At 36.4% G+C, this 57,671-nt stretch carries 54 protein-coding genes (2 of these 54 only partly in view); 16 read left to right on the top strand and 38 right to left on the bottom strand.

All coding sequences use genetic code 11. The features are described 5' to 3' along the window. The 6 genes from ACQWU4_RS08680 to ACQWU4_RS08655 form a co-directional block, all read right to left on the bottom strand. Positions 1 to 1,477: the beginning of a T9SS type A sorting domain-containing protein gene (locus tag ACQWU4_RS08680; RefSeq protein WP_429935371.1), read on the bottom strand. 3,509 nt of this gene lie to the left of the window's left edge; the window shows 1,477 of its 4,986 coding nt (coding positions 1–1,477); the start codon lies at positions 1,475 to 1,477; its stop codon lies off the left edge, out of view. A 389-nt stretch (positions 1,478 to 1,866) separates the two neighbouring features. After that, positions 1,867 to 2,418, bottom strand: coding sequence for a serine O-acetyltransferase (locus ACQWU4_RS08675; protein ID WP_429935370.1), 552 nt, complete (start codon positions 2,416 to 2,418; stop codon positions 1,867 to 1,869). Positions 2,419 to 2,429: 11 nt separating this feature from the next. Beyond that, positions 2,430 to 3,581 (bottom strand): glycosyltransferase, encoded by a 1,152-nt coding sequence (locus ACQWU4_RS08670; protein ID WP_429935369.1) that lies wholly within the window; start codon positions 3,579 to 3,581, stop codon positions 2,430 to 2,432. A 7-nt stretch (positions 3,582 to 3,588) separates the two neighbouring features. Further along, the gene (locus tag ACQWU4_RS08665; protein ID WP_429935368.1) at positions 3,589 to 4,440 is read right to left on the bottom strand and encodes a glycosyltransferase family 2 protein; all 852 of its coding nucleotides are present in this window, start codon (positions 4,438 to 4,440) and stop codon (positions 3,589 to 3,591) included. Further along, positions 4,422 to 5,555: a glycosyltransferase gene (locus tag ACQWU4_RS08660; protein WP_429935367.1), complete on the bottom strand. Its 1,134-nt coding sequence runs from the start codon at positions 5,553 to 5,555 to the stop codon at positions 4,422 to 4,424. The genes ACQWU4_RS08665 and ACQWU4_RS08660 overlap by 19 nt, the downstream gene beginning before the upstream one ends. 16 nt (positions 5,556 to 5,571) lie before the next feature. Further along, positions 5,572 to 6,102, bottom strand: coding sequence for an acyltransferase (locus tag ACQWU4_RS08655; RefSeq protein WP_429935366.1), 531 nt, complete (start codon positions 6,100 to 6,102; stop codon positions 5,572 to 5,574). A gap of 48 nt (positions 6,103 to 6,150) precedes the next feature. Between ACQWU4_RS08655 and ACQWU4_RS08650 the strand changes: the two genes are divergently transcribed. Genes ACQWU4_RS08650 through ACQWU4_RS08640 form a run of 3 tightly spaced genes read left to right on the top strand, consistent with a single transcriptional unit; the run spans position 6,151 to position 8,190 of the window. Next, a complete protein-coding gene (locus tag ACQWU4_RS08650) occupies positions 6,151 to 7,164 on the top strand; it encodes a 3-oxoacyl-ACP synthase III family protein (RefSeq protein ID WP_429935365.1) in 1,014 nt (337 codons plus the stop codon). A 34-nt stretch (positions 7,165 to 7,198) separates the two neighbouring features. After that, positions 7,199 to 7,432 (top strand): phosphopantetheine-binding protein, encoded by a 234-nt coding sequence (locus tag ACQWU4_RS08645; RefSeq protein ID WP_429935364.1) that lies wholly within the window; start codon positions 7,199 to 7,201, stop codon positions 7,430 to 7,432. Continuing rightward, entirely contained in the window at positions 7,432 to 8,190 is a 759-nt protein-coding gene (locus tag ACQWU4_RS08640; RefSeq protein ID WP_429935363.1) for an SDR family NAD(P)-dependent oxidoreductase, read from the top strand. The genes ACQWU4_RS08645 and ACQWU4_RS08640 overlap by 1 nt, the downstream gene beginning before the upstream one ends. Here ACQWU4_RS08640 and ACQWU4_RS08635 read toward each other — a convergent pair. Genes ACQWU4_RS08635 through ACQWU4_RS08625 form a run of 3 tightly spaced genes read right to left on the bottom strand, consistent with a single transcriptional unit; the run spans position 8,187 to position 10,742 of the window. Further along, on the bottom strand, positions 8,187 to 9,353 hold the full coding sequence (locus ACQWU4_RS08635) for a glycosyltransferase (RefSeq protein ID WP_429935362.1): 1,167 nt from the start codon (positions 9,351 to 9,353) through the stop codon (positions 8,187 to 8,189). The two genes, ACQWU4_RS08640 and ACQWU4_RS08635, sit on opposite strands and share 4 nt — an antisense overlap. Beyond that, complete coding sequence (locus tag ACQWU4_RS08630) at positions 9,354 to 10,193, bottom strand: glycosyltransferase family 2 protein (protein ID WP_429935361.1); 840 nt, start codon at positions 10,191 to 10,193, stop codon at positions 9,354 to 9,356. It lies immediately after the preceding gene. Between the two features lie 6 nt (positions 10,194 to 10,199). Further along, positions 10,200 to 10,742, bottom strand: coding sequence for an acyltransferase (locus ACQWU4_RS08625; RefSeq protein WP_429935360.1), 543 nt, complete (start codon positions 10,740 to 10,742; stop codon positions 10,200 to 10,202). A 105-nt stretch (positions 10,743 to 10,847) separates the two neighbouring features. Between ACQWU4_RS08625 and ACQWU4_RS08620 the strand changes: the two genes are divergently transcribed. The 8 genes from ACQWU4_RS08620 to ACQWU4_RS08585 all read left to right on the top strand — a co-directional run bounded on the left by ACQWU4_RS08620 (position 10,848) and on the right by ACQWU4_RS08585 (position 17,633). Beyond that, complete coding sequence (locus tag ACQWU4_RS08620) at positions 10,848 to 11,618, top strand: class I SAM-dependent methyltransferase (RefSeq protein ID WP_429935359.1); 771 nt, start codon at positions 10,848 to 10,850, stop codon at positions 11,616 to 11,618. Positions 11,619 to 11,725: 107 nt separating this feature from the next. Next, a complete protein-coding gene (locus ACQWU4_RS08615) occupies positions 11,726 to 12,754 on the top strand; it encodes an acyltransferase family protein (protein ID WP_429935358.1) in 1,029 nt (342 codons plus the stop codon). Positions 12,755 to 12,785: 31 nt separating this feature from the next. After that, on the top strand, positions 12,786 to 12,914 hold the full coding sequence (locus tag ACQWU4_RS08610; RefSeq protein WP_429935357.1) for a hypothetical protein: 129 nt from the start codon (positions 12,786 to 12,788) through the stop codon (positions 12,912 to 12,914). 17 nt (positions 12,915 to 12,931) lie between these two features. Continuing rightward, positions 12,932 to 14,659, top strand: coding sequence for an HAD-IIIC family phosphatase (locus ACQWU4_RS08605; RefSeq protein WP_429935356.1), 1,728 nt, complete (start codon positions 12,932 to 12,934; stop codon positions 14,657 to 14,659). An 8-nt stretch (positions 14,660 to 14,667) separates the two neighbouring features. Next, positions 14,668 to 14,907, top strand: coding sequence for an acyl carrier protein (locus ACQWU4_RS08600; RefSeq protein WP_429935355.1), 240 nt, complete (start codon positions 14,668 to 14,670; stop codon positions 14,905 to 14,907). Then, the gene (locus tag ACQWU4_RS08595) at positions 14,907 to 15,287 is read left to right on the top strand and encodes a VOC family protein (protein WP_429935354.1); all 381 of its coding nucleotides are present in this window, start codon (positions 14,907 to 14,909) and stop codon (positions 15,285 to 15,287) included. Before ACQWU4_RS08600 ends, ACQWU4_RS08595 begins: the two co-directional genes overlap by 1 nt. Next, positions 15,287 to 16,705 carry an MBOAT family O-acyltransferase gene (locus ACQWU4_RS08590; RefSeq protein ID WP_429935353.1) on the top strand — a complete coding sequence of 473 codons (1,419 nt, stop codon included), beginning with the start codon at positions 15,287 to 15,289 and terminating at the stop codon, positions 16,703 to 16,705. Before ACQWU4_RS08595 ends, ACQWU4_RS08590 begins: the two co-directional genes overlap by 1 nt. Before the next feature lies 1 nt (position 16,706). Further along, complete coding sequence (locus tag ACQWU4_RS08585) at positions 16,707 to 17,633, top strand: hypothetical protein (protein WP_429935352.1); 927 nt, start codon at positions 16,707 to 16,709, stop codon at positions 17,631 to 17,633. On the opposite strand, the gene ACQWU4_RS08580 is transcribed toward ACQWU4_RS08585, so the two are convergent. From ACQWU4_RS08580 to ACQWU4_RS08440, 29 genes are all read right to left on the bottom strand, one after another. Next, complete coding sequence (locus ACQWU4_RS08580; protein ID WP_429935351.1) at positions 17,625 to 18,563, bottom strand: glycosyltransferase family 2 protein; 939 nt, start codon at positions 18,561 to 18,563, stop codon at positions 17,625 to 17,627. The two genes, ACQWU4_RS08585 and ACQWU4_RS08580, sit on opposite strands and share 9 nt — an antisense overlap. A gap of 2 nt (positions 18,564 to 18,565) precedes the next feature. After that, entirely contained in the window at positions 18,566 to 19,501 is a 936-nt protein-coding gene (locus ACQWU4_RS08575) for a glycosyltransferase family 2 protein (RefSeq protein ID WP_429935350.1), read from the bottom strand. After that, positions 19,498 to 20,646 carry a glycosyltransferase family 4 protein gene (locus tag ACQWU4_RS08570; protein WP_429935349.1) on the bottom strand — a complete coding sequence of 383 codons (1,149 nt, stop codon included), beginning with the start codon at positions 20,644 to 20,646 and terminating at the stop codon, positions 19,498 to 19,500. Before ACQWU4_RS08570 ends, ACQWU4_RS08575 begins: the two co-directional genes overlap by 4 nt. A gap of 2 nt (positions 20,647 to 20,648) precedes the next feature. Then, positions 20,649 to 22,451: an asparagine synthase (glutamine-hydrolyzing) gene (gene asnB / locus ACQWU4_RS08565; RefSeq protein WP_429935348.1), complete on the bottom strand. Its 1,803-nt coding sequence runs from the start codon at positions 22,449 to 22,451 to the stop codon at positions 20,649 to 20,651. Positions 22,452 to 22,457: 6 nt separating this feature from the next. Beyond that, positions 22,458 to 23,372: a glycosyltransferase gene (locus tag ACQWU4_RS08560; RefSeq protein ID WP_429935347.1), complete on the bottom strand. Its 915-nt coding sequence runs from the start codon at positions 23,370 to 23,372 to the stop codon at positions 22,458 to 22,460. A 117-nt stretch (positions 23,373 to 23,489) separates the two neighbouring features. After that, complete coding sequence (locus ACQWU4_RS08555; RefSeq protein WP_429935346.1) at positions 23,490 to 25,085, bottom strand: hypothetical protein; 1,596 nt, start codon at positions 25,083 to 25,085, stop codon at positions 23,490 to 23,492. A gap of 3 nt (positions 25,086 to 25,088) precedes the next feature. After that, positions 25,089 to 25,874 (bottom strand): class I SAM-dependent methyltransferase, encoded by a 786-nt coding sequence (locus ACQWU4_RS08550; RefSeq protein ID WP_429935345.1) that lies wholly within the window; start codon positions 25,872 to 25,874, stop codon positions 25,089 to 25,091. 228 nt (positions 25,875 to 26,102) lie between these two features. Continuing rightward, positions 26,103 to 27,017, bottom strand: a complete 915-nt coding sequence (locus tag ACQWU4_RS08545; RefSeq protein WP_429935344.1) for a glycosyltransferase family 2 protein — start codon at positions 27,015 to 27,017, stop codon at positions 26,103 to 26,105. A 92-nt stretch (positions 27,018 to 27,109) separates the two neighbouring features. Further along, positions 27,110 to 28,030, bottom strand: a complete 921-nt coding sequence (locus ACQWU4_RS08540; protein ID WP_429935343.1) for a glycosyltransferase family 2 protein — start codon at positions 28,028 to 28,030, stop codon at positions 27,110 to 27,112. A gap of 10 nt (positions 28,031 to 28,040) precedes the next feature. Further along, positions 28,041 to 28,709 carry an NAD-dependent epimerase/dehydratase family protein gene (locus ACQWU4_RS08535; protein ID WP_429935342.1) on the bottom strand — a complete coding sequence of 223 codons (669 nt, stop codon included), beginning with the start codon at positions 28,707 to 28,709 and terminating at the stop codon, positions 28,041 to 28,043. Positions 28,710 to 28,782: 73 nt separating this feature from the next. Then, the gene (locus ACQWU4_RS08530; protein WP_429935341.1) at positions 28,783 to 29,703 is read right to left on the bottom strand and encodes a glycosyltransferase; all 921 of its coding nucleotides are present in this window, start codon (positions 29,701 to 29,703) and stop codon (positions 28,783 to 28,785) included. A 14-nt stretch (positions 29,704 to 29,717) separates the two neighbouring features. Then, complete coding sequence (locus ACQWU4_RS08525; RefSeq protein ID WP_429935340.1) at positions 29,718 to 30,584, bottom strand: glycosyltransferase family 2 protein; 867 nt, start codon at positions 30,582 to 30,584, stop codon at positions 29,718 to 29,720. Further along, the gene (locus tag ACQWU4_RS08520; RefSeq protein WP_429935339.1) at positions 30,584 to 31,438 is read right to left on the bottom strand and encodes a glycosyltransferase; all 855 of its coding nucleotides are present in this window, start codon (positions 31,436 to 31,438) and stop codon (positions 30,584 to 30,586) included. Before ACQWU4_RS08520 ends, ACQWU4_RS08525 begins: the two co-directional genes overlap by 1 nt. 2 nt (positions 31,439 to 31,440) lie before the next feature. Then, positions 31,441 to 32,553 (bottom strand): glycosyltransferase WbsX family protein, encoded by a 1,113-nt coding sequence (locus ACQWU4_RS08515; protein ID WP_429935338.1) that lies wholly within the window; start codon positions 32,551 to 32,553, stop codon positions 31,441 to 31,443. Positions 32,554 to 32,556: 3 nt separating this feature from the next. Next, complete coding sequence (locus tag ACQWU4_RS08510) at positions 32,557 to 33,171, bottom strand: DapH/DapD/GlmU-related protein (RefSeq protein ID WP_429935337.1); 615 nt, start codon at positions 33,169 to 33,171, stop codon at positions 32,557 to 32,559. Between the two features lie 12 nt (positions 33,172 to 33,183). Next, the gene (gene rffA, locus ACQWU4_RS08505; protein WP_429935336.1) at positions 33,184 to 34,335 is read right to left on the bottom strand and encodes a dTDP-4-amino-4,6-dideoxygalactose transaminase; all 1,152 of its coding nucleotides are present in this window, start codon (positions 34,333 to 34,335) and stop codon (positions 33,184 to 33,186) included. After that, positions 34,332 to 35,471, bottom strand: coding sequence for an acyltransferase family protein (locus ACQWU4_RS08500; RefSeq protein WP_429935335.1), 1,140 nt, complete (start codon positions 35,469 to 35,471; stop codon positions 34,332 to 34,334). The genes rffA and ACQWU4_RS08500 overlap by 4 nt, the downstream gene beginning before the upstream one ends. Before the next feature lie 4 nt (positions 35,472 to 35,475). Next, positions 35,476 to 36,108, bottom strand: coding sequence for an acetyltransferase (locus tag ACQWU4_RS08495; protein ID WP_429935334.1), 633 nt, complete (start codon positions 36,106 to 36,108; stop codon positions 35,476 to 35,478). A gap of 42 nt (positions 36,109 to 36,150) precedes the next feature. Next, positions 36,151 to 37,278, bottom strand: a complete 1,128-nt coding sequence (locus tag ACQWU4_RS08490; RefSeq protein ID WP_429935333.1) for an ATP-grasp domain-containing protein — start codon at positions 37,276 to 37,278, stop codon at positions 36,151 to 36,153. 48 nt (positions 37,279 to 37,326) lie between these two features. Further along, a complete protein-coding gene (locus ACQWU4_RS08485; RefSeq protein ID WP_429935332.1) occupies positions 37,327 to 39,183 on the bottom strand; it encodes a DCC1-like thiol-disulfide oxidoreductase family protein in 1,857 nt (618 codons plus the stop codon). Further along, positions 39,180 to 40,502: a glycosyltransferase gene (locus tag ACQWU4_RS08480; RefSeq protein WP_429935331.1), complete on the bottom strand. Its 1,323-nt coding sequence runs from the start codon at positions 40,500 to 40,502 to the stop codon at positions 39,180 to 39,182. The genes ACQWU4_RS08485 and ACQWU4_RS08480 overlap by 4 nt, the downstream gene beginning before the upstream one ends. A 6-nt stretch (positions 40,503 to 40,508) precedes the next feature. Then, positions 40,509 to 41,744 carry an ABC transporter ATP-binding protein gene (locus ACQWU4_RS08475; RefSeq protein WP_429935330.1) on the bottom strand — a complete coding sequence of 412 codons (1,236 nt, stop codon included), beginning with the start codon at positions 41,742 to 41,744 and terminating at the stop codon, positions 40,509 to 40,511. A 40-nt stretch (positions 41,745 to 41,784) separates the two neighbouring features. After that, positions 41,785 to 42,630, bottom strand: a complete 846-nt coding sequence (locus ACQWU4_RS08470) for an ABC transporter permease (protein ID WP_429935329.1) — start codon at positions 42,628 to 42,630, stop codon at positions 41,785 to 41,787. A 263-nt stretch (positions 42,631 to 42,893) separates the two neighbouring features. Next, positions 42,894 to 43,994: a DegT/DnrJ/EryC1/StrS family aminotransferase gene (locus ACQWU4_RS08465; protein WP_429935328.1), complete on the bottom strand. Its 1,101-nt coding sequence runs from the start codon at positions 43,992 to 43,994 to the stop codon at positions 42,894 to 42,896. Then, positions 43,987 to 44,766 (bottom strand): acyltransferase, encoded by a 780-nt coding sequence (locus ACQWU4_RS08460; protein ID WP_429935327.1) that lies wholly within the window; start codon positions 44,764 to 44,766, stop codon positions 43,987 to 43,989. The genes ACQWU4_RS08465 and ACQWU4_RS08460 overlap by 8 nt, the downstream gene beginning before the upstream one ends. A gap of 32 nt (positions 44,767 to 44,798) precedes the next feature. Further along, the gene (locus ACQWU4_RS08455; protein ID WP_429935326.1) at positions 44,799 to 45,212 is read right to left on the bottom strand and encodes a sugar 3,4-ketoisomerase; all 414 of its coding nucleotides are present in this window, start codon (positions 45,210 to 45,212) and stop codon (positions 44,799 to 44,801) included. A 204-nt stretch (positions 45,213 to 45,416) separates the two neighbouring features. Next, positions 45,417 to 46,280 (bottom strand): glucose-1-phosphate thymidylyltransferase RfbA, encoded by an 864-nt coding sequence (gene rfbA / locus ACQWU4_RS08450; RefSeq protein ID WP_429935325.1) that lies wholly within the window; start codon positions 46,278 to 46,280, stop codon positions 45,417 to 45,419. A 12-nt stretch (positions 46,281 to 46,292) separates the two neighbouring features. After that, entirely contained in the window at positions 46,293 to 47,372 is a 1,080-nt protein-coding gene (rfbB, locus tag ACQWU4_RS08445; RefSeq protein WP_429935324.1) for a dTDP-glucose 4,6-dehydratase, read from the bottom strand. Beyond that, on the bottom strand, positions 47,373 to 48,689 hold the full coding sequence (locus ACQWU4_RS08440) for a UDP-glucose dehydrogenase family protein (protein ID WP_429935323.1): 1,317 nt from the start codon (positions 48,687 to 48,689) through the stop codon (positions 47,373 to 47,375). Positions 48,690 to 48,905: 216 nt separating this feature from the next. Here ACQWU4_RS08440 and rimP point away from each other — a divergent pair, with 216 nt between their 5' ends. From rimP to ACQWU4_RS08415, 5 genes are all read left to right on the top strand, one after another. Next, the gene (rimP, locus tag ACQWU4_RS08435) at positions 48,906 to 49,373 is read left to right on the top strand and encodes a ribosome assembly cofactor RimP (RefSeq protein WP_429935322.1); all 468 of its coding nucleotides are present in this window, start codon (positions 48,906 to 48,908) and stop codon (positions 49,371 to 49,373) included. 15 nt (positions 49,374 to 49,388) lie between these two features. Beyond that, complete coding sequence (gene nusA, locus ACQWU4_RS08430) at positions 49,389 to 50,624, top strand: transcription termination factor NusA (RefSeq protein WP_429935321.1); 1,236 nt, start codon at positions 49,389 to 49,391, stop codon at positions 50,622 to 50,624. Between the two features lie 76 nt (positions 50,625 to 50,700). Next, complete coding sequence (infB, locus tag ACQWU4_RS08425; protein ID WP_429935320.1) at positions 50,701 to 53,667, top strand: translation initiation factor IF-2; 2,967 nt, start codon at positions 50,701 to 50,703, stop codon at positions 53,665 to 53,667. Positions 53,668 to 54,343: 676 nt separating this feature from the next. After that, on the top strand, positions 54,344 to 57,181 hold the full coding sequence (locus ACQWU4_RS08420; RefSeq protein WP_429935319.1) for a SusC/RagA family TonB-linked outer membrane protein: 2,838 nt from the start codon (positions 54,344 to 54,346) through the stop codon (positions 57,179 to 57,181). Between the two features lie 10 nt (positions 57,182 to 57,191). Beyond that, positions 57,192 to 57,671: the start of a RagB/SusD family nutrient uptake outer membrane protein gene (locus tag ACQWU4_RS08415; RefSeq protein WP_429935318.1), read on the top strand. 945 nt of this gene lie beyond the right edge of the window; 480 of the gene's 1,425 nt are visible here — the first part of the coding sequence; the start codon lies at positions 57,192 to 57,194; its stop codon lies off the right edge, out of view.

Here is a 57,671-nt window from a genome sequence, read left to right as displayed (position 1 = left end):
TATAAAGTCCGTCCACATCAGCATTATTGTTCTTTTTATCTTTTCCTGTAAAAATATAACTGTTAGGTGCCTTTGTCCAGTCAGCTACAACACTTGGCTGTGCTCCGGGATTGATGGTAAAACAGTTGACGGAACATTCTGAGGAGTCATTTTTATAAGCAGTTGAGTTTCCAAATACACCGGTATATTTAATGAATTTGGAAATTTCTCTTTCAATATCCTGTAAAGATCTTCTTCCCTCGTAGCTTAATGTAGCGTCATTTCTCAATGCTCCTACACCATAAAGAGTCATTTCCGATGTATCAGAAATAAGCAGGTTCTCAGAACCGGGACCTCTTCTTGCTACATAATTGGTATATCCGAAATAAGGACCGCCATAATTGCTTGTAGTAGAGGGGTTCAGATCAATATAGGTACCGTCACTTTTATAGATTCTCAGACCTGTTGAAAGACTGGATACAATTACTACTGGCTCCTGATCGGGAATAAACTCAGCTAAATTCTTCCAGGTTCTGTTGTATAAATTGAAATACCGGCTTTCTACATTGGTAGGATTTTTGAAATTAAAATATCCCGGTCCATCAGGTTCTCCCGGCCATTGACTGAATTTTATGAAAAATCCATTGGCTGAAAACTTACCGGCAAACATATATACAGGATCATCATAACTGTATAAATAAGGTATTGGATGGCCCGCCATTTCATTGTAGATGAATTCAGGAGTAGATCCAAGTGAATTACTGATTGCTCCTGTATTGACCAGTTTTACAGATTTTGTCCCATTGGATTCTGTGATAATATCTGATGGATTGGCTGGAGAAAAAACAACATCGTTTTTTTTATTGTCCATTAAGACATTACTAAGCTTGTTCCAGGAGTGTGCTGAAGTTACCCTGTCTTTTATTCCTGTTGCTTTTCCGTTAGCATCTGTAGTAAGTGTACCTTCTTTTTTCGGTGTCAAAAGCATGGTGTACTCATTTTCATCCAGATCACAGTTTCCGGTCGAGTAATCTCCCTCCTTGTAATGGTCTACTGTCTTATTCCATACAACGGTAGAGAAATTGTTTGTATCAGAGCTTAATTCAACCTTTACATTGTAAGTGGGATTTACGGAAGCTGGTAATTCAAAAGTTGCTTTTAAAGTTTCATTATACTGATTATACGAGTATAACGTTTTGCACCAGCCTGTAACCCATTCTCCCTGTGCATTCTGATATTTGATGGAAAGAAGGATGTTACTGTCTGTAAAAGGTTTTGAAAACTGGCCGCTCATGACAACCAATCCTTTTTCATTCACATTTTGTGAAATAACGATAAGAGGATCCAGGTCATAGACACTTGGTGGTAAAGGTGTCATATGTTTGAATCCAATACTGGTCTCACTGGTTCCGGGGACGAGATTTGCCCTCGCAAAAGCATGAGACGGTGCAGTACAAAGTACGGCAGCAAAAATCTTTAAGGTCGATTTTTTTTTCATACGTATAGAATTAAAAGTGTTTTTTGAATGATGAGATAACTACTCCAAGATGTCGTAAAAGGCATGGATTAATGCGCTGTTTCAATCCCAACCTGTTTAATAAGACTGGAATTTTGTCGACAATTGAAATCCTTTAACGTTTCTTAGTTAGTGGTATAGGAAGAGCTTAGGCTATATAGAAAACTGCCTGTGCTTAGATAGTTGTATTTTTTTCATGCTTTTGTGTTATTTAGTTTTTGTTGTGTTTTTTAAAGAAATTTTAAAATTCAAGTAAGCTTAATTTTTTAAAATTTTTTACAAAAGTCGATAAAAAAATATTTTCCCACAATAGAGAATTTAATTTTTTAAAAAAATATTGTACAAATCTGCAAATCTTTATGAATGATTTTTTAAATTTTATTGTTGATATAAGCCTCTGTCGCACTTTCTGTTGCATAAATCTTCCCGGGATTTCCAACCACCACAGAATTGGCAGGGACATCAAAATTTACGTAGGAATTAGGTGCAATCAGAACATTGTTTCCAATTGTAATTCCACCTACAATTACAGCATTGGCTCCTATCCAAACTTCGTCTGAAATTGTAGGAAAACCCTGAAGTTTCCCACGGTTTTGCTGTCCGATTGTAACGCCTTGTGCTATATTACAGTTTTTCCCGATTTTGGCTTTAGGATTGATCACTAAACTTCCCCAGTGTCCTAAGTAGAAACCTTCTCCAATTTCCGTTTCCGGATAAATCTGATAGCCATATTTTATCTGGTAATGTCTGAGGACAAATTTCCAAAATACTCCTAAAACAGACTTTTTGTTGTACTTCTGAGCTTTTCTTAAGATATAAATAAAATGCAGGTTCGGATTGATACATTTTTTCAAGATCTCAAATGAAGAGAGCCATTTTCCGCTTTCCCGGTAAAAATCTTTTTGTATAATCGTATAACTCATTTTAATCTTTTTTATAATTCGTCAATAATCTCCTGAAGCTGTGCTACAGACTTTTGCAGCACAAAAGGAAGGTCAGTCGAAGCAATCTCTTTTTCATAATGATTGGCAAGTTCCTGGTTGGTGAGGATCTTTTTCATTCCGTCATAAATCCCATCCTCTGAATTGGGAGTAATAACTCCTAATTTGCCCTCCTGAAGAAGATCTTTTATCCCTGAAACATCTGTAGACACAATGGGTTTGTTCAGGATCAGAGCTTCCGCAATAATGGTAGGAAAACCTTCATGCCTTGAAGACATTATGTAAAAATCAGCCTTTTTCAGATAAGGGTAAGGATTGCTTCTGAAACCAAGCATTTTCACAGTTTCCTGAAGACCCAGCTGATTCAGCTTTGCGTGTATATTTTCAAAATCGAAGCCGTCGCCAATAATGATGATCTGATGTTTCAGCCCTTCATCAATCAAGTTTTTATGTACATCCAGAAGTCTGTCGTAACCTTTCTGTGGATAAACTGTTCCAATTGTAATAAAAGTGGGAATGGTATTGGAAAAAGGATAGTCATCAATTGGTGTATTGGCCTTATTCAAAGTATCATCCTTATCTATAGGATTAAAGATTTTAATAACCGCCTGTTTCTCTCTGTCATTTTGAGCCACTTTCTGCATTTCCTCTTTCAGCTTATTGGAAATTACCAGTATCCTGTCAAATTTGAAAAGCTGCCTGATCACATCCGGGGTATATTCCTTCAGATTAAAAATATCGTTCTGTATCCAGATAATCTTTTTTGAATCTTTCTGCGGACTGGAAAGAAGTTCTCTGTACATCCCATGGATAGCTGCAATTTCTACATCGTATTTTTTATTTTTCAGCACAAACCGGTAAAGAAGACCCGGGAACCATAAAAACATTTTCTGATAAAGCACTCTGAACGCTTTCACCGGAATTTCATGGGGCCTGTTGGTAGTAATCATTTCTCCTTTAAGAAGATAAGAAAGATTAACCCATGACGGAACTTCCTTGATGTACATTCCTGTGTACAGATTAATCAGCAGGTCTATTTCATATTTGTCCTCAGGCAGGTTTTTGAGAAAATTGACAAGAACCTTTTCTGCACCGCCATGCCGGAGAGAACCTATGCGAATAAGGACTTTCTTTTTTTGTGACATAAAACTATTAGTCGATTACGATATTATTTTTATAAAATCTTCTGGATACAAAATAACTGAATAAAGATGGGAAAAATATTATTAATAAAAGTTTAATGATATGTTTTTTATGCGCAGTAAAATTGTTTATGACATATTTGTTCACTTCTTCCTGCGTAATTTCCGCATGGGCACTGAATTGTGACTTTATAAATGTTTCAACTTCATTTTTCATTCCAACATTTTTTTGTGACAGAGACTGGCTGTTGAAAACCCTTCTGTAAAGACAAAAAGGACTTTTAAAATGTTTAAACTGAAACCCTAAACTTGCTGCTCTCGAGAAAAAATCTCTATCCTCCGAATAAGAAAGTTTTTCATTAAATAATATTTCAGAAACTAATTTTTTACTGAATAACGTAGAAGAGGGAGTCAGCATATTGCTTACATACATAAGCTGAAATTTAGAAAATTCACATTTTTTATGCAAAAATCTCGTATCTCCAAAAAACTGGAGATCACAATACAGAACATCATAGCTCGTATTACTATTCAGATAGGTAATAGCATCATTGATTGCCGGTAACAGCTGGTCATCTGAATCCAGACACAATAAAAAATTACCTTTTGCCTGCTTCAAACCTACATTTCTACTGGCGGAAACACCGGAATTCTCTTTATGAATAACGATTGCGTGAGAATCTTTATATTCTTTCAGAAAACCTACCAATTCATTATCCGTAGACCCGTCGTTCACAATAATGACCTCGTAAGAATACCGGATCTGAGCCTCGGCAATACTTTTCAGACACTCTCTCACATAAGTTAAAGGAGTATTGTAGACAGGGATTATTATAGATAACTTTAAAGAATTTGTTTCCATTGTTGTGCTATTTTTTCTTTCTTCCATTTGCGTGTTTCTTCGTAAGAAGATTTCATTAATGTGTTTAATTTATTTTCATCGTGCACAAGACTTTCAAGTTCCGCTATAAATTTTTTCTCGGCATGAAGAGGAACCAGGAATCCGTTTTTTTCATTAATAATATCAGAAGGCCCGTAATTACAGTCATACGCCACCAGGGCATTTGAAAAAAACATGGCCTGTATCAATATTGTAGGCAAAGCTTCTGCAGTAGAAGTCAGACAGTTGATTTTTGAAGAAGAAAGGAGCTGATATACTTCCTCCATGTTTCTGCTTCCTAAAAGTTCGATCTTTGAGGTCAGATTTTTATCAATTACTTCCTGACGTATACGGCTTTCTTCTCTGCCGCTTCCTATGATCACCACCTTCCAGTCTTCAGGCAGATTTGTTTTAGAAATAATATCTATGAAGGCGCTTATATTTTTTTCAGGATCAAGTCTGGCCACTACGGAAATAATGTTTTTCTTTTGCTCAGGCTGAATATAGTTTTGATTTTCAACCTCATTGTCCATAAGATTATAGATGGTGAGTGAATTTTCATTAATTCTTTTATAATGGATCTCGCCCGGAATATTGGTGCTTACAATTGTTCTTAGATTCTTATAATAACGTCTTAAACCTTTATTCCAGAAAATACCTCCCGATGTGTAGCTCATATGCTCCCAGGCAATGGTTTTTTTACTGATTTCTGCATCCAACGAAAGCATTGAGGAAATTTTATACCAGCACGATACAATAGTGTCGTAGTTATGGTGGTTTTCCTTAATCCATTCTTTCAGGGTTTTATAAGAACCAAAATCATATAAATAGGAATAAACATTATATATTTTCGGGACTTTATTGAATTTCTTGTAAACTGAGGTCGCAAATAATGAATGCTTATTGGCAAAAGAATCAATATAATGCTTTTTTATCTTGGGATTTATAGGATAAAAATCCTTGTGTGGAGCCATCAGAAAAAGAATTTCGATTTCATAATTCTGCTCTGTCAATTCTGAGGTGATGTTGGATAACACCTTGGCTACACCACCAGGTTTAATATTCTGGTAGTATATAAATAAAATTTTTCCGGTCATTTGTGTGTTTTGTGTCTTATTTTATTTTTCTGGCCTTTTTGAATTTATAAGGAAGGTTGGCCTTAATATATTCATCCAGTTTTTTTCTGTCTTTTTCCAGTTCTCTGGGATATTCGGGGCTGCTTTTTAAAACAATATCACCATAATCTTCTATCGTACACAAAAACTGTGCGGGATTGCCGATAAATACTGTATTATCAGGCATAGATTGTGATAAAACTGAATTAGCTCCCAAAATACAGTTGTTTCCGATCTGTACGTCATGAGTAATAACACAGTTTATTCCGATTGTGGTATTATTCCCTATTTTTATTCTTCCGAAAATTCTTGCATCTTCATAGCCGGGAAGCTTTCTCAGAAGAGTAGTGGTTCCGCCGTGGTTTACAAACCTTACTCCGGCAGCAATATTCACATCATCCCCGATTTCTATCAGGTATGGTTCAGTTCCAAAGAAAATTTTATCAGGCATATTGAAATTTTTCCCGACTTTCATGCCACGGTTTTTCGCCGCTTCAAGGCTTGCCTTGTTGAGAAAAGTATGGAACATGGAATGTATTTTTAATACTATTCTGTAGATGAGCATCATTATTGTGAATTGTTTTTTAATTTTGCAAAGAAAAAGAAATTTATTTATATGATAAAAGTTTCCAAAATAGAATATTATCTACCGAAGAATGTTCTTACCAATGAGGATCTCGAAAAAGAATTCCCTGAATGGAGCTCAGACAGAATCCATGAAAAAGTAGGCATCAGACAGCGCCATATATCTTCAGACAATGAGACTGTATTGGAGCTTGCCGTAAAATCTTCCGAAAAAATTTTCGAAAACTATGACAGGAATAAAGTAGATTTTATTCTTTTCTGTACCCAAAGCCCGGATTATTTTCTTCCCACTACGGCCTGTATTTTGCAGGACAGACTGGGGCTCAGAAGAAATATAGGAGCTATGGATTTCAATCTTGGCTGCTCCGGATTCGTTTATGGACTGGCTTTTGCTAAAGGATTAATAGCAGCCGGTATTGCAAAAAGTATTTTACTGATCACATCAGAAACATATACAAAGCATATCAACCCGAAAGATAAAGCCAACCGAAGCATATTCGGGGATGCTTCAGCATCTGTGATCGTTGAAAAAGATGAAAATGCCAAAGATTACCAGTTTTGTCTGGGAACGGATGGAAGTGGTGCGGAAAACCTTATTGTAAAGAAAGGAGCATTTAAAACAGACTTTCAGCTTAACCCTGAAAACGAGTTTCATCCTGAAAATCTTTACATGAACGGACCGGAAATTTTTAATTTTACCATTGAAAATATCCCGGGACTGGTAAAAGAAACCTTGGAAACGAACGGACTGACGATGGATGATATCGATCATTTTGTTTTCCACCAGGCCAATTCTTTTATGCTGAATTATTTAAGGAAGAAAACTAAAATACCGGCAGAAAAGTTTTATATTGACATGGAAAACACAGGGAATACAGTTTCTGCAACCATTCCTATTGCCCTTAAAAATATGATGGATAAAGGAATAATTAAAAAAGGAGACAAAGTATTGATGGCAGGTTTCGGAGTAGGGTATTCCTGGGGAGCAACAGTACTGGACATTTAAATAATAATAACAAAAAGTCGTAAAATTTAAATATATGAAAACATCAGTTTTTTTAGAGAAATTACAAGAAGAATTAGAAGAAGACGAAACATTAACCACTGAAACCAATTTAAAACAGCTTGAAAGCTATGACTCTATCAGTCTGCTTTCTGTGATTGCATTTGTTGATGAAAATTTCGATAAGAAAATTGACACGAAGCATTTCAAAGATATAGAAACTGTTTCTGATCTTATGGATGTTATTGGTAAAGAAAACTTTGAAGATTAATGAATCCGTTTTCTTTAAAAGATAAAACAATTCTTATTACAGGCGCTTCTTCCGGTATCGGGAGAAGCTGTTCTGTAGAATGCAGTAAAAGCGGAGCACATCTTATCCTTATAGCCAGAAACGAAGAAGAACTGCAGAAAACAGTCTCTATGCTGTCTCCGGATACCAAATCGGAAATCATTATTGCAGACATCACGACTGCTGAAAACCTCGAAGAGCTGATTGCTGAAAAAGTATCGGTTTTAGGAAAAATATCAGGGTTCATTCACTGTGCGGGAATAGAAAAGACCCTTCCTCTGAAAAAACATACTCCTCAGCTGTACACAAATATTTTTGCCGTCAATGTTATTTCAGGATTTGAAATTGCCAAAATTTTATCTCTCAAAAAATATAAAAACGAAAATTCCAGTTTTGTCTTCATTTCTTCTGTAGCAGGAATGGTTGGCGAAATAGGAAAGGCTGCTTACTCAGCAAGCAAAGGCGCTGTAGTTTCCGGCGCCCGATCTCTTGCTATGGAACTTTCAAGAAGTGGAGTAAGGGTAAACAGCATAAGTCCTGCTATGGTAAATACTCCCATACTGGAAAAAATGTTCGAAAATATCGGTGAAGATGCTGCAGAAGAGATCCTTAAAAAACATCCTCTGGGAATCGGTCAGCCTGAAGATGTGGCCAATGCCTGTATTTTCCTGCTTTCGGATGCCTCAAAATGGATAACCGGATCAAATCTTGTGGTAGACGGCGGATATTCCGCACACTAATTTTTTCTGTAAAGATCTTCCAGGATACCTTCCACCGAGTCAAATATTTTCTGATTATCAAACTGGTCTTCTATAGTTTCCAGGTTTTTTCTGATCTTGGCAATAAGCTCAGGATCTGTCAGAAAAGTTTTCATGGCAGTATACATTTCATCTGTTTCATAATTGATGAGGTAGCCCGTTTCGCGGTCTTTAATCATAACCCCCACATCTCCAGTATCAGTAGCAATGATAGGCTTTTGAAGGATTAAAGCTTCAGCAATTACCAACGGCCATGCTTCAGATTCAGAAGGCAGAATGAAATAGTCTGCATTTTTCACATACGGATAAGGGTTCATCCTGTTGCCACTTAAAATAAAGGTATTCTGAACATTATTCACACGGATCTGCTCGGTGAGGTTTTTCATTTCCTCGCCGCTTCCCACTACGATAATGCTGTGGTGAAAACCTTCATCAATCAGTTTTTTGTGAGCGTCGATCAGCTTATGGTATCCTTTTCTGTTATGAAGACGCCCTACCGAAACAAAAACAGGTCCTTCAGGAAGTTTTTCAATCTTTTCCTGTGCCTTTTTCTTGATTTCATCAATAGGAATAGCATTAATCACTACACTTTCTTCGGGATATTTCATCTCCGGATAGTACTTATGCATAAGATCTTTGATTTTCTGCGAACAATAAATCATATGATCAAACTGCGGGAAATTTTCAAGAATATCAGGAACAAGCGGCTGTAAGGTAGGAACATTAATTTCAGAGTGAAACCACCCTATTTTCTTGGAATCTTTGTTACTGGATTTGATAACAGATGAAAATGCAGAATAAGTGGGAGCAATTTCAATATCAAATTTCTTATTTCCTAGAAGATGATCGGAAATTTTATGATTTCTCAATGCGCGGGAAAGTTTCAGTCTTCTGCGGACCAATTGAAGTTTATGAATCAAAGGGTTTTTAGAGAAATCTTCTTTTCCGTTAGTAAAATATACCTTTTTTACATGTTCCGGGAACTCATTTCTCAACTCACCCTGATTAAGGTTCAGACAGACTGTGATATCAAACTTGTCAGGATTAAGATTGTGAAGAATGCTGAGGATCACTTTTTCCACGCCGCCCATTTCCATAGAACGGTGTCTGAAAAGAACTTTTATTTTCTGATTTTCTGCTGACATTTACCTGAAAAATTTTTGTAAAGTAATGGAGATTTTTCTTTTTATCCTATATGGAACTGAATTCTGATATTCCAGAAGCTTGAAAATTTCCTGCTGACCGGGATAGTTTTCCGGAATTTTCATTCCGTTGATGCTTTTGAGATGTCTTCTCTTCATAGCATTGAAAACCACCTGAGAAAAATACTCATAAGACTTCGATTTATTATCATTCTGGGATATTCCTCCCGTGTGGGTTCTGTAGAGATAATTGGTGTCATCAATAAAGTAGACGTCACCTTTTTCATAGAGTTTTAAATAAAGATCCTGATCTTCCGATATCTTCAGACTGGGATTCATTTTTTCTGTCTGTTCATAAACATCTTTTCTGAAGGTCACAAAATGGGCAATCTGGATAGGATAATTAAAGAAATACGGATCGTTATTCTGAACCTGCATGGCAGATTTAAACGGAGCAATAGGCTTCAGGTCCTTATCACAGCTCATAAATCTTGAATAAGCAAGCACTACATTTTTTTTCTGTGTAAATACGCTCACTGCTTTTTCAACAGCTTCAGGAAGAATGGCATCATCCGGATCTACAAAACCGCAGATATCTCCGGAAGCCAGCTCAATGAGCTTGCTTTTGGTAACACCTACACCGGAATTTTTTTCATTTTCGAAAAATTTAAACCGCTCATCTCCTGCAATCGTAGCTTTGATCTGCTCTTTTTCTTCCTCAGATGAGGCATCATCCAGAATAACGGCTTCCCAGTTTTTATAGGTTTGCGCAAGTAACGAACTGTAACAGTCCTTAAAAAGCCTGGCATTATTGTAATGGGCAATAAGTATAGAAAATTTCATCTGAATTTAAAGAGATTTGAACACTAAATCCTGTTTATTGATAACCTGTGTATTGGCAGGAACGTCTTTATATATGGTACATCCAGCCCCGATAATACAGTTGTCACCTATCGTTACGCCTTTCAGTACAGTAACGTTGCTTCCCAGCCAGCAGTTGCTGCCTATTTTTATAGGAGCTGTTGTGAATTTTGAAGAGTGAATTTTAAATTCAGGAGTGGTTTCATAAGCGTGATTGTGATCATACAGCTTAACATTTTCACCAAACAACGTATTTTCACCGATAGAAATATATTCCAGACAATTAATAGAGCAGAAATTGTTCATGAAAAAACGGTCTCCTATTTCCAAATAAGCATCTTTCGTAACCAGGATACAGGTGTAGTTTCTGAACTCTACAGATTTTCCGATGCTTACTTTTTTCAGATCTTTATCAAGAACGATGCGTCCGCCTACACCAAGTCTGATGTTTTCAAAAAATACTTTAGGATTTTTTTTGAGGATGGAAAGCTGCTGTTTCCGGTAAATTTTTTCAAAAAAAGTGTAGAACATATCGGACGTTTATTTATTTTTCATTCATTTGAGTATCACAAATATAATTTGTTTTTAGATAAATGAAAAAAAAATATTTATTTTTGCGGAATTAAATACAACACAGTGAGTGAAATAACAAGAGTTCTCAAAACATTTATTGGTTATCTGAAAAGACCTGATCTTTACCCGGAACTGGGAAGAAAAATTATTAAAAATACCGTCAACAGAGGGAATGCCTTCAAAGGAAAGGAAAAAACAAATTCCTGGGCGTCAGGAAAAGCTATTTCCCAGGAAGAAGCTGTTTTAAAGCTGTTTGGACGGGAAATAGGCGCTTTCCGTACTGATTATGCTGATGTTTTAAAAACAGCAGAGCAGCGAGAAAAAGCATGTCCCGTAAAAATGGGCGGTCCCGGAGCTTTGGAGCTGATCTATTATGCATGTGAATATGCCGATGCAAAGCATGTAGTAGAAACAGGGGTTGCTTACGGATGGTCTTCACTGGCTTCACTTCTGTCCCTGACGAAAAGAAACGGAACACTGTACAGTTCAGATATGCCTTACCTTGCGCAGGACGGGGATCAGTACGTAGGTTACGTTGTTCCTCAAAACCTTAAAAACAACTGGAAACTGTTCCGTTTTGCAGATAAGGAGTCTTTACCTAAGATTTTTGCTGAAAATTCAATTTTTGACGTTCTTCATTATGATTCTGATAAAAGTTATAACGGAAGAATGTGGGCATATGATGAGCTTTACAAGCACCTGAAAAAAGGCGGTGTGTTCATTAGTGATGATATTGGAGATAATTCTGCATACCAGGATTTCTGTGAAAAATATGACATAGAAACAACGGTAGTAGAATATGAAGGGAAGTATATCGGCGTTTTTGTCAAGTAGTTTTTAAAGAAGGCGGAATAGCCGGCTTTATGCCTGCGCGAAAAGCGTATCGTTGAGACCCGGATGTTTTTATACTAACTATACAAGCTGTTGACCAGTTTTTGTGAATGAAGATAAGTCAGATTACCTTTACCAGATTCCTAGCAGCTATAGCCATAGTTATTTCTCATTTTAATAAAGATATGTTTGTCTATAAGACAGACTATATTTCAGATATTTTTCTGAAAGCCAATGTTGGGGTGAGCTATTTTTTTATCCTTTCGGGTTTCATTATGATCATAGCCTATCATAAAAAAGAGAAGATTGATTATTTTGAGTATTATAAAAACAGATTGGCAAGAATATATCCGTTATATGTCCTGGGAATGCTGCTTTTTCTGGTAACAAGATATTCAAAGTTCAATGTTATTGATGCTTTTTTATATCTGTCCGGACTGCAGAGCTGGATTCCGGGTAAAGCCATGATTCTGAATTTTCCGGGATGGTCTATTTCTGTGGAATTTCTGTTTTATCTGATCTTCCCTTTACTTTACAATTATTTTTATTCCAAGAAGAATAAAAGCATTTGGGTAACGGGTATTGTACTTTGGATTATTACACAGGTATTTTCCCATCTCTACGAAGCTTCACCGTCTTATAAAGGACCTCATACGGAAAGCCACGAGCTTCTGTATTATTTTCCACTGATGCATGTGAGTGAATTTTTAGTAGGTAACCTTGCCGGGCTGTTTTTTGTGAATCATTTTAAGCAGAAAAATTACGATATCCCTGTAATTCTGGTCTTTACAGTCGTTATGCTTTCACTGATCTTTGTTCCGCTTTTTTATCACAACGGGCTTATGGCAGTGCTTTTTATTCCGCTGATTCTTTTCATTTCCTGGAATAACGGGCTGGTGACCAGAATCTTTGCATTAAAACCACTGGAGTATCTGGGCGAAGTAAGTTATGCCGTTTATATCACGCATATTCCCATTCTGTATATTCTTAGGGAGGTTTTGAAAGGACAGAATTATAAACTTGATATCAACAGTGTATTTTGGATTTATCTGGCTGTTCTGATCATTACTTCGATGCTGTTTTATCAATTTATAGAAAAACCGCTCAGAGATTATCTTAAAAAATTAAATATCAGATAAAATCTTTATTTTTGTAGCAAACAAAAACACAATGAAAAAAAATACGAATGTTCCCAAGGCATATGCTGCATGCATTTATAAAGATCCGGTATTTTCGGGATCCCTTAAAAGGAATACTACAGAACTGACAGGATTGGGAACCGGTACATTCATATTTTAATAAAATAAAAGAATTCCATGTACAGAACGTTTTCAGAACTGAAAAAAGAACTTCGCAAAGATTTTTCCCAGCTTAGGAAGATCAAGTTGGCATTATTAGGTGACACAGCTACGCAATTTCTTAATGTAGCTTTGAAGGGAACTGCTGTAAGTGACGGCTTTGAATTTGAAATCTTTGAAGCAGATTTTGGCCAGATCTCAAGACAGATCTTAGATCCTACTTCGGAATATTATGAGTTCAGTGCAGATTATACGATCATTTTTGAATCTTCTCACAAATTATTAAGCCAGTATTATAAATCTTATGATACACAGGCTTCGTTTGCAGAGAATAAAATTGCCTATATTCAGGATCTTTACCGAAATATTCAGAACAGAACCAAAAGCAGGGTTATTTACTGTAATTTTCCAGCGATCAATAATCAGGTCTTTGGAAACTTTTCCAATAAGGTGGAATCCTCTTTTGTTTTCCAGCTGAACAAGCTTAATTATTTGCTTTCTGCAGAACTTGCCATCAAAAATGACAATTTCTTTATTGCAGATCTTCTTTCAATACAGAATAAATGGGGAAGAGACTTTATGTTTTCTCCCAACATCTATGTAAATACGGAAATGGTACTTTCACTGGATGCCTTACCGATTGTAGCACATCATATTACCGGTATTATTTCTTCACTGGAAGGGAAATTTAAAAAATGCCTTATCCTTGACCTTGATAATACAACATGGGGCGGCATCATTGGGGACGACGGCCTGGAAAAAATCCAGATAGGAAGCCTAGGAATAGGCAAGGCCTTTACTGAATTTCAATACTGGGTTAAAGCCCTTCAGAGAAGAGGTGTGATCCTGGCTGTTTGCAGCAAAAATGATGAAGATAAAGCCAAAGAACCTTTTGAAAAACATCCCGATATGGTCCTTAAACTGGACGATATTGCTGTTTTTGTGGCAAACTGGGATAATAAGGCGGATAATATCAGAAAAATCCAAAGCATTCTGAACATCGGGTTCGATTCTATGGTATTTCTTGATGACAATCCTTTTGAAAGAAATATCGTGCGTGAAAATCTTCCGGAAGTATGTGTTCCTGAACTTCCTGAAGATCCGGCAGAATATCTGGAATACCTGTACGGACTGAATCTGTTTGAGACTTCCAGTTTTTCTGAAAATGATGCAGAACGGACCAAACAATACCAGGTGGAAGCACAGCGTGCAGTTGATCTGGACAGCTTCACCGATGTAAAAGATTTCCTGAAAAGCATGAATATGGTTTCTGATGTGAAATCTTTCGACAGCTTTTCAAAACCAAGGGTTTCACAGCTGACCCAGCGTTCCAACCAATTTAACCTGAGAACTGTAAGATACACGGAACAGGATATCGATAACCTGATCAATTCCGAAGAACACCACACAATTTCTTTCACCCTGGAAGATAAGTATGGTGATAACGGACTGATCTGTGTGATTGTTTTAGAAAAGAAAGACCCGGAAACTCTTTTTATCAATACATGGCTGATGAGCTGCCGTGTCCTGAAAAGAGGAATGGAGGACTTTACCCTTAATACCATTGTGGAAACCGCAAAGAAACATGGATTTAAAAATGTCGTAGGCGAATATCTTCCTACCACAAAAAACCAGATGGTAAAAGACCACTACGAAAGATTAGGATTTACTGAATACAATGGTCAATGGATCCTGAACGTCGATGAATATCAGTCAAAAGAAGTATACATTATTAATAAAAATTAAATAAACACATGGATAAGAACGAAATTTTATCTAAGCTTACCAACGTCTTCCGTGACGAATTGGATAATGAAGAAATAGTATTAAATGCTGAAACTACGGCAGAAGATGTTGAAGAATGGGATTCACTTTCCCACATTCAGTTAATTGTTGCAGTGGAAAAAGCATTCAGTATCCGTTTTACCTCTTCTGAAATCCAGAGCTGGAATAATGTGGGTGAAATGGCAGATTCTATAGCTTCCAAACTATAATGAAGTTTCACCATGTTGGGGTTGCCTGTAAAGACATACAGGCAGAACTCCAAAATATCAGAAGCCTCCATAAAATTGTTGAAGAAACTCCTGTCATTTTTGATCCGAACCAGCAGGCAGAGCTTTGTATGGTAACCGTAGAAGATGGCTTAAACATTGAGTTTGTTTCCGGAAAACCTGTAGAAAACCTTCTGAAAAAGAGAATTTCTTATTACCATATCTGCTATGAAGTTGAAGATATCGACCAGACGATAGAACATCTTACACAAAACGGAGGGATGCTTATTTCCCCTCCCAAGGAAGCTATTCTTTTTAATAACCGGAAAGTGGCTTTCCTGATGCTTTCTTATGGAATTGTTGAACTTTTAAACAGTAACTGATGCAGTTTACATCATTAGTATTCATTCTTTTTTTCTCAGTTGTTTTTGCTGTATATTGGTGGGTTTTAGGCAAAAAGCTTAAAGCTCAGAATCTGTTTCTGTTATTAGCCAGCTATGTATTTTATGCCAATTGGGACTGGAGGTTTTTAATACTTTTGATCATAAGCTCAGCCATTAGTTATTATCTGGGATTAAAGATTTCAGAGAGCGAAACTCCCGGAAGAAAGAAACTTTTAGTGAATCTGGGGCTTCTTTTTTCCATTGGAACCTTGTTCTATTTTAAATACTTTAATTTCTTCATAGATTCTTTTGCTCAGTTATTCAATATTAAGAATACCCTTACTTTAACCATCATTCTTCCTTTGGGCATCAGTTTTTATACCTTCAGGATGATAAGCTATTTGCTTGATATTAAGAATAATAAGCTAAAAGCAGAAACGGATGCACTGGCATTTTTCAATTATATTGCTTTCTTTCCGAGCATGACTTCCGGGCCTATTGATAAGGCAGGATTGTTATTGCCCCAATTGAAAAAGGAAAGAGTTTTCACATTGGAAAACGGTTCGGATGCTGCAAGACAGATCCTTCTGGGGGCATTTAAAAAACTGGTGGTAGCCAACAGCATTACGCCTATTACTCAGGATATATTTCAGAATTATGATCATCTTTCAGGGAGTACGGTAGCTTATGGTGTAATCTTGTTTCTTTTCGAGATGTATGCGGATTTTTCCGGCTATTCCGATATGGCCATAGGTTTTGCAAAGCTTTTAGGCTTTAAAATAACGAAAAACTTCGCCTTTCCTCTATTTGCACAGAATATTGCAGATTATTGGAGAAAATGGCATATTTCATTAACATCTTGGCTGACCGAGTATGTTTTCACACCGCTGGTTATCCAGTTCAGGGATTATGAAAAGAAAGGACTGATCGCGGCTATTATTTTAAACTTTATATTAATTGGAGCATGGCACGGGCCAAGATATACCTTCGTATTGTTTGGTCTGCTTCACGGGCTTTATTATATTCCGTTAATTTTAAAAGATAAATTAAACAAAAAGAAAAAGTTTTCAAAATCTGTTCCTACACTTTCGGAATTAGGCAATATTCTGCTGACTATGGCAATGGTTTGTTTTGCTTTGGTACTTTTTGTAGCACCCACCCTTACGGATGCATTGGGAATGTATGGGAGAATTTTCAGCCTTTCTATTTTTTCGGTTCCGGAATTTATAAAGATTAAAATTCTTGGATTAATAGGAATCATTATACTGATAGACTGGCTGAATAAGGATAAAGAACACGGCCTTGAAATAAGCAGGTTCAATCCTCTTACAAGAAGACTTTTTTATGTATTCCTTCTTTTCATGATTATGTACTTCGGTGTGTTTGGTAATAGCAGTTTTATCTATGAACAGTTCTGATATGAAAAAATTTTTATTTAAAATATCCTTTTATATTATCGTAATTATAGCTGTTTTACTGTGGCTGGGAAGTTATGCAGACGGTAATACGGATGATAATTACAGGCATTTTACAGGTCCCAAACCTTCCAATATGATTATGGGAGATTCCCGCGGCTCTCAGGCTTTGGTGCCGGATGTTTTAGACGGTAAGTTTAAAAACAGAAAATTCGATAATTTTTCCCTCAATCTTACAGAATCACCATACGGACAGATTTATCTTGAGGCCATCAAGAGAAAGATCAATCCGGATACTAAAGACGGTATCTTTATTCTGACTGTTGATCCGTGGAATGTATCTACCGGTAAAGATGTAAAAGACGCCAAAGATTATACAGAGAATGTTTCCGCGTTGGCAGATATGCATTTTTATGATATGGCGCCCAACTATGAATACCTTTTAAAGCATTTTCCTAAAAGCTGGGTTAATATCTACAACGACAGGGAAGCGGTGGGAAGATCCAATACTTACCTGCATAAAAACGGATGGATGGAAGTAACGGTTGACATCAACCCGGTTGATTTAAAGAAAAGAGAGGATAGCAAAATAGTCCAGTACAAAGAATTTGCAGGCAACCAAAAAATATCCCAATATAGATTGGATGCCCTTCAGGATATTATTAAATACCTTAAAAGCAAAGGAACTGTTTACATTGTCAGAATTCCCGGTTTTCAGGGAATTATGGACATAGAAAATGCATACAGCCCTGATTTTAGTGAAATAATAGGATCTATCGCCAAAAAGAACGGTGTGAAGTTCCTCGATTTCTCTCCGCAGCACAATAAGTATATTTATACAGACGGAAACCACATGTACAAAGAATCCGGGAAGGTATTTACTGCCCAGATTGCTGATTCTATTCTTTCAGATAAGAAAGTATTAAAATAGGTTTTTCCTGAAATTGATATTGAAAAGCCCGGAACGGATGCTTGGATAGTCTGTAACCAGATATTTAGCAATCATTCCCCATTTTTTCACTGGAGGAGCTACTGCAATTTCAAAACTGCGGAGCATTCTTTTAAGGTGAAGTTTTACATGTTCCGGAACCGTCTTTTCATTTTCTGCCCATGTATTCAGTTCCTTCCAAAGTAAAATACGTGTCGTTGCAGGATTTATTTTCCCTGAATCTACTTTGGTAATTCTGTTATTCTCATGTACACCTCTTAAGGCAATAGCCTCATCATTAATCCCTGTGTAAAGCTTCAGATAATAGGCAAACCTTATGATAATCTCCGAATCCTGGTGAAGCCGCAGAGAAGTTTCAAAAAATCGGTCCATTTTAGACAACGAGGATTTTCTTAAGGTTAAAGCATCCAGGTGGATAAGCCCAAAAGTTCCGTGTAAGCTGATCAGTCCAAGATAAACATCTTCAGGGTTGTGTTTTTTATAAACCGTATCCAGTTTATCCTGATAAATAGAGTAGTATTGCTCTCTGGCTTTCTCTGAATAGTATTTTACGCCTATTGCTCCGTAAACTCCCTCTACGTCAGGATTTTTAAAAAGTTCCTTTTCCGCATCAAATCTGTTGGGCAGATAATAATCATCTGCATCCAGAAATGCTACAAAATCTCCGGTTACCTTTTCCATTCCTAAATTTCTGGACGCTCCGGCGCCGTGGTTTCCTTTATCAGGATGCTGGTAAAGTTTCACACGGTCATATTTCTCGGCTAATTTTTGGCAAATCTCCAGAGCATTGTCAGGAGACTTATCTTCAATTAAGATCACTTCATACACTTCTTCAAACTGAAGAGCCGATTCTACAGCCTGTGAGACATATTCTGCAGCATTATAAACGGGAATAATAACGGATATTTTCATTCTTATCGGTTGAGATACGTAAAACGGTATTGTGTTTTTAATATTTGAGGATTCTTAATCACCTCTAAAAAGGTACAAAAATATTTATTTAATCCTGTTTTTAAGGATAAATCAAAAGATTTGTAGGTTAAATAGATCTTTTTCTTACAATCTGATGGCAATGGATTGGCTTCAGACCAGTCATTTAAAGATTTCCATAAAAGGAGCTGTCTTTGATTATACTGTGGCGAATATCTTATAATTTTGGTAATTCTGTTGTTGTCATGCACTCCTCTTATCGCAACAGCTTTATCTATAATCCCGGATTTTAAATAACAGTGATAAGCCAGCTTGGTAATAAAATCAGAATCCTGGTGTACACGAAGGTTTTCGTTGAAACGCAGATTATGCTTCACCAGTGCAGCTTTTCTGATGGTAAGTGCATTCAGATGAAAAAATGTTCCGAAAACTTTTGGCGTTAAACCCAGTAGTCCTTTCAAAACTTCCTGACCTTCAGCAGGGAAATTAACTGTGGTTAAAGAAATATTTTTAAACTTATCCTGAAATTCCTGTCTGCCTTTTTCAGTTAAATATTCAACGCCAATAGCCCCGAAAACACCTTCAATTTTTTCTTCCTTAAAAATTTCTTTTTCCGCATCAAAACGGTTGGGAAGATAATAATCATCAGAATCTAAAAAAGATATGAATTCATAGCCTGCTTTTTCTATTCCCAGATTTCTTGTGGCTCCGGCTCCGTGATTTCCTTTGTCCGGATGCTGGTATAATTTGATCCTTGAATCTTTTAACACCAGTTTTTGGCAGATTTCCAGAGAATTATCGGTGGATTTATCTTCAATCAGGACTATTTCCTTTACTTCATCAAACGGCAAAACAGAATCTACTGCTTTTTCCAGAAATTCAGATGCATTGTAAACAGGTATAATTACAGAGATATTCATGCCTTGCGGTATATTGCTTTTAATTTTTCACTGACAATAGCCGGATCATGTTCTTTTCTGATCCTTTCCAGTGACTGTCTTGACTTTTCAGGAAGCTGTTCAGGATTTGTGAAAATATCTTCCAGAATACTTTCCAGCTGTATTTTAAGGTTCTTTTTGAGCTCTTCCCGCTGTTCGGCAGTAAAATAAAGAGCCTGTTTCAACCGGTTCTGGGGAAGATGTATAAGCCATCCGCAGCTTTCATTATTAATCTCAGGCAATGCACGTATATCTGTAGTAATGACAGGAACACCCGCCGCCTGCATTTCCAAAACTGAAAAACCATAGGTATCCGACCATGTTGGCAAAAGACCGATGTGGGACTGCTTGATAAGCTCTATGACTTTTTCATTGGGAATATTTTCATAAATCTTGATCCAGTCTTCCTTTTTCAGCATTTCTCTGGTTTCCTGAGCTTCTTTTTCAGTGACCCTGGTTACATAATGGTCTGTTTTAAAGGAAGAAATAATACTAAGATTGAAATTGTACTGCTTTTTTAGTTTCTTTAAAACCTCTATCATTTCAACGCCTCCTTTCAGGTGAAACTGGGTTCCCACGAAAATTAAATTGAAAGTTTCCCTGTTTTGGTAAATTTCCCGGGAATCTCTCGGAATAACTTCCTGAGACGGATGAATTACAGAAAGTTTGGATTTTATGGTTTCCTGAAATTCAGGATAGTTTTTCAGAAGTTCCAGCTGGATATTGGCAGAAGCCTGCGAAATTGAAATAATTCCCAGACAGTTCTTTTTCTCAATCTGTCTGAGCGCTTCTTCCGTTTTTTTATTGCGAATGTGCTGAGGTTCAGCTTTCTGATGATCATTTTTAGTTTCGGGAAATCTGGGAACAAGGGTTTCAAAAGAAGTTACCCATTTCTGTGAAGAATAATTGATATCATTATAAAGATGAAGAATATCAATCTTCGGTTTCTGATAAAAGAAATATTTCCCTTCAATATCCGGTTTTTTTCTGAACAGAATTTTTTTTACAGTAGATAATGAATGGAAAAGATTGTTATTCTTTCTCAAAAAAACATATTCATATTCAGAAACCTTATTTAAAATATTTCTTTTAATGGGATAATCATTATGGGTCAGCCCTATTTTCATAATTACTGTAAATGATTTTTATTGTTCTCAAACCAAAGCGCCAAAATCAGTAAGCTCCAGTGCTGGTGATGCTGGTTAAGCTTTTTTTGTACCTCGTCAAAATCCAGAAACTTAAATATATAGCTGTTTTTATTTTCAAGAAGATCTTTACTCAGAGCCTGAAGTTCCGGTTCTTTAAACCATTCTTTTACAGAAGCTGCGAAACCGTTCTTATGGCGTTTTGCAATTTCCTCTGTCCATGCCTGGGAATAGGCTTTTCTCAATATAATCTTATCTTCGGTTGAATTTACCTTATACTGCCATGGCATCTGAATACAGAATTCCGCAAAATCTATATCCAGAAACGGAATTCTTACTTCTACAGAATTATACATAGAAGTCCTGTCGCCTTTAAGAAGCATATTGGCAGGAACATACTTTTCCAGATCTATACGCATCAGGTCATTGAAATCCTCATTGGTTGGCCTGAAACTGAAATCCTGCCCGGGAATTTCATTGGTAATCCCCAGTTTTCTGATTTCTGCTGCGGAGAAATAATTTCGGACTTTATTCTGATGATAATCTATAGTATCACTGGATTCTGCTCTCAAGCGTCTTTCCGAACCAATATCCCTGAATTTACCCGCAAGAAGCAGCATTTTTGAAAGATAGGCCGGATAATAACCTTTTTGAGAAAGATTGATATTGTATTTATAAAAAGTATATCCGCCGAACAGTTCATCGCCTACATCGCCTGAAAGAATTACTTTCAGATCTTTTGCCGCCTCTTTGAAAATGAGATGGGTAGGAAGCAGGGAAGAATCCATTAACGGTTCATCCATGTAAGAATATACTTCCTGCAGGGTTTCCGAAATCTTCTGTTTTTTATCTAAAAGAATATGATGGTCTGTTTTATATTTGTCTGCAATGGCCTGGGCATAAGGCATCTCGTTGAGGTCACCGCTTTCGTAGCCGTACACCAAAGTTTTTATATTTTCCTTATACTTTGAAGCAACAGCAACAATGGTACTGGAATCCAGCCCGCCTGAAAGGAAAGAACCTACGGGAACATCAGCTACCAACTGTTTCTTCACAGCATTGTCCAAAAGATATTTGAATTTTTCAATACTCTCGTCCAGGCTCAGTTTTGAAGTCTCGGTAGGAATTGTCCAGTAAGGTTTTATATCTGTTTTTCCATCTTTAAATACCAGGGTATGCGCAGGCTTAAGATTAAAAATGTTTTTATAAATCGTTTTGTGGGGATGAATATATCCGTTTTTCAGATAATAGGCGATCTGTGCTTCATCAATTTCAGGCTTTATCAATCCTGATGCAAGGATGGCTTTGATCTCGGAAGCGAAAATAAACTCACCATTTTTTCCGATGGTATAGTAAAAAGGTTTTTCGCCAAAACGGTCTCTCGCACAGAACAGCTCCTGCTTTTCTTCATCCCAGATTGCAAAAGCAAACATTCCCGGAAGGTCATGGATCAGATTTTTTCCTTTTTTCTGGTACATGGCGAGAATCACTTCTGTATCTGAGCTTCCGCGGTAAGGATAATCGAAATACTGATCTTTGATGTCCTGATAGCCATAAATCTCACCATTCAAAACAATGCATTCCTTTTTTGTACTGGAAAACATGGGCTGTTTTCCGTTTTCAGACAGATCTATAATAGAAAGTCGGCGGTGGCCTAAAGCTGCATGGTCATAAAATTCATGATGTGAAGAATCCGGACCGCGATACGCAATGGCATCCGTCATTCTTTGAACTTCATTCTGATAGTTTCTGGCATTATTGGCTATAATTCCGGCTATTCCGCACATTGGCTTTTATTTTTTTGAAAAGTGGTTTATTCTGTTTTTAAGCTCATATTTTATTTTGAAAGCATGTAATGCCTTCATGTAATTTTTCTTACGTAAATAAATATTCACCATGTTCACGTTCAAAGGGAATCCATTTTTCCAGATGATTTCCCGGTATCTTTTTATCAGCAGATCAATACATTCCATAGGGAATTCATTGCTGTAATTCAGTAATAAATGTTCGCAGAAAAGATAAGTGGCAAACTGTTTTTCTTTAGAAGAATTATCCTGTCCCGAAATACTGTCTGTGGAAATTCTTACCCTTACTTTCGATTCTGCTATGAAAAAGAAGTCTTTCAAATCTGAAAACTCAAGGATCGCCAGATCATCAGAATGCCATGCAAGAGGTAACTGTTTAAATCTGTACTTTTCATACGTAGATCTGGTGAAAATATTTTCGGAAAGGCTGCTTGGGAAAGCACCTGTCATTCTGTCGTAAATGAATTTTTTAGATGAATAAGTTTCCGGTGCGGAGGTCGCCTTGCCGGATATTTTACTGTTCTCATCAATATTGATCTGAGAGAATTTTATTAATGAAATATTGAAGTTTTTGACTTTCTCAACATGGTTATAAAATTCTTCTACAAAATTTTCTTCCAAAACATCATCATCACCCAGCACCATGATCCATTCTTCGTCATGGGTTTCTGCTATAACTCTTTCCCACTGCATTGCAAGATTTGAGCCTCCTTTGTTTTCCTGATAATTAAAATACTGATAATCTACAGATTTTAAAGTCTCGGCAATCAGTATTTCCGGGTTTTCCGGGCTTGCATCATTCCCGATATAAAGGGTGAACCTTTTGTCTGTCTGATTTTCTACAGATTGCAGGGTTTCTTTGAAAAACCTCAGTTTGTAGTATGGAATAACAATGGCCAGCATTACGATAATAAATTTTTAAGCTGTTCAAAAGACCTCAGGCTGGGTTTTTCCTTATGGTTTTTGGCAAGCGTAGAATAGTCAAAGAAATCATTTTTCTTTAAACGGGACTTAATAACATTATTGATTCCCATAATTTCCTGTTTTTTTAAAATTTTCGGGCAGATATAATGTGAATCTCCCTGCTTTTACCACTTTATATTTTTCAGGATGATTTACGAACTTTAAAGGTACGAATTCTTTCGGGCTGAAAGGATGGTCGTTGCTTTCAATATAGATACAGCTGTCCGGAGACTTATGTTCCTTGTCCAGAATAAATTTGATATAATCTTTTAAGGTAAAATAATAATAAATAGGTGGTTTCGCATCTAAAATATACAGATAACCCATCAGATGATTGTGGGAATAAATAACATCTTTCTGATTCTGAAGATAGGGGCGGAGGTCCTCAATATCTTTTTTTCTTCCCTTATCAAGATATAGATTGTACCCATCTATCTGAACTTTTTCCGTTTGTTCCGTAAAAATGAAATCTTTCCAGCCTTTTTCCTTAAGTAAATTGGGGAAAATCAGGTATTGATAAACAAAAAGCGTAACCAAGACCGCATAGACTCTTATATTGTAAAGCGACAAAATAATAATGGCTGCGGGAAGATAATAATAGATATTATATAAAGTACCTCTTACTTCGAAATAGGCGCCAGAGCCGAAAGAAAGCCCAAAAGGAATCAATGAAAAAACAATAAGCATTGTTTTCTTCTCTAAGCTGATATCTTCCAGAAAATATCTGTAAATCAACATAGCCAGAAGTATATAATTGATGTAGATAAAAGGATGAAAGAGATGAGAGATCATAAATACAATCCCTAAAACAATGAGAATATAATTGGTATGCTGAATTTTATTTTTTGAAAACCTGTATAAATATCCGATAAGGAGTAATGAAGGAACGAATACGAAGCCGGCAACTTTTAGAATCCACAGAATAAAGAATATTTTAGGATGCTGCTTGGAGTGAAACTGTTTATAATAACCAACCCATTCAAGCTGGGAAATGAATTTTGAAAAGCTTTCGATACAGGTAAAGTAGAACGCAATTCCCAACAGGCCGCCAGAAATTATATAAATAAATGTTCTCTTGTCTTTTTTCCAGAAATTGAACAGCAGAAATACAGCAATCGGAATAATCACTACGATATGCGGAATACCGTTAAAGATCAGTATTCCTAAACAAAAACCGGATATAATGAGTGATGGCAGCTTTTTATAGATAAGATAAACCAGCAGGAATGTCAAAGCAAGATTGATCAGTATCGTGTTGCCAATATACTGATGCAAAACAATATTACTGACTCCCCAGCTTATAAAATTTACTGTAATTCCAAGAAAGCTTATTAAAAAAGCATTGACTTTCAGCTTATAATATTTACTTGCAAAAAAGTAGAGGAGGAACGTGGAAATATTCAGTAATACATACGTTGTTATCCTGAACCGGTATATATTTTCAGTAAAAAGGAAGTTGAAAATCCGGTAGAAATTCGTTGAATCTACCGTAGGCAAAGTTTCATGATCCCTGTAAAGGAAAAGATAGAATGCTTCATCATTAAAAATAAGACCCTTATCGAGATTGGAATAAACGATATATCCTATAAATAATGAACCGATAACAAATATCCAGCTTAGCGCATTTTCATATTTGAATGTAAGCTTTTCCATGAACTATTTTTTTTGTGCCCAAATACTGAATCCGGAAGCTACATTTTTACTCATCGGATAGAACTGAAAAATAACATCTAAAAACTTAATGGGGAAGGTAAGAACCATGAAAAGCAGGTAAAGTGCAGTATGAAGCGGTTTTATGCCAAAAGAAAAAACAAGGGCAAACCATTCCTGAACTACCCAGAGCATTCCTGAAGTCGGGCCAATGGATTTCAGCTGCAGAATATCAAATTCTCTGAACTGATGCTTCATCCCTTCATAAGTAAATCTTTGAAAATCATAAGGCGATGCATGAAAAGGCTGCATAAAAGGAATAAAGCAGTAGATTTTTCCGCCGGGTTTTAATATCCTGTGAATTTCAGAAATTACCTTCTGTGGGTTGGGAACATGCTCCAGCACGGCAATATTAATGATATAATCTACCGAATTATCTTTAAAAGGAATATTTTCTATATCGCAGATAACATCTACGCTTTCATAGGGAAGCAAATCTACATTCAAAAACTCTTCTCCGAGATCAGAACTTCCGCTTCCTAAATTCAAGGCCACAAGGTTTTTTCCTTTGATTTCCTTTCTTATAATTCTTCTTATGTCAAATAAAGGCTGGGGATAAACAGGGCTGATAAACTCGATCAGTAAATTGTATAATTTTCCGAATTTTTTAAGTTTATACTTGATTTTATCAAGAAAGTCGGTGACAACTTCTTCCTGAACGGGAACAAAAATATATTTTCCGTTTTTTTCGTGGAATTCGTCTTTAAATAATTCGGGGTTGATTTTTTTCATCTTCAATGTGGTTTTAAATATAATAAAATGCTGATTATTTGCGGCTCAGTTTGGATGTATTAAAATCACAAAATGCATGCTTCAAATCAATCATCAGGTTAAATATAGCCTGGAATAATGGTTTTCGTCCTCTTTAGAATGGCATATCCGTACAAAGGCTGTGTTCAAAACATCATTTTTCAGCTATTCAAGTGTTTTATTTATAAATTTTTTCTCTTACTGTATTTGTTATGTTATTTCTTCGTCAATGATATATACAGGTCTGTTTTTAACTTCATCAAAGGTTTTTCCTATGTATAATCCTACAATCCCGATACAGAAGATAATGACACCGGATAAAAACCAGATGGACAGAATAAGTGAACTGTATCCCGGCTCGGTTATTTTCCCGCGAAGAGTCTGAACTAGAAAAAATATAGCCACAAAAACAGAGAGAATGGATATAGCACCACCAAAACCAACGCATATTTTCAATGGTTTATTGGAAAAGGAAACAATAATATTAAACGCTAAGGAAAAGAGTTTTCCGAAGCTGTAATTACTTTTGCCTTCCATTCTTTCATTGTGCTCAACGCTTATTTCATAGCGGTTAAAGCCAACCCAGTTAACGAAAAGTGAAAATGCTTTTATATAATCATTGATTTCAAGAATGCTGTTAATGACCTTTCTGTGATAAATTCCAAAGTTCGCCACTTCTTTATTTACCTTCATGTCGGTAAAATAATTGAAAATGCGGATGAAATACTGGGAAGTTATTTTTTTTATGAAATTGTCTTTTCTTTCCTCTCGTTTAGCCTGTACCATATCATAGCCCTCAATCGCTTTATAGTATAGTTTTTCGATTTCTTTGGGCTGGTCCTGAAGATCGCAGTCCATTACTACAATCCATTCGCCTTTCGTTTTACTCAGTCCCGCCATAATTGCCGGATGCTGGCCAAAGTTTCGGCTTAATCTGTAAATTTTGAGATTTTTATTTTTTTCGGCAAGATTTTTCATGACTTCCCATGAATTATCCGGACTTCTATCATCTACAAGGATGATTTCATAGTCTACACCCATCTTTTCAGCAACTTTATTGATTTCAGCAACCAAAATGGGGAGTGTTTTTTCTGCACGATAAATAGGACTAACGATACTAATCATGAATTACGGAGGGGGATAATAAATTTTTTTCAAATATATATATAAATAAGCAATTTTGTTTTTTTTGAATTATAAAGATAATTCTTTTTTGCTTAAATATTTAGGAAACAATTTCGCTCTTTTGCTATTTTCTCTTTAATTTTTAAAAGCTCAGGAGCGTTTTTATTTATATTTTTATAGGTTTTGTAGTGTTTTTTAGCTTTGTCGAAATTGCCGGTCAAAGAATTCTTTATTATGCTTTGAATCAGTGCTTTTTTTTCATGCTGCAAAGGATTAGGATAGTTGGGATCCAGGATCTTCGTCTCTATGCTCAGGTCTCTGTATTTGTTATAATCCACTTTATCCAGAGACTGCTTTCCGTCGTGTACCACTTTACTGCCAGGCACCAGAATAATCTTTTTTTTATGGAAACGAACCCTGTTGACATATTCATTATCTTCCCCATAATGAAAGAAATAAGGATTGAAGCCTCCCACAGTTTCTATTGTTTCTTTAGGCAGGAGCCAATGGGCGGCATTTACAAAATTGATTTCATAATAAGGTTTCAGTGTCTGAAAATACAGATCAGAGATCAATCTTGTTTTCTCATAATTGCTGGCAATATACTTATCCAAAAATATATCAAGTTTCTTTTCTGTTCCGTCTACATGAATAGGACTTATGATCCCTATTTCTCCCTTGTCGGGATAGGTTTGGTAAACTTCCAGGAGCTTTTCCATACTGTTCTCATACAGCCATGCATCCTGATTCATCAGGTAAAAGAAATCTGCCCCTTTTCTGTAGGCTGTTTCTATACCTAGATTATTAGCTTTTCCAAATCCCAGATTCTGTTCAGACTGGATAAAATGTACCTCAGGAAAATGATTCTTTATATATTCCTGAGTTCCATCCGAAGATCCGTTGTCTACAACAATACACTGAACGGGAACAGAAGAACGCTTTAAACTGGTAAAGCATCTCTCTGCCCATTTCATGGCATTGTAAGTGACAATAATAACATGAATACTGAACATTTCGTTTTTTTTAAATATACTTTCGGGTTATAGATTCCAGATATTCCCCGGGATTTTTTCCTGAGAAAAATGTTTTTGTATCTTCATCAAAATCGATCTTATAAAAATCACCTTCATCTATCTCTGAATAAAAGGCTTTATTGCCGGCTTCCTTTTCAATGGCAGTGATGATCTCTTTCAGATTATAATAATATGGGAAAGCAAAGCTGAGCGTTTTATTATTTATGGTTAAACAGTGAGTGTTTAAAAATTCTGAAATATCTTCAATATCCACAAGAAGACGCCTTGCTTTAAGATGCAGGGAAAATTCTTTTTTATCTGCAATCTGGGCCTTAAGGAAATTAAAAAGCGTGTTCGGATTTCCTCCTTTACCTACAATATTTCCCAATCTCAAAATGAGAAAACTTCCGGCATTGCTTTCGATATATTTTTCAATGGCCTTTTTGTGAATTACATAGGGGCTGTCCTGCTTAGACTGGTCATAAATGCTTAAAGTAGAAAAATAGATCAGTTTTTTTTCTTTATTTTCTTCATGTACGGTTTTTAAGAGAGAAAATTCCCGCTCAAATTCTGAACTTCTGGTTTCCAGGGAATTTGAAACTCCGGAAGCAAAGAAGATCATATCATTTCTGTCATAAGATTTTACAGCATTGGCTATAATACCGTTTCCGATAATCATACGTTGTTTTTTTTCATTAGTTGTGTTATATAAAGGGAACAAAATTTCATATATATCTTGTAAATCAGTAGTTTTATTTTAAGGAATCAAAGATATGAAAATAGTACCTCATTTTTATCCGGGTTATAAAACGATCAGGGAAAGGGAGCTGTTCAAGATAGTTATTGTATTTTTTGTGGCAATAATTAATGTATTCCTTATTCAGATCAGGATTTAAATTCAATCCGGCGACTATATTTTTCACAAAAGAATACCGTTTAAAAACTAAAAACAGATCTTCCCGCGTCATTGGCTTTTCTTCTTCGGCTTTGAATTTTGAAAATGTATTAAACCCGATATTCTGTTTGGGATGAATTCTGTATTCTCCCAAAACGGACTTCTCAATCCACACCGAGTTGGCATCGGAAGCAATAAGAAGAAGCTCATAATCGTGAATAATGGTTTCATTGACTCTTTTCAGGGGCAAATGTTTTTTAAGAAAATCATTACGGACAGCCATACTCATTCCCGGGAACACATTTCCTGTATATAACAGGCGCTTAACTATTTCCTGCGAATTTTTGAAATGCTCCGGATTAAAGTTTTCAATGTCCCAATAAGTCAGTTTTTCTTTCAGGGATTCACCGAAAAGGTTCGTATTATGGCATACGATATTTACCTCCTTATTCTTTTGGAATATTCCGGTGATTATTTCTGTTTTATTGCTGTACCACCGGTCGTCCTGATCACACAGCAGGACAATATCACCAGTGCATAAACCCATTGCTTTCTCGAAATTACGTACATAGCCCAGATTCTCCGTATTTCGATGTACTTTGATAATTCCAGGGTAACGTTCCGTGTAGCCGGAAAGTATTTGTAAAGTACCGTCTGTAGAACCATCGTCACAGATAACGATCTCGGATACCGGTAGATTCTGGCTCAGGATGCTGTCCAGCTGTTCGGCAATATAAGCTTCGCCATTATAGGTACATAGTGCTACAGATGAGGTCATAATGTATAGATTTTTCAGTTTTTTTTCTGAAAAAGGCTGTAATAATATCTTTTCAGGGCAAGATATCCTGAGACTACCTTACCGCCGGTTGCTTTGTTAAACTCGTGCTTCAACTGTGAAAGCTGGGTCATATGAACATTAATCATGTGATAGGCAAGCCTGTCATGAAGATCATCCCCGTATAATTTTTTCAATATGGGAAGCAGACTTGTCCGCTGGCGCAGAACTTTATAAGGATCAGAGGATAAACTTTTTTTATCATCTTCTTTACGGTAGTGGGCGAGCGGTTCATCAATCAGGAGTACTTCAGGATTGGTTTTGGTGATGTAGATCCACATCAGCCAGTCTTCATTGATGCTTAAAGATGGGTCAAATGTAAATCCTTCCAGAAGTTTTCTTGAAATTAAAGCGCAATGTATAGGAATCGTAAACCTGAGATTCCACCCGAATACAATATTTTCAAAAGTAGCAAAATCCTTTTCAATACGGTTGTAACCCGGATAATGGGTTTTGTTCCTGTAAATTGTAAACTGGCTTATGATCAGCGGATATTTTTTTTCACCGGAAAGGCTTTTTGAGAATTTTTCACGGTGTAAAGTATCATCAGAATCCAGAAACTGGATATATTCTCCTGAGGCTTTTTCAAGTCCTGCATTGCGGGCTGAGGAAATTCCGCCGTTTTCTTTACTGATATATTGAAAACGACTGTCTTTTTCAATCCATTTTTTTGCAATTTCTTCAGTATTGTCACGGGATCCGTCATTCACAATAATACACTCCCAGTCTGTAAAGGTCTGATCCATTAAAGACTGCAGGCATTCATCAAGATAAGCCGCCTGATTGTAGCAGGGAACGATTACGGAGATTGCTGTAGTGTTCATTACAGGTATTTATAAAATTTACATAACCCGAGTGCATTTCCCAGTTTTATCCATCGGGAATTTTTGATTTCTCTTTTCAGATTGGTATTGTGGGTAACTTCTTTGTTATACGTCTTCATCTGGACATAGTTTTCTAAAAACAGCTTTTCGATATTGATATTTCTGCGCTCTGCCATTTTTATAAGGGCAACCCAATGCCAGTAAGCTGCCTGGTCACCACTTTTATTGGATATTCCTCCGCCGTGTACTCTGTACAGATAAAGATCTTCATCGATATATTTTACCGGAGATACTTCACAGATTTTCATATACCAGTCTTTATCTTCAGCCATTTTTAAATAAGTATCAATACCTGATGTTTTATTATAAATGGATTTTTTAAAGGTGGCAAAATGAGAGATTTCAGCATGGAAGTTTAAGTATTTTTCATCCAAGCTGTTAATCTGGGTGCCTTTATGAACGCTGACTTTATTCAGCTGATCATCACAGAAAATGAAATTGGAATACACCAAACCCGCTTCAGGATTTTCTGAGTGGGTTTTGAATACTATTTCAAGTGCATTACCGGCCAGAGCATCATCAGGATCCAGAAAACCGCAGATTTCTGAACTGCTTAATTCCACAAGCTTTCTTTTTGTATAGCCCACCCCTTTATTAGCCTCATTCATATGGATTTTAAAGCGGGCATCGTCTTTTACAATATTCCGGATAAGCTCAAGGGAATTGTCTTTTGAAGCGTCATCTAAAATAACGGCCTCCCAATCCGTGAAAGTTTGGGCAATAAGGCTGTCAAAACATTCTTTGAAGAAATGTCCGTTATTGTAATTGGCGATTAAAATACTTATTTTGCTCATTCTTATCCTTCTTTTGATAATCCTTTTTTAAGGGCTTCAAGGTAACCGAATCCGTTTTTACGGTCCGGTTCCAGGATATTTCCTTCTGCCCACTCATTCCAGGATTTTACCACTAAAAATTTTTCAGAATAATCTTTATCTTTTAGGAAGTCTGCTGCCTTTTCAACCTGTTTTTCAAAAAGGTCAGGGCTGTTGTTTCCTAAAATAATTCCGCGGGTACCGCTTCTCGGTGTATTATCCCAGTTGGGAAGAACGCATGGGAAGGTATCCACATCTGTTTCATCAAAGCGGAGGTCGTTCACTACATCCGGAGCATTCTGGATATCAACAGGTTTTTGGAAATCGGTGGTTTCAAGCCCGACAAGGCCCTTCACTCTGTTTTTGTAATAGTCTTTTGCAGAGATATAAGGTTTTTTATTCATATGAGGACGCCATGCCCTCATAAAGGCATTTGATATTTTTGCCTGATATCCCAATTCTTTATATCCGTGATTATCTTCTGTTTTATTGCTGGCTACCAGATAAATATCATCAAAGCCGTTTTCTTTTGCAAGAGCCCTGAATTTTTCAAGATACTGAGGCGCTTTTTCCTCAATATGCACAGGGTCATAAACTACCAGTACAGGCTTATTGCCGACTTTGATATACCGGTGGTCTTTAAAAAATGGCAGCAGATAATTAAAATGGGCAATTACGTCTTCATCGGAATAGATCTGCTCGGCAAGCACTTTATCTTTTAAGCCGTGCCAGATTCCTGACCAGGTCTCATTAGCCCAGCAGAAGCAGAACGGGAAGTCCGGTTTTCTGGATTCGAGTACTTCTTTGGCGATACGTTCAAGCAGCTGAACCCCGTTTCCAAACCAGTAATGATAATAAATAAAGCCATATACTCCATAATCGCGGGCCATCTGCGCCTGCTGTTCTCTTACTTCGGGAACGCGAAGGTCATAGTATCCCAGATCGCCGGGGCAGATCGGTTGTTCATGTCCTTCAAATAATGGCTTTGCTTTACCTACATTCGTCCATTCTGTAAATCCTTTTCCCCACCATTCGTCATTTTCAGGGATCGGATGATACTGAGGGAGGTAAAATGCAAGCGTTTTTATATCTTTCATAAATTATTTTTCTAATGTTTTTATCAGTTTGGCAGGTATTCCTGCGATCACCGAGTTTTTGGGAAAGCTTTTGTTGACAACTGAATTGGCCCCGATAATGGAGTTTTCACCAATGGTAACTCCGGGTAATATACAGACTCCTTCCCCGATCCATACGTTGTCTTCAATGATCACCGGACCTTTGGAAGAGAGGGGTCTTTCTGCGGGAACGGTATCCAGGTCTTCAGCGCTAATGTTGCCATGATAATGATCTGAAATGTATATTCTGCTGGCCATGAGCACATTATTTCCAATGACGATCTTATCAATGGCTCCGATGTGAACATCAGAATTAAAATTCACATTATTTCCAATATGAATTTCCGGCTGGAAAGATTTTCCGTAGAAATTGTCCCATGCCTCAAGTCTCAGATTGAATAATGAGCTGAAGTTATCTCCTATGCTTATGTATTGGGGATTTTTGATCCAGAATATTTCGGGAAGACTTGCCTGCTTGCCAAAATGTCTGAAACTGTTTTTTCCCCAGATATTATTCTGCTGTTGTTTGTATTTTTTATAAGCTTCAGAATGCAAAATTCCGAATAAAAATTTAATAATATGTTTTTTTATAAAGCTCATATTTTTTATGATCTACTTTTCCAGTGACGAATAATACTCATGGATCAGGCTGTTGATATTTTTCTGTTCTGCTTCTTCCAGTTCATAATAGAAAGGAAGTCTCAGCAGGCAGTCTGTAAAGTGATCTGAGTTGGGGATATCAATAGGCGAGTTATCTTTTAAAAAGAAATCGCTTTTGTTCAGGCTCAGATAATGGAATACAGGGTGAATATCTTTTGTTTTCAGGAACTGGATCAGGCCTGATCTTTCTTCATAACTTCTGCAGATAATGTAGAACATATGGGCATTATTGGTTGCGAAAGCAGGTATATCCGGCAGTGTTATAAATCCTTTTTCCTGTAATGGCAGAAGGCTCGTATAGTATTCTTTCCAGATTCTGATTCTTTTTTCCTGAATGGTATCCAGGTTTTCAAGCTGTGCATATAAAAATGCGGAAAGGATTTCTGACGGAAGGAATGAAGATCCAAGATCTACCCAGCCGTATTTATTTACCTCTCCTCTGAAAAAAGCACTTCTGTTGGTGCCTTTTTCACGGATGATCTCCGCGCGTGTATTATATTCGGGATTATTAATGACCAGCATACCGCCTTCTCCACAGATGATGTTCTTAGTTTCATGGAATGAAAAAGCAGCGAAATCTCCAATAGATCCCAATGCTTTTCTTGTACCGTCAGAAAAGGTATAATAGCTGTCAATGGCCTGTGCAGCATCTTCTACTACAAACAGGTTGTATTTTTTAGCCAGATTCATGATCTTTTCCATATCACAGGCAACTCCTGCATAGTGTACAGGAACGATCACTTTCGTTTTTTCTGTAATGTGCTTTTCTATTTCTGCAGGATCAATATTGGGGTTATCGGGATAAGAATCCACAAAAACTATTTTGGCACCACGCAAAACGAAAGCATTGGCCGATGAAACGAATGTATAGCTGGGAACAATAACTTCATCTCCGGGCTGAATATCACATAAAATACCTGCCATTTCCAGAGCATCAGTACATGATGTGGTAAGAAGTACTTTCTGAAAGCCAAATTTTTCCTCAAAAAAAGCATTGCATTTCTTTGTGAAAATTCCGTCTCCGGAAATTTTTCCGCTTTTTACAGCTTCTTCAATGTATTTAAGTTCGTTTCCTACAATAAACGGTTTATTAAATGGGATCATAGTGTTTTAAATTTTGAATCTTTAATTTTTATAAATTTTTTCTCAACGTATCTGAAAGAAAGATAACTAATCATAACAGTTAAGACTGGAATACAAATATATATCGCAATATTGAATGCAAATATATTATTATAAAATGCTAATATCTTATAAAAAACAGGGAATAGCAAAAACATCACAAAAGGATGGTACATATAAACTCCATAAGAGATGTTCCCTAAGAATGATAAATACTTATTTCTAAGAGGAAGCGGGTTGGATTGATTGATGCTTGTAAGGATCAGCAATAGAAATAATCCCCCTAAAATAAGATTCTGAATATATAGCTTGAAAACGGGAGCAGCAATTAAGAATCCTATCAGTAGTAATACTGTTACATAAATGAATTTGCTTTTTGTGTATTGTGTTATAAGGTCAGAGTATTCTGAATAAAAATAACCTCCTAATGAACCAACGGCCATGTACTCGAATGGAATAATAGTGGCCAATGTCCCTAATATGGAATTATAGAACTTGAAATTGATCATTACAAAGGCAATTAAAATAGCACCAAAAACTATTACTGTTACTTTTCTGTTAAAAAAAGAAACAATAAGAGGCCAGACTATATAAAACTGTTCCTCCACTCCCACAGACCAGGACTGGGATGCTCCTACAATAATTCTTCCTTCATGTAAGGCAAGATTAGGGAGGAATAAGGCATAAAGGAATACTGTTCTTAAGCCATAATCTGATCGGTTGATAACTGTATTGTAATACGAGGAAGCATCAGAAAATAGAGCAAACGAACCGGCTAAAACAGGGATCAGAATGAAAGATATAAGGAAAATAATATAGTATAAAGGCCATATTCTGAATATTCTCCTTAAATAGAACTTTTTTAAATTGATATACCCGCTTTTCTGCTTTTCAGATAATAAAAGATAGGTGATGAGAAAGCCGCTGAGCACAAAGAACAGATGTACACCATTTTTGCCCAGATGCTCAATGAAATACGAAGTGTATTTTGAATCAAGCAGGGAGGGAAATTTGTCACGTTTTTTAAATAGCTCAATATGATGGACGATGACAGCGAAAGCAGCAATTGCCCTTAATTCATTTAATCCGCCAAAGAAAATATGTTTTTTTACATCCATCTGCTTACCGTATAAATTTGACAGGATTTCCTACATACAGTCCCGGTTCTTCAATGTTTTTAATTACAACACCTGCTCCTCCTATCTGGGTTTTGGCAGCTATGGTAATATTATCTATAATAGTAGAATTAATTCCTATAATACACTGTTCTTTTATGTTTACAAAGCCTGCAATGGCAACAGACGGAGATATAAAAGAATGACTTCCTATAACCGAATCATGTGCCACGGTACATGAAATATTTACTAAAACATTTTCTTCAATCCTTACATGCTGATCAATAACGCAGCCGGGATATATGACCGACCCCTGCCCAATAGATGCAGAAGGATCCGTGTAGGAAGAAGAATGAATAAATGTATGAAAGGGAACTTTACCAGCAAGTTTCTGAAACAGCTCTTTTTTTACGCCAAGGTGATTGTAACCAATGGCTATCAGAACTGCATCAAACTCACCTTGCTGATATTTTGTAATGACGTCATTGTTTCCTCCAATAACGGGAATCTGCCCGATAAGGGTATTTACCGGCTGAAACTCATCAAAAAAGGCGACAACTTTATCGCTGGAATCCTGATGGATGTGGTAAGCGATCTGCTGCCCTAAATGCCCTGAACCTATAATGGCAATTCTTTTCATATTTGTGGTGTTATATTGTGCGGGGAAATTACATTATTTTTCTTATTCTAAAATTATTTTATGATCGAAAGATCTGTAAATCAGATAGCCAGATCTGTCATTGCTTGAGTGGGCAGGTTTAAGACTGTCTGATAAAAGTTCTTTTTTAACAATATAACTCTCTTGGTTATCGCTACTGATAACAGGAAGAAGAAATTCTGTTTCTTCTGATAGAAAATAAACACCTGAATATGCTATTGACTGCACACTTTCAGGAAAGGTATACTGGTTTAATGCTATATCCAACACGGCCTGCAAATAATCAAAGCCTGTAGAAAGCTGAACAAGATCGGAACCGATAAAATCACCTCCCATACGGCTTCCAATTTCTATAGGGTAGACTTTTCCTTTGTCAGTAATCATAAGTTCTATGTGGGATGCTCCATTTTCAACTTTTGTTGCATTCAGTATATGATAGCTGACTTCGCGGATCTTCTCTTTGATCTCTTCAGAAAAAGTACTTGGCTGGTGATGGGCCAGTTCTACAAAATACGGGGCTTCTGTTATTGCTTTATCGGTTATGGTAATGATCAGATGCTCGCCTTTATAGCTTACTGTTTCTACGCTTACTTCTTTTCCTTTGATAAACTCTTCTACTACGCAGGTTTTAGAAAAAGAAACCTGCACTGCATTTTCTATTGCTTTTTTACACTCTTCTGCCGAAGCTGCTTTTATCACACCTAAGCTTCCTGATCTGTCCGAGGGTTTTATGATCAAAGGGTAAGTGAATGATTCAAAATCTTTTATATTAAATTCGGAAACAGTAATAGATTGAGGGGATTCTATACCATTTTCGTTAAAACATTTTCTCATTAAGGATTTATTGGTGGTAAGCAGTGAGCATTCAATGCTGTTTCCAGTCAAACCCAGATTGTTAGCTACGTAAGCGATAGAGGGGATACAAATGTCTGTAGCTATAGTAAGAATGCCATGTATTCCTATTTTTTTACATTCATTAAGAATCGTTTCTTTTTCTAAAACAGAAACGTCATAGAAATGGTCAGCAATATCTTTACAAACTGCCTTACCGTCATCCCAGGCAAAACAATGCACCTCCAATCCGTTCTCTTTTGCTTTTTGAACAAGAGGTAGTTGTAAGTAGCTGGCTCCCAATATTGCAATTTTCTTCATCTTTTAGTCTTTTAAAATTTGAGGGTAATATTTTTCTTCAATAAAGTATTATAGATCTTCAATTTCTTTAATATCTATAGTGTATTTGTTATTACGCCAGGTTACAACACCTGCATTGATCCATGGTTTTTCCATTTGTTTTTTTAGAAAACCTTTTTCCCAGTGATAAGGCGGAGTATCAATTTTCTTTACTTTGACAATAAATTTGCTGTCTTCAAGACTTACTCCATTCATTTTAGCCCAGAATGCTGTAAAATCCCTGATTCCTCTTTTAAGGTTTTCCTGATTAATGACATTATTTGTTGTACGGAAAGACCATTTGATCCAGGTTGCACCATACAGATAGTTTCCGGCAGTACCATCTTTGTTGATAATGGGAAGCCATACTTCACGTCCGGTTTTATCTACATAAGCAACAGAAATGATATGATTATAGCCATTAAAATGGTAGTCCATAAAAACAGCATGATGGGTAAGGCCTAGATAGGTTTTCGATGTTTTTTCTACGTCGTCTGAAATTTTACTCATTTCTTTTCCGGCTAAAGTTTTTTCAAAGCCTCCTTTTTTCTGGATCGAGTTGTAAGAAATAAGTATCTGAAGCAATATAACAATATACAGACCTGCTTTGATCAGGGAAATTTTAAAATCTTTAAGAGTGTAATTCTGAAGGATTTTCATCTGGTCCTCATCAGCAGGAATTGTGGGTGGTGTATAGCCACAGTTTTCTTCTGTACAGCGTTCTGTATTCCTGTTTTTTGCAATATACTGATAAGTTGCTTTTCCGATATGATAAATCCCGGGAATCCGTAAAATCCAGCTTAAAGGTTTTAAATAGGTAACAGCACTGAATACCTGGACATAAGTATCCAGTCCTTTATAAACTTTACCATTTCGCACAGAATGAATATCATCCAGAAGCTCATCTGTAGGAATATCTTTTAATAATTCATTTTGTTCTGCATAATACTGTACCGTTTTAAAATCAATTCTTTTTGCGATATCAAAATGCTGTATCGTTATCTTGGTCCTGTTACATAAAGGACACTCTCCATCATAATAAAAGGTAAGTTTTGCCGGTTTACTAGAGCTTTTAAATAATTTTTCCCACCAGGAAACAGGAACCATCAGCAGATAAATGGCACACATTCCTAATCCGAACCACGGAATCGGATAGGAAATCAATATACCCAGATGTAAGCCTAACCCAATGGCCAGCAGAAGGATTCTCCACTTTTTTCTGAAAAAAGTAAAGATAAAAACCGATTCAAAAACCATGGTTAAATATCCTAAAAACAGCATCAGATATTTCTGATCCAGTATAAAAGGCATGGGGATATAATTGGTAAAAGGAATACTGCTTGGGTACCACATTCCTAATCCTACGGTCCAATAAGCTGATGTAAATTTATAAAATATGGAGTCGAAATACACAAAAGCCATCCCGATGAAAACGGGGATTAAATAGCATAGAACACTCACTTTCTCAGGAGGGTTATACTGGAATCTGGTATTGGAATATTTGTATTTTAACAGAAGCCGGTCCAGAGAAAGATTTCTGGATACGGGTAAAAACATTAAAAGAAAGTTCATTCCGAGATAAGCATAAAACATATGGTATTCATAAGTGTTTATACTTCCCACCAGAATGATGGTCATCAAATAATTAATAATTGTTGCCAGTCTTGTGAAAAGCCCGAACATAATAAAAATAAGGGCAATCATCCATATTTTTATAGGAATTCCAAAGTCAATTTCAGCCGGTCTTATAAACGGGATCTTATCAAAGATCAGGTGTTTGAAATAATTAAACTGAACCACTTCACAGAATAAGACTAATGTATAGGCAATTCTGAAAATAGAGAGGCCGAGTCCGGATATTTTTTTATTATAAAGTTTTTTGATCATCCCTTTTCTAAAATTTTGGTGAAAATTTCTTGTGCATATTCATATGATGAAAATTCCTGAACCTGCTGTACTGCATTTTTTGAGAAAGCTGCATATTGGTTTTTATCCAGCTCCAATATTTTTTTAATTCCTTCTGCCATTTTGCGGCTGTCTTTCATAGGAATCTTGTATCCGTTGTAATCGTCTATGACCATGTTGGTAAGAACTCCGGTATCAAAACCTACAACGGGAGTTCCGCAGGCGAGTGCTTCCGATACCATCATTGGACCGGAATCTTCAATAGACGAATTGATAAAGACATCCGTTGCCTGGTACAATAATGATAACAGTCTGTAATCCTTTATGTAATCTATTTTTTGCTTCTTAAAGGTAACCCTGTCAAATTCCTTGTTAATACTGTTGGAAACAACTAAAAGGTTTATTTTCTTTTTCATATCTTCCGGAAGTTCCTGATCCAGCAATTCTAAGGCTTCAATAAGATATTTAAATCCTTTCCGCGGATCTTCCATGTTCTGGGCTCCGGTGAGTATATAAAAATTATCATCTGATAAGGAGAAAATATTTTTAGCTATACTTTTATTCTTATCGTTAAGCAGGGTAGTATCGATCAGGCTGTTGATATTGTATATCGTCTCCTGATTTCTGTATATTTTTGATTTTCCGGCCTGTTCCAAAGTTAAACCTGATCCTGCTATGATTTGAAAATCAGCTTTTTGAGCGTTCTCGTATTTTCTTTCCAGATTATCCTTTGCAACCTGTTTTTGGGATTCATCGGTAATAGCCGGACAATGATCACAACTGTTCATATAACCTTCGCAACCCCAGGAAAAATGACATCCTCCTGTAAAATGATTCATATCTACCGTGATATTGTATATTTTGGATCGGGTAGCTTTATGAATATTGGCAAGATCTGTACTGTTTAGAAAATCAATGGTCATACCGGTAAAAATATAATCAGGTATAAAGCCTACTGATTTTAACAGACTTTCCACATTGATGTTTTCTGTAATTTCATCTTTACTTAGAAAGGAGTATTTACCATCTGTGGATAATGCCTTCTTAGCCACAATTTGTGGCTGAGGTTGAGTAATTTTTGTTTTTATTTTCCGTATTGCTCTCTCTGTTAAGGAAAGGTTTCTGGTAACAGGAGAATGTTGTACGTGAACATAAGGTTTTATAAAATCATCAGCTTTCGTTTTATTCTTTACACACATCACCACTTCATGTCCCATATTTTTTAAAATATGAGCCACTTTGTACATAGCTTCATATGCGCCGTTTACATCGCCTGTAGATAAAACTAATATCTTTTTCATAATTACTTACATCCATATTACAGGAGGATGAATAATTCCGTTATCCGTATCTCCTGTAAGAAAGTTTTCATGTCCTGTTTCAACGATACTGAGCTGGATACCTCCCTTTATATAGTCATAAAGTTCAACTCCAGGGGTATCTAAAGCTACAGAAAGTATATAAGTGTTAGGAATAAGCTTATTGCCTTCAATCTGAACTGACAAGCTGTTTTCATGCATGTCATAAAATGTTTTTCTTGTAATAAATATAACATTCTCAAACTTGTCCAAAATGGCAATATTGATACGTACTCCTTTGTCAACACTTCTGTTGATATAGTCTATATTAATATTGATATCATCAGTATGACTGAATTCCATAGTCTCAATATTCTTACTGTTGAAAATTTTGACATTATGGATTTGAGCCTTTTTACTCAGGTCCTCAATATATTTGAATTCAGAATTAGGAGATAATTCATGAATGATATAATTTTCCAGTACCTTATTGATGCCTCCCTGATCTGCAAGCTGACCGTTTTTCATCAGGATGCCGGTAGTACACAGCTGTTTTACGGCAGCCATATTATGACTTACAAATAAAATAGTTCGTCCTTCTCCTTTGGTGACATCGCCCATTTTTCCAAGGCATTTTTTCTGAAAATCAGCATCTCCCACAGCCAGTACCTCGTCAACGATAAGGATTTCGGATTCAAGGTGAGCCGCCACTGCGAATGCAAGACGTACGTACATTCCGGAAGAATATCTTTTTACCGGAGTGTCTATATATCTTTCCACTCCTGAAAAAGCTACAATCTCATCAAATTTTCTTGTAATCTCTTTTCTGGTCATTCCGAGAATAGCACCATTGAGATATATATTCTCACGCCCTGTCATTTCAGGGTGAAAGCCTGTACCTACCTCCAGTAGCGAAGCAATTCGGCCATTGGTATAAATTTTTCCCGTAGTAGGCTTGGTTACCTTACTCAGGATTTTCAGCAGGGTGGATTTTCCGGCCCCGTTTCTGCCAATGATTCCTACTGCACTTCCCTGTTCGATTTCAAAGTCGATGTCACGGAGGGACCATACATACTCCGAGTCTCCTTTTGTTGTTCTGTCGTTAGCTTCCCCGATTTTTAAATACGGATCTTCTTTGCCTCTTACCTTGTGCCAGAATCTGTTCAGGTCATGAGAAAGCGTTCCTGTTCCCACTTGTCCCAGACGGTATTGTTTTGATATATTTTCTGCTTTTAAAGCCAGCATAATTTAATTGGAATTTAAAATTAATAAAAGATTACGGCCGTTAAACGGTATCCATGAAAGTCTTTTCAACCTTGTTGAAAACGACAACGCCTATCATCAGAAGAACCAAAATGATTACTGAACTGATTCCCAGCATTGCAGGTGAAAAATCTCCGGCGCCAATCCATGCATATTTAAAGCATTCAAAAATACCCGTCAGCGGATTATAGTAAGCCAGCTTTTTGAAAATCCCCTGTAGTGCAGATACCGGATAAATTACCGGAGTGGCATACATATACAGACTTATTCCAAATCCCAGTAACATGCTGAGGTCTTTATATTTTGTAGTCAGTGAAGAAAAAATCATTCCGACTCCTAAAGCGAAAAGAGCCATAAGAATTATCAGGAATGGTGTTGCGAGAACCCAGATGTTAGGGTGAACTTCTCCTTTAACCAGATAGTATACCCAGGCCAGGATAAATAATAGAAACTGTACCCCGAACCGCATCAGGTTGGATATTACAATCGACAAAGGGGTTACAAGTCTTGGGAAATAAACTTTTCCAAAGATTCCCGCATTTCCTGCAAATGTGTAAGATGTGGCAACAAGGGAAGTTGAAAAATAATTCCAAAGGGTAACTCCTGCAAGATAGAATAACAGAGGAGGGCCGTCTGTGGGAAGTTTAGCGATTCTGCCAAAAATAACGAGATATACAATCGTAGTTAAAATAGGGTTGATAAAAAACCAGACCGGACCCAGTACAGTTTGCTTAAAGCTGGAAACAAAGTCCCTTTTTACAAACATATAGACCAGATCTTTGTATCTCCAGACCTCTTTAAGTTTCAGGTCGAATAGAGAATGATCGGCATCAATCGTTTCTGTCCACTTCTGCTGTGGTTCATTCATTTGTGTAAATTTTTGCAAATTTAAAATATTTAATTCTTATTTAGCTTTTTCAATTAGTGAATAATTGTTCACATAAAATTAAAAAGCACAACTAATATATTAATATTTATGATTATGAACAAAAAACTATCAGCCATAAAGCTAATAGTTTTTGAAAATTATAATAAGAATCTTATTTGTTGACTTATTGTTTAGAATATTCACTGTAGCAGCTTTTTAATCTTAAATGAATTTTTAAACCTGCTGCAGTATTATTTCTTTGCCTAAAACTCGTTAACTGCTTTTATGATGGCCTGTATTTCTTCTTCTTCCAAAACAGAAGAAATAGGAAGGCTCAGTACTTCATTATGCATTTTTTCGGTGATAGGAAACGAAAGATTACTGTATTCTTTGTATGCTTCCTGCTTATGGGGCGGGATAGGATAGTGGATGATGGTACTAATGCCCTTTTCTGTTAAATAAGCCTGAAATTCATCTCTTTTTTCTGTTCTTACCACAAAGACATGCCATACATGCTCGTTTTCGTCAGCCGGATTCTCAGGAAGGATGACCTTTGGATTATTGATCTCAGAGATAAATCTTTTGGCAATTTCTCTTCTGGTGCCATTTTCATGACCTATGTATTTTAGCTTTACATCTAAAACAGCAGCCTGAATCTCATCCAGTCTGGAATTTAATCCTTTATAAATGTTGACATATTTCTGGTTTGAACCGTAGTTGGCTATAGCACGTATTGCTTCAAACAATTCTTTGTCGTTTGTAGTGACAGCTCCGGCATCTCCCAACGCTCCGAGATTTTTTCCCGGGTAAAAGCTAAAACCGGCAGCATCACCAAGGTTCCCTGACTTAATACCTTTCCATTCTGCACCGATAGCCTGTGCGTTGTCTTCTACAATCTTCAGGTTATGCTTTAATGCAATATTTTTAAGCTCCTCTGAGAAAACAATTCTTCCCTGAAGGTGAACAATCAGGATGGCTTTTGTTTTTGGTGTTATTTTTTCTTCAATTTTTGCAATATCAATATTGTAAGTACCGGCATCCGGCTCTACAAATACAGGGATAAGCCCGTTGTCTGATAAAGCCAGGACTGAAGCAATATAAGTATTGGCAGGAACGAGAACTTCGTCACCCGGATTCATTATTCCCAGCTCAATATAAGCTCGGAAGATAAGGCGAAGGGCATCCAGTCCGTTGGCTACTCCCAAAGCGTATTCTGAGCCGATATATGACGCAAGATTAGTCTCGAAGTTTTTAAGCTCTCCTCCCAGCAGATACCAGCCGCTGCGGAAAACACTTAAAAGTTTATTCTCAATTTCCTCCTGGTATTTAAGGTTTATTTTTTTTAAATCTAAAAAATTAATCATTTTCGTAACCGTTTTTTAATTTCCAATTTTCAAAACCTTCATCTTCCCAAGGCAGATTTCTTGAAAAATTATAAGGCCATGGGTAGTGGGATTTGTCTGCGTTTTTTGGTTTAAGCTCCCGTACATCCTTGATTTTTTTTGCCGGATTACCGATAATCAGGGAATAGTCGTCGTATTTTCCTCCTACAAGAGACTGGGCGCCGACCAGACAGTGCTTTCCGATTTCTGAAGCCGGTAAAAGAACTGTACCTACAGCAATTTGTGAAAAATCGCCTACGGTAGGACCAATGCATATATCTGAAGGTGGAGTAGGATCATTAGTGAAGACTACATAAGGGTAAATAAAAACAAAATTTCCTATTTTAGACTGTTGTCCTATATGTACATTGCTGTGCAGCCAGCAGTTGTTACCAAATTCTACATATCCCTGAATGTCTGAAACGGTTCCAATTCTACAGTTGTCTCCAAATTTGGAATGCTCTCTTATGGTTACGCGGTGGCCTGTGGAAAAATTCTTTCCAAAAACGGAACCAGCATAAATAATGCTGTGACTTCTGATAAAAGCCCCTTCTTTTAAAACAGTTTCAGGATTTTCATAGCTGTCTGCAAAATAATAACCATTTACAGGCTCTCCTATTACACAGTCGTTACAGATAATAGAATTGTCACCGATGATTACATTGTCATATATAACAGTGTTGTCACCTATTTTTACATTCTTGCCTATCTTAGCTTTTTCACTAATATATACGTTCCTGTTATTGAATTTCATTTATTGTTTAGTTATTATAATTTATGGCTTTTTTACTTGTTCTCCGTAGTCTTTTTAAATTCTTTAAAATCTCTAAAGTAATCTTCCTCATCATATACTTCCGAAGCCAGGCACAGCAGTACTGCATTGTGTGAGAACTGAATGTCTCTCCATACCAGTTTTGGAATATATAATCCTTTTGTAGGATGATCTAAAGTGAAAGTCTCTTTCTTGCCATCTTTATCTTCCGTATTAAAGGTAATGGTTCCTGAAACAGCAAATATCAGCTGTTGCAGTGCTTTATGGGCATGTCCTCCTCTCGTTACATCATGAGGTGTATAATAGGTCCAGTATACACGTTTTATCTCAAAAGGAACATTTTTCTGGATTTCTGCTATGGTGATATAGCCCAGATGTGATGATCCTATTTTATCGAATGTAATGATTTGCGGTTTGTTGTATTCCATTAATGTTATAAATAAAATATTCTTTAAGTCCTCAAAGTTAATTATAAAATTACTATCGAAGTACAAACTGCTGTTATTATATAGTTGTGTATAAAAATTTACATCAAATATATATTCCTGATCAGAGGGAAAACATTGATGATATTACATCAAAAAACTATCAGCTATAAAGCCGATAGTTTTTAAAATTTATCTAATGTAATATTATTTTTTTACAAGTTGCTTAAGGTATTCACCATAGCCGCTTTTGCCATATTTATTAGCTGTTTCAAGCAGTTTTTCTTCGTTGATGAATTTATTATGGAATGCTATTTCTTCAATACAGCCAATCTTGAATCCCTGTCTTTTTTCAATAACACTTACAAATTCAGAAGCGTCGTTCAGGGAATCAAAAGTTCCTGTATCAAGCCAGGCTGTTCCTCTGTCCAGAACTCCTACTTCAAGCTTTCCTTTGCTTAAGTAAACATTGTTGACATCCGTAATTTCAAGCTCTCCTCTTGCAGAAGGCTGAATGTTTTTTGCTATTTCCACCACCTCATTATCGTAAAAATATAAGCCGGGAACGGCATAATTTGATTTTGGGTTTGATGGTTTTTCTTCAATGGATATAGCCTTAAGGTTATCATCAAATTCTACAACACCATATCTTTCCGGGTCGGAAACATGATAGGCAAAAACTACTCCGCCATCCGGATTGGTTTTGTTCTTGAGTAAAGTGCCCATTTCAGAACCATAGAAAATGTTGTCTCCTAAAACCAATGCAACCGGATCGTTGCCAATAAATTGATCACCCAAAATAAAGGCTTGTGCCAATCCGTCCGGGCTCGGTTGTACAACATATTCTATATTGCATCCGATCTGGGATCCGTCACCTAAAAGCTTGATGAATCCAGGCTGGTCGTGGGGCGTTGTAATGATCAGAATATCTTTAATCCCTGCAAGAAGCAAAGTTGAAAGAGGATAATAAATCATTGGTTTGTCGTAAACAGGCATCAGTTGCTTACTTACGGCAATTGTAAGAGGGTAAAGTCTTGTCCCGGAACCTCCGGCTAAAATGATACCTTTCATCTTTGTGTGTGTTTAATTATACTGGTTTTCGTAGTATTTCTGATAATCTCCGCTGGTAACATTCTCAAGCCATTCCTTATTTTCAAGGTACCAGTCAATGGTTTTTGAAAGTCCTTCCTCAAAAGTTACCGATGGTTTCCAGCCTAAGTCTTTATTAAGCTTGGTTGCGTCAATAGCATAACGCTTGTCATGTCCCGGTCTGTCTTTCACGAAAGTGATTAGTTTTTCAGAATGACCTTCCGGCTTTCCAAGTTTGGAATCCATCTGTTTAATCAGTTCTTTTACCAAATCAATATTCTGCCATTCGTTGAATCCTCCGATATTGTAAGTTTCGCCGGTTTTGGCTTCATTAAAGATCTGGTGAATACCTTTTGCATGATCTATTACAAATAACCAGTCTCTTGTATATTTTCCGTCACCATAAATAGGCAATGGTCTTTCATTAATGATGTTGGAAATACAAAGAGGAATCAGTTTTTCAGGAAAATGATTCGGTCCGTAGTTATTTGAGCAGTTAGATACGATGAACGGCATGCCGTATGTATTTCCGTATGCTCTTACCAAATGGTCAGAAGCTGCTTTTGAAGCGGAATACGGAGATTGCGGATCGTAAGCAGTGGTTTCCAAAAAGAAACCTGTTTCACCAAGACTTCCATATACTTCGTCTGTGGAAACATGGTAGAATAGGTTGGTTCTTTTTTCGTCAGGAAACCTTCCATGTGTATGATCAGGATTCAGAGTCCAGAATTCTTTACATAGATTAAGAAGATTGGCCGTTCCGTTTACATTTGTATTGATGAATGCCATAGGATCTGTGATGCTTCTATCTACATGGCTTTCTGCAGCCAGGTGGACTACAGCATCTGGATTATATTTTTCAAATACCTTTCTTAATTCTTCAGGCTTTGTAATATCTGCCTTTTCGAAAACATAGTTAGGTTCATTTTCAATATCCTTTAGGTTTTCTAAATTTCCGGCGTAAGTAAGTGCATCAAGGTTGATGATGGTTGCATCCGGATTGTTTTTTACGAATTCTCTCACAACGTGAGATCCTATAAATCCGGCTCCTCCTGTAATAATTATATTTTTCATCTATTTATTTTCTATGGTCTTTCTTCCTATACTTTTATAATGAAATCCATTCTGTTCAGGAATTTCCAACGGATACATATTTCTTCCGTCAAAAATAACTTTGTTTTTCATTTTCTTGGCCATCAGCTCAAAATTAGGATTTTTAAACTCAGGCCACTCTGTAGCAATGAATAATGCATCTGCATCTTCAAGAGCATCATACATTCCTTTTGCATACTGTATCTTGTCTCCAAGGAGTTTCTGTACATTGCTTTCTGCCACAGCGTCATATGCAGCAATTTTTGCGCCTTTTTCTAATAGCAGTGCAATATTATCCAGAGAAGATGCTTCACGAATGTCATCAGTATTAGCTTTAAAGGCTAATCCCCACATGGCAATTTTCTTTCCGTTTATGCTTCCTCCGAAATATTTCTCGATCTCAGAAACCAGAATTACTTTCTGTGCAGTATTTACTTTTTCCGTAGCTTCTAGGATCTGGAAATTAAAATCTTCCTGTATTCCGGATTTTATAAGAGCTTTTACATCTTTAGGGAAGCAGCTGCCTCCATACCCGATTCCCGGGAATAAAAATCTGTGTCCGATTCTGTCATCACTTCCCATTCCTAATCTTACCTTATCTACATCAGCACCCACTTTTTCACAGTAATTGGCAATTTCATTCATAAAAGTGATCTTTACGGCAAGGAATGAGTTTGCCGCATATTTCGTAAGTTCCGATGATTTTTCATCCATAAAGATGATTGGAATTCCTGTGTTGGTAAATGGCTGATAAATCTTAGCCATAATATCTTTTGCCTTTTCAGAGCTAGCGCCTACTACGACTCTCGAAGGATTCATAGAGTCTTCTACAGCAAAGCCTTCTCTTAAAAATTCCGGGTTTGAAACTACATCAAAAGGGATGTTTGTTTTAGAAGCGATTACTTCTCTTACTTTGTCGGCGGTTCCTACGGGAACGGTACTTTTGTTTACGATGACCTTATACTCCGTCATCATTTCTCCGATATTATTGGCAACCTGGATAACATATGAAAGATCTGCAGAGCCGTCTTCTCCCGGAGGCGTTGGTAGCGCAAGGTAAATGACTTCGCTTTTGTCTAAAGCTTCCTTAAGATTGGTGGTGAAAAATAATCTTTCAGATTGGATGTTTCTCAGAAACATTTCTTCAAGGTTCGGCTCATAGATGGGAACTACGCCGTTTTTCATGCCTTCTACTTTCTTTTCATCAATGTCAACACAGTATACTGAATTGCCAAGTTCTGCCAGGGTAGTACCTGTTACCAGCCCTACATAACCTGTTCCTACAATTGTTATATTCACAATGTCTGTTTTTAAATTTTACGACAAAAATAATAAAAATACTTTCACCTGCCTGTTTAATTTGCCTTAATGAAAAATTTAGGGTATTTATCTGATAACTAAGTAGATTTTGCTTTTTTAGAAAAAATGCGTATATTTGCAGTGGATTTACAGGAAAAAATGGGAAGGCTTCGGAAGAAAGCCTTTTTTCGTACTGTAAATCAAGATAATTAATGTATGGAGTTTAAAAAAAGAATTGAAGAATTATTAAATGAATTCCTTGAGAGCAGAGAAGATTTATTTCTTGTGGATCTGAAAATTTCGGCAGGAGATGATATTACTGTGATTCTGGATGGTGATAATGGGGTGACTCTTCAGGACTGCCTTGATGCAAGCCGTGCTATAGAGTTTAATATGGACCGTGAAGAGCATGACTTCAGCCTTCAGGTAATGTCTGCAGGATTAAGCGAGCCATTGTCTGCTCCAAGACAGTACAGAAAAAATTTAGGAAGAGAAATAGAAGTATTGCTGAATGATTCTTCCAAAATTGAAGGTGAACTGGCAAAAGTGGATGATGAAAAGATCACACTTGTTTTACGCTACCGTAAGCCGAAAGATATCGGAAAAGGGAAAGTGGATGTGGAGGAGGAAAAAGAAATTCCTTACTCCGAGATAAAAAAGGCATTAGTAATAATTAAATTTTAAAAGAAAAAAGAATAGATGGATAATATAGCGTTGATTGAATCCTTTGGTGATTTTAAAGACGAAAAAGGGATCAGTAAGATTGATCTTATGGCGATTATTGAAGATTCACTGAAAACTCTTCTCAGAAAGAGATATGATTCAGATGATCATTTTGACGTAATTGTGAACCCTGATAAAGGAGATTTTCAGATATTTTTGAATAAAACGATTGTAGAAGACGATATGTCTGAAGATGATGATCTGGAAATTGAACTTTCTGAAGCTAAAAAGATTGACCCTACTTTTGAAGTAGGTGAAGATTTTACAATGGAAATTCCTGTTGCCCAATTGGGTAGAAGAAATATTCTTACCTTAAAGCAGATCCTGGCTACAAAACTGCAGGAGCACAATAATGCAATGCTTTATGAGCAGTTCAGAGATAAAATCGGGGAAATTGTTATTGGAGAAATCCACCACATCCGTCACAAGCATGTGATCTTATTGGATGATGAGGAAAATGAATTCATTCTGCCAAAAGAAAACCAGATCCCGTCCGACTTCTTTAAAAAGGGCGAAAATATCAGAGCTATTGTTGAGACAGTAGATTTTAAAGGTTCAAAACCTCAGATTATTATTTCCAGAACTGCACCTAAATTCCTAGAGAAATTATTAGAGCTGGAAATTCCTGAAATTCAGGACGGAACTATCATGCTTAAAAAAGTAGTAAGAATTCCTGGTGAAAAGGCAAAGATTGCAGTAGATGCTTATGATGACAGAATAGATCCTGTAGGAGCTTGTGTGGGAGTGAAAGGATCCAGAATTCATGGGGTTGTAAGAGAGTTGAGAAATGAAAACATCGATGTAATTCAGTGGTCTAAAAACCCTGAAATTATGGTGAAAAGAGCTTTAGGAAATGTTACCATCAATAAAATTGACATCAACGAGGATGCGAACTATGCGTTAGTTTATACTCCGGTTGAAGAGATTTCCAAAGTGATCGGAAAACAAGGACAGAATATCAGACTGGCTTCATGGTTATCCGGATATGAAATTGATGTTTATAGAGAATCCAGCGAAGATGACGATGTTGATTTGAGAGAATTCAATGACGATATTGAGCAGTGGATTTTGGATGAATTTAAGAAAGTAGGTCTTACTACTGCAAAATCAGTATTGGATAAGGATACTGAAAGTCTTCTGAATATGGTAGATCTTGAAGAAGAAACTATAGAAGATGTAAAACGAATTCTGAGAGAAGAATTTGAAGATTAAGATTTTAATGAATTTTAATAAACAGTAAAAAAGAAATACTTTAATTTTAAGAATTAAAAAACAGTAAATAATATAGATGCCAAAAATAAGATTAAATAAAGCGGTTAAGGAATTCAATATTTCGATGTCCAGATTAGTAGAATTTTTACAATCCAAAGACTTCGTTGTTGAAAGCAATCCTAACGCTCAATTAGAAGAAGCGGCATATTCTGCATTGGAGGCTGAGTTTGCCAAAGACGGCGAACAGCGAAAGGCTTCCCATGAGGTGGTGATCACCAAAGTTCCGGAAGAGAAACTGGAAATTGAGGAAAAGAAAACCCCTGAAGTAATAAGAGCTAAAGCAAATAAACCAGAAACTAAAATTTTAGGTAAAATAGATCTTGAATCTAAAGCTCCTGAAGTTGAAGAAGCTCCTGCAGCACCAGCGCCAACGCCGGCTCCTGTAGCAGCACCGGTTGAAGAAAAGAAAGAAGAAGTTGTGGCCGAACCGGAAGTTAAAGCAGCTCCTGAGAAACAGGAATTTAAAGTTCTGGATAAAATTGATCTGTCCCAAATAGAATCTAGAAATAGACCTGTAAAAAAAGATAAACCCAAAATGGAGGAGAAAAAAGAAGAGGAAAAACCGGCAGAACCTGTGAAAGAAACTCCAAAGAAACCTGAGCCTGTTGAAAATAAACCAGAGGTTCAACAATCAGCTGATCCTGAATCTCAGGAACCTCAGAAAATAGAAACTGTTTATCAGAAGCTTGATGGTCCTAAGATCGTTGGTGAAAAGATTGACTTAACGCAGTTTGCTCCAAAACCAGGTTTAGGTGGCGCTAAAAAGAAAAGAAAGAGAATTGAAAAACCCGGAGGGCCTAATAATCAACAAGGTCAGGGGAATAATCAAAACTCAGGAAATAATAATAACCAGGGAGGACAAGGAAACCGTCCTCATAATAACGGAGGTCCTGGAGGAAACCGCCCACAAGGACAGGGAGGTCCTGGAGGGAACCGTCCACCGGGTCAAGGAGGCCAGGGAGGTAACCGTTTTGGAAACAACCAGGGGAATCGTCCACAAGGCCAAGGAGGCGGATTCAAAAAAGGTCCGGGCGGAAACAACAACAGACCGGGACAAAGAACCATGCCTGTTGAACTTACTGACGAGCAGGTTAAAAACCAGATCAAGGAAACTCTTGAAAAGCTTACCAACAAAGGAGGTAAGTCTAAATCTGCAAAACACAGAAAAGATAAGAGAACTTACCGTAGAGAACAGGATGAACGTCAGCAGGAGATTGATGCTCAGGACAGAACATTAAAAGTAACCGAGTTCATCACTGTAGGTGAATTAGCTAGCTTGATGAATGTTTCTCCTACAGAAGTTATCTCTGCTTGTTTCTCACTTGGAGTAATGGTAACCATGAACCAAAGACTTGAAGCTGATACGTTGCTATTGGTTGCCGATGAATTTGGATTTAAAATTGAATTCTCAGATGCTGATCTTGAAGAAACAGAATCTGAAGATGACATTGATTCTGAAGAGGATCTTTCTCCAAGAGCACCAATCGTTACTGTAATGGGGCACGTAGACCACGGTAAAACATCTTTACTTGACTACATCAGAAAAACCAACGTTATTGCTGGTGAATCAGGAGGTATTACCCAACACATTGGAGCTTACAATGTAAAATTAGAAAACGGACAAAGAATTACATTCTTAGATACACCTGGTCACGAAGCGTTTACCGCGATGAGAGCCAGAGGTGCCCAGATCACTGATATTGCAATTATCGTAATTGCTGCGGATGATGATGTAATGCCTCAGACGAGAGAAGCAATTTCTCACGCGCAGGCTGCAGGAGTACCAATGATCATTGCATTAAACAAAGTAGACAGACCAAATGCAAATCCTGATAATATCCGTCAGCAGCTTTCCGGGATGAATATCCTTGTAGAAGAATGGGGTGGAAATGTTCAGTCACAGGAAATTTCTGCAAAATTTGGTAATAATATGGATATCCTTTTGGAAAAAGTGTTACTTCAGGCAGAAATGCTTGATCTGAAAGCTAATCCGGACAGGGCAGCCCAAGGAGTTGTGATTGAAGCTTCATTAGATAAAGGAAGAGGATATGTTGCAACCATGTTGGTGCAAACAGGTACCTTAAGAGTTGGAGATTATGTAGTTGCAGGTAAAAACCACGGTAAGGTAAAAGCAATGCTTGATGAAAGAGGAAGAAACCTTAAAGAAGCTGGTCCTTCAATTCCTGTTACAATCTTAGGTTTAGATGGAGCTCCGACAGCAGGTGATAAGTTTAAAGTATATGCAGATGAAAGTGAAGCTAAAACAATTGCCAATAAGAGAGAGCAGTTACAGAGAGAACTTTCAATAAGAACCAAGAAACATACTACGCTTGAAGAACTTGGAAGAAGAATAGCTTTAGGAGAATTCAAAGAGTTGAATATTATTCTTAAAGGTGACGTGGATGGTTCCGTTGAAGCATTGTCTGATCAGTTACAGAGATTATCTACAGCAGAGATCAATGTAAATATCCTTCACAAAGGAGTTGGGCAGATCACTGAATCTGATGTTAACTTAGCTACTGCTTCTGATGCAATTATTATTGGATTTAATGTAAGAGCAGGTGCTAATGCTAAAGATCTGGCTGATAAAGAAGAAATCGAAATCAGAACTTATTCAGTAATTTATGCTGCAATTGATGAGGTTAAAGAAGCTATGGAAGGTATGCTTTCGCCTGAGATCAAAGAACAGGTAATCGGTAATGTTGAAATCAGAGAAGTATTCAAAATCTCTAAAGTAGGTACTATTGCAGGTTGTATGGTTCTTTCAGGTAAAGTAACAAGAAGCTCGAAAGTAAGAGTACTGAGAGATGGTATTGTTAAGTTCGATGGAGAATTGGAAAGCTTGAAGCGTTTCAAAGATGATGTAAGAGAAGTAACTAAAGGTTATGAATGTGGATTGAACCTGAAAGGTTATAATGATATCGAAATTGGAGATATTCTTGAAGTTTACGAAGAAGTAGCTGTTAAGAAGAAGCTAAAATAATAGTCTTTAACTATAAATATAAAACCACTTTTTTAGGAAAGTGGTTTTTTTATTTACTTTATTCTTTTGAAATTTATATAATTTGTATTGTTTGGTTTAAATGTTTTTTAAATTAATAATTTAAAAGAAAAGAGGTTGTTATATAACTGTTTTTTTGTAGGAATAATTGTTGGATTTTGAGCAGGATGTTTAAAGATTATAGGTGTGAATTTGATAATCAGAACTAACACCGGGAATCCCATAAATAGTATATAAAACACTAAATGGTGTCCAAATTTTATCATGTAAATATAAGATTGTAAATACAATTGGAGTACATATTAAGTGTATAATGTGTAATTGGAAAACGAAACTGATAATTAATTGGTGGAACTTATAAGTATATGAAAACCATCTTTTTTATAAGTTTTTTAGGGATTATTTTCGCTTTATTTTAATTTATATTTATTCTAAATAATATTTTTAATATTAATAATAATTTGTTAAAAAAAAAGACTTGTGTGAAAAAAAAATATTTATACAAATAAAGCTGAATATTATTGCTTAATATAAACTATTTCACAGAATGGTTAAAAACTCCGTGTGAAAAAAAGCTATAGTTTATGGAGTCAATATATTTGTGAATGTTAATATTTATTAACATATTTGCTGATTAAATATATTAAAATTTGTTAATATGAATGTTAAACTACGTGTATTAAGTGTTGGAGCGTTGTTCTTTATTGGGACTACTGCTTATGCACAAAAAACGAAAAAAGACACAGTTGCTACGGAAATTGAAGAGGTAGTAATGGTTGGATTTGGACAAAAGAAAACAGTACAGGAATTAACTGGAGCTGTAGGTACAATGAAAAGTGATGCAATCAAAGATGTTCCTGTAGCATCTGTAGATAAAATGCTTCAAGGTAGGGTTTCCGGTGTTCAAACCGGTAATGCATCTGGGCAGCCGGGAGGTTTTGCATCGGTACGTGTAAGAGGTATAACTTCAGTAAATGGAGGTGTTAACCCTATTTATGTAGTAGATGGTATCAGAGTACAAAGTGGTGACTTAACAAGTGGAGCTACAACTGCTAACATTTTGGCCAACCTAAACAGTGATGATATTGAAAGCGTAACTGTACTTAAGGATGCAGCTTCAACAGCCGTATATGGGGCAGATGCTGGTGCTGGGGTAATTGTTATTACTACAAAATCAGGAAAGAAAGGTAAACCAAAAATTTCATTAAATTTCGAATCAGGGACAAACTCTCGTGCTATTGAAGGTATGAAAGGTTTAAATACAGAGCAGTATAGATACCTTTTGACACATGTTTTTGGTAATTATTATGGTGATACTCCTGAGCAGGTTTATGCAGATATGGTAGCTGGAGAGTACGGAGCTGCACCTCAGCAGATATTTACCACTACTAATAATACAAACTGGAGAGATGTAACTAGTAGAAGCGGATACCAGAACTCAGTAAATGCATCAATCAGCGGTGGAAATGATAGAATTACTTATTACAATTCTGCTAACTATTTCCTTCAGGAAAGTGAATTGAAAGGATCTGATTTCAAACGTTTGGGCTTTACTACAAAAGTTGATTACAAGGCTACGGATAAATTTAAGTTAGGAACTGATATACAGCTTTCATACAGTAGAATTAACACTCTTCCAAATGGGGGAGGATTTGCAAATCCTATTTTATTTGAGTTATTTGGAAGACCTACAGACCAGGCATATAACGCAGATGGGACTTATTATTTAGGAACTAGTGGAAGATTAAGCAATAACTTATTCAACTCTGGATATGTACAGGAGAATAACTATTTCAGAGCTTCAACTGCAAGGGTTTTTGGTAACTTATATGGAGAATATCAAATCTTAAAGAATTTATCATACAGAGTTGTTTTTGGAGCTGAATATAACAATATTGAAAACGATACATACTATAACCCGATTCATGGTGACGGGTATCAGGTAAATGGTAGAAAAACTGAATCTACTTCAAGATACTTTAACTGGAATTTACAGAATATTGTTAATTATAACTTTAAAATTGGTGATAAAAACAGATTCAATATTTCTGCTATCCAAGAGGCTTATCAGAGAAACTACAGATTTGTTGCAGGACAAGGGGTAAATGTAGGTTCTCCAAACTTGGAATCTTTAAGTAATTTCATAAAGCCTATCTATGCACAAGGAGATAGATCTATGAGTTCAAGAAATGGTTATGCCGGAGTATTAAACTATGATTACGATAAATTTATCTTAATTGATGCCTCAATAAGAAGGGATGCATTGTCAAATTTTGTACCTGGCCAAAAATGGGGAACTTTTTATTCAATTGGGGCTGGAGTTGATTTAGCGAGACTTCAATTCGTAAAAGAATGGGATATGATTTCCCAGTTTAAATTCAGAGGATCTTATGGTAAAGTAGGTAATACTATTACAAGTATTCCATATTCTTTATACCAATATACAGGAAACTATAATGATGCACCTGCTGCTGCACCAAGATATGTTTATAACCCAGACCTAAGATGGGAAACTGTAAAACCTTTGAGTTTTGGTCTTGATATGGGCTTCTTCAAAAACAGACTTACTGTTACAGCAGAATATTATAACAAAAAGACTGAAGATTTAGTATTCAGTGTACCGTTGCAGTTATCTCAAGGATTACCTGCTGAAACTACTCCAACATATCCTTACAAGGATATTAATGTAGGATCACTAGTAAATAAAGGATTTGAATTTACTGTAAATTATGATGTAGTAAAAAAAGAAGATTTCACTCTTAGCATCGGAGGTAACTTAAGTACCCTGAAAAATGAAATTACATCATTATATGGTGGGCAGGACGTAATTACAGGTTCTACTATCCTTAGAGAAGGGGAAGGTATTGGTACTTTCTATATCAGAAAATGGGCGGGTGTAGATCCTACAAACGGAGATCCATTATGGTATAAAAATGGTATGGACGGAGAAACAACCAACAAATATGCTGATGCAGCTCTTGCTGTACAAGGAAGATCTTATTCAAATGTATTTGGTGGTGTAAATCTTAATGTATTTTACAAGAACTTCACTTTATCTGCACTAGGTACATTCGGATTTGGCGGTAAGGTTCTAAATGATTGGGCTTCATATACTCAATCTGATGGTCAGTATACTTATTCTTATCCTGGTTCTACAGATGCTCTTGATTTCTGGACTCCTTCAAATCCAAATGCAGCAAACCCTAAACCGGTATATAATAATGCAACTAACTCAAATAGAACTTCAACAAGATTTTTAGCTAAGACAGATTATTTAAGACTAAGCAATGTCAGAGTTGGATATAAATTTACTGCTAAAATGTTAAAAGGAACAGGACTTCAAGGATTCGAAGTGTATGCTCAAGGAAATAATATCTTGACACATCGTTATGACAAGAACCTTAAGTTTGACCCTGAAAACAACTTGAACGCAACTAACAACCTTAACTTACCAGTTCAAAAGACTTATTCACTAGGGTTTAATATTCAATTTTAATTAGTAAAAAATGAAAAAATATCTTTTAAAATATGGAATGCTGGCAGTTTTATCAACTGCTGCATTGACGTCGTGTAGTGATGATTTCATCGAAACCGAATTCTTTCAACAGGTTCAGCAGGGACCATTAAATACCATTGAAGAATTGGATGCGTTTGTAAAAGGACAGTATCTTTCAATGAGAAATGCATCTTATTATGGATGTGATTTCCTAATGATTGGAGAACTTAGAAGTAACAATATGTATTCTGACTTTGCTAACGGTGCAGGTTATTATCAGACAGTTGCCTCATATTCTATGACTGCAGGAGATCAATATTCTTCTGGTCCATATGCGGAAATGTACAAAGTGATCGCAAAGGCTAATATTGTAATTAACAATGTTCCTTCAGGACAATTAACTTGGAAACAATCTCAGGACCCTGCAGCAATTCAGGCAAAAGCTAATTACCTTAAAGGTCAGGCATATGCTTCAAGAGCTTTAGCTTTA

The organism is Chryseobacterium sp. MIQD13 (genome assembly GCF_050496705.1).
Lineage (GTDB): Bacteria > Bacteroidota > Bacteroidia > Flavobacteriales > Weeksellaceae > Chryseobacterium.
This window is presented reverse-complemented; position numbering and strand designations above follow the sequence as displayed.

Coding starts and splice junctions, on each gene's coding strand:
- ACQWU4_RS08675 (WP_429935370.1), bottom strand. CDS start 2,418: ATGAGTTATACGATTATACAAAAAGATTTTTACCGGGAAAGCGGAAAA.
- ACQWU4_RS08670 (WP_429935369.1), bottom strand. CDS start 3,581: ATGTCACAAAAAAAGAAAGTCCTTATTCGCATAGGTTCTCTCCGGCAT.
- ACQWU4_RS08665 (WP_429935368.1), bottom strand. CDS start 4,440: ATGGAAACAAATTCTTTAAAGTTATCTATAATAATCCCTGTCTACAAT.
- ACQWU4_RS08660 (WP_429935367.1), bottom strand. CDS start 5,555: ATGACCGGAAAAATTTTATTTATATACTACCAGAATATTAAACCTGGT.
- ACQWU4_RS08655 (WP_429935366.1), bottom strand. CDS start 6,102: ATGTTCCATACTTTTCTCAACAAGGCAAGCCTTGAAGCGGCGAAAAAC.
- ACQWU4_RS08645 (WP_429935364.1), top strand. CDS start 7,199: ATGAAAACATCAGTTTTTTTAGAGAAATTACAAGAAGAATTAGAAGAA.
- ACQWU4_RS08640 (WP_429935363.1), top strand. CDS start 7,432: ATGAATCCGTTTTCTTTAAAAGATAAAACAATTCTTATTACAGGCGCT.
- ACQWU4_RS08635 (WP_429935362.1), bottom strand. CDS start 9,353: ATGTCAGCAGAAAATCAGAAAATAAAAGTTCTTTTCAGACACCGTTCT.
- ACQWU4_RS08630 (WP_429935361.1), bottom strand. CDS start 10,193: ATGAAATTTTCTATACTTATTGCCCATTACAATAATGCCAGGCTTTTT.
- ACQWU4_RS08625 (WP_429935360.1), bottom strand. CDS start 10,742: ATGTTCTACACTTTTTTTGAAAAAATTTACCGGAAACAGCAGCTTTCC.
- ACQWU4_RS08615 (WP_429935358.1), top strand. CDS start 11,726: ATGAAGATAAGTCAGATTACCTTTACCAGATTCCTAGCAGCTATAGCC.
- ACQWU4_RS08610 (WP_429935357.1), top strand. CDS start 12,786: ATGAAAAAAAATACGAATGTTCCCAAGGCATATGCTGCATGCATTTAT.
- ACQWU4_RS08605 (WP_429935356.1), top strand. CDS start 12,932: ATGTACAGAACGTTTTCAGAACTGAAAAAAGAACTTCGCAAAGATTTT.
- ACQWU4_RS08600 (WP_429935355.1), top strand. CDS start 14,668: ATGGATAAGAACGAAATTTTATCTAAGCTTACCAACGTCTTCCGTGAC.
- ACQWU4_RS08595 (WP_429935354.1), top strand. CDS start 14,907: ATGAAGTTTCACCATGTTGGGGTTGCCTGTAAAGACATACAGGCAGAA.
- ACQWU4_RS08590 (WP_429935353.1), top strand. CDS start 15,287: ATGCAGTTTACATCATTAGTATTCATTCTTTTTTTCTCAGTTGTTTTT.
- ACQWU4_RS08585 (WP_429935352.1), top strand. CDS start 16,707: ATGAAAAAATTTTTATTTAAAATATCCTTTTATATTATCGTAATTATA.
- ACQWU4_RS08580 (WP_429935351.1), bottom strand. CDS start 18,563: ATGAAAATATCCGTTATTATTCCCGTTTATAATGCTGCAGAATATGTC.
- ACQWU4_RS08575 (WP_429935350.1), bottom strand. CDS start 19,501: ATGAATATCTCTGTAATTATACCTGTTTACAATGCATCTGAATTTCTG.
- ACQWU4_RS08570 (WP_429935349.1), bottom strand. CDS start 20,646: ATGAAAATAGGGCTGACCCATAATGATTATCCCATTAAAAGAAATATT.
- asnB (WP_429935348.1), bottom strand. CDS start 22,451: ATGTGCGGAATAGCCGGAATTATAGCCAATAATGCCAGAAACTATCAG.
- ACQWU4_RS08560 (WP_429935347.1), bottom strand. CDS start 23,372: ATGCTGGCCATTGTTATTCCATACTACAAACTGAGGTTTTTCAAAGAA.
- ACQWU4_RS08555 (WP_429935346.1), bottom strand. CDS start 25,085: ATGGAAAAGCTTACATTCAAATATGAAAATGCGCTAAGCTGGATATTT.
- ACQWU4_RS08550 (WP_429935345.1), bottom strand. CDS start 25,874: ATGAAAAAAATCAACCCCGAATTATTTAAAGACGAATTCCACGAAAAA.
- ACQWU4_RS08545 (WP_429935344.1), bottom strand. CDS start 27,017: ATGATTAGTATCGTTAGTCCTATTTATCGTGCAGAAAAAACACTCCCC.
- ACQWU4_RS08540 (WP_429935343.1), bottom strand. CDS start 28,030: ATGTTCAGTATTCATGTTATTATTGTCACTTACAATGCCATGAAATGG.
- ACQWU4_RS08535 (WP_429935342.1), bottom strand. CDS start 28,709: ATGATTATCGGAAACGGTATTATAGCCAATGCTGTAAAATCTTATGAC.
- ACQWU4_RS08530 (WP_429935341.1), bottom strand. CDS start 29,703: ATGACCTCATCTGTAGCACTATGTACCTATAATGGCGAAGCTTATATT.
- ACQWU4_RS08525 (WP_429935340.1), bottom strand. CDS start 30,584: ATGAACACTACAGCAATCTCCGTAATCGTTCCCTGCTACAATCAGGCG.
- ACQWU4_RS08520 (WP_429935339.1), bottom strand. CDS start 31,438: ATGAGCAAAATAAGTATTTTAATCGCCAATTACAATAACGGACATTTC.
- ACQWU4_RS08515 (WP_429935338.1), bottom strand. CDS start 32,553: ATGAAAGATATAAAAACGCTTGCATTTTACCTCCCTCAGTATCATCCG.
- ACQWU4_RS08510 (WP_429935337.1), bottom strand. CDS start 33,171: ATGAGCTTTATAAAAAAACATATTATTAAATTTTTATTCGGAATTTTG.
- rffA (WP_429935336.1), bottom strand. CDS start 34,335: ATGATCCCATTTAATAAACCGTTTATTGTAGGAAACGAACTTAAATAC.
- ACQWU4_RS08500 (WP_429935335.1), bottom strand. CDS start 35,471: ATGGATGTAAAAAAACATATTTTCTTTGGCGGATTAAATGAATTAAGG.
- ACQWU4_RS08495 (WP_429935334.1), bottom strand. CDS start 36,108: ATGAAAAGAATTGCCATTATAGGTTCAGGGCATTTAGGGCAGCAGATC.
- ACQWU4_RS08490 (WP_429935333.1), bottom strand. CDS start 37,278: ATGAAGAAAATTGCAATATTGGGAGCCAGCTACTTACAACTACCTCTT.
- ACQWU4_RS08485 (WP_429935332.1), bottom strand. CDS start 39,183: ATGATCAAAAAACTTTATAATAAAAAAATATCCGGACTCGGCCTCTCT.
- ACQWU4_RS08480 (WP_429935331.1), bottom strand. CDS start 40,502: ATGAAAAAGATATTAGTTTTATCTACAGGCGATGTAAACGGCGCATAT.
- ACQWU4_RS08475 (WP_429935330.1), bottom strand. CDS start 41,744: ATGCTGGCTTTAAAAGCAGAAAATATATCAAAACAATACCGTCTGGGA.
- ACQWU4_RS08470 (WP_429935329.1), bottom strand. CDS start 42,630: ATGAATGAACCACAGCAGAAGTGGACAGAAACGATTGATGCCGATCAT.
- ACQWU4_RS08465 (WP_429935328.1), bottom strand. CDS start 43,994: ATGATTAATTTTTTAGATTTAAAAAAAATAAACCTTAAATACCAGGAG.
- ACQWU4_RS08460 (WP_429935327.1), bottom strand. CDS start 44,766: ATGAAATTCAATAACAGGAACGTATATATTAGTGAAAAAGCTAAGATA.
- ACQWU4_RS08455 (WP_429935326.1), bottom strand. CDS start 45,212: ATGGAATACAACAAACCGCAAATCATTACATTCGATAAAATAGGATCA.
- rfbA (WP_429935325.1), bottom strand. CDS start 46,280: ATGAAAGGTATCATTTTAGCCGGAGGTTCCGGGACAAGACTTTACCCT.
- rfbB (WP_429935324.1), bottom strand. CDS start 47,372: ATGAAAAATATAATTATTACAGGAGGAGCCGGATTTATAGGATCTCAC.
- rimP (WP_429935322.1), top strand. CDS start 48,906: ATGGAGTTTAAAAAAAGAATTGAAGAATTATTAAATGAATTCCTTGAG.
- nusA (WP_429935321.1), top strand. CDS start 49,389: ATGGATAATATAGCGTTGATTGAATCCTTTGGTGATTTTAAAGACGAA.
- infB (WP_429935320.1), top strand. CDS start 50,701: ATGCCAAAAATAAGATTAAATAAAGCGGTTAAGGAATTCAATATTTCG.
- ACQWU4_RS08420 (WP_429935319.1), top strand. CDS start 54,344: ATGAATGTTAAACTACGTGTATTAAGTGTTGGAGCGTTGTTCTTTATT.